Consider the following 56,915-nt stretch of genomic DNA (forward strand, 5'->3'; position numbering starts at 1 on the left):
CGGAAGTGGGGCGAATTATAGAGAGATCTGTGGGGGCGTCAAGGACTTATTTCAACTTTGTTTCAGCAGGGGCGGTTTGGCTATAAGCAGCAAGCTTCAAGCTACAAGTAAAAGCAGCAGCACCGCGCCCAACTTGTAGCTTGCAGCTTACAGCTTGAAGCTTCAGACCACCTTGGTTAGCCGCAGGCGCTCGATCTCCGATGCCGCCAGGCCCAGCACTTCGCCGAGGATCTGCTCGGTATGCTCGCCCAACAACGGCGGTGCATGGCGATACTCCACCGGCGTCTCGGACAAGCGAATAGGGCTGGCCACCTGCGGCACCTGCCCGGCAAGCGGGTGTGGCATCTCGATTGCCAGGCCCCGGGCTTTGACCTGAGGATCGGCAAACATCTGCGCCAGGTCGTTGATAGGCCCACACGGAACCCCGGCCTGCTCCAGCTGCGCGACCCACTCAGCGGTGGTCTTGAACACCGTGGCCTGGCGGATCAGTGGAATCAGCTCGGCACGGTTGGCAACCCGCTGCTTATTAGTAGCAAAGCGCGGATCGTCCGCCCATTGCGGCTGGCCGGCAACCTCGGCGAACTTGCGGAACTGCCCGTCGTTGCCCACGGTGAGGATGAAGTCGCCGTCGGCAGTAGGGAAGTCCTGGTAAGGCACGATGTTCGGGTGCGCATTACCCAGGCGCCGCGGTGGCGTGCCGGTGGTGAGGTAGTTCATGGCCTGGTTGGCCAGGCAGGCAACCTGCACGTCGAGCAGCGCCATATCAATGTGCTGGCCTCCACCATCGCGGTCACGATGGGCGAGGGCAGCCAGGATCGCCACGGTCGAATACAGCCCGGTGAGGATGTCGGTCAGCGCGACACCGACTTTCACCGGCCCCGCACCGTCTTCACCCTCCGGGCGCCCGGTCAGGCTCATCAGCCCGCCCAGGCCCTGGATCATGAAGTCGTAGCCGGCGCGCTTGGCATAGGGCCCGGTCTGGCCGAAGCCGGTGACCGAGCAATACACCAGGCGCGGGTTGAGCGCCTTCAGGCTTTCGTAGTCCAGCCCATAGGCTGCCAGGCCGCCGACCTTGAAGTTCTCGATCAACACGTCCGACTTTGCCGCCAGCTCGCGCACCAGGCGCTGGCCCTCGGGCTGGGTGAAGTCGATGGTCAGCGAACGCTTGTTGCGGTTGGCCGCCAGGTAGTAGGCAGCCTCGCTGGTGTTCTCGCCGTAAGCGTCCTTAAGGAAGGGCGGGCCCCAGGCGCGCGTATCATCGCCGCTGCCCGGACGCTCGACCTTGATCACTTCGGCGCCCAGGTCCGCAAGTATCTGCCCGGACCAGGGCCCGGCCAGCACTCGCGACAGATCCAGCACCCGCAGATGAGATAGCGCGCCCATGGCTGGCTCCTTATTAATAGAAGGACTGAATGCCGGTCTGCGCGCGACCGAGGATCAGCGCGTGGACGTCATGGGTGCCTTCATAGGTGTTGACCACCTCGAGGTTGACCAGGTGACGGGCCACACCGAACTCGTCGGAGATCCCGTTGCCACCGAGCATGTCACGGGCCATACGGGCGATGTCCAGGGCCTTGCCGCAGGAATTGCGCTTCATGATCGAGGTGATTTCTACCGCAGCAGTGCCTTCGTCCTTCATCCGCCCCAGGCGCAGGCAGCCTTGCAGGGCCAGGGTGATTTCGGTCTGCATGTCGGCCAGCTTCTTCTGGATCAGCTGGTTGGCGGCCAGCGGGCGGCCAAACTGCTTGCGGTCCAGGGTGTATTGGCGCGCGGTGTGCCAGCAGGCTTCAGCGGCGCCCAGGGCACCCCAGGAGATGCCATAGCGTGCCGAGTTCAGGCAGGTGAACGGGCCTTTCAGGCCGCGCACATCGGGGAAGATGTTCTCTTCAGGCACGAACACGTTGTCCATGACGATTTCGCCGGTGATCGAGGCGCGCAGGCCGACCTTGCCGTGAATCGCCGGGGCGCTCAGGCCCTGCCAGCCTTTTTCCAGAACAAAACCTCGGATGTCGCCGGCATCATCCTTGGCCCAGACCACGAACACGTCAGCGATCGGGCTGTTGGTGATCCACATCTTGCTGCCGCTCAGGCGATAGCCACCGTCAACCTTCTTGGCGCGGGTGATCATCGAGCCCGGGTCGGAGCCATGGTCTGGCTCGGTCAGGCCGAAGCAGCCGATCCATTCACCGCTGGCGAGCTTGGGCAGGTACTTCTGCTTGGTCGCCTCAGTACCGAATTCGTTGATCGGCACCATGACCAGCGAGGACTGCACGCTCATCATCGAGCGGTAGCCGGAGTCGATACGCTCCACTTCCCGGGCAATCAGGCCGTAGCACACGTAGTTCAGGCCACTGCCGCCGTACTGCTCGGGAATGGTTGCGCCCAGCAGGCCGACTTCGCCCATCTCGCGGAAGATCGCAGGGTCGGTCTGCTCGTGACGGAAGGCCTCCAGCACGCGCGGGGCCAGCTTGTCCTGGGCGAACTGATAAGCGCTGTCACGCACCATGCGCTCTTCTTCAGTGAGCTGTTGGTCGAGCAACAGCGGGTCGATCCAGTTGAAGCTTGCTTTACCGGCCATGAGCGAATCCTCGAGAAATGGGACCAGAGTTGTTGTGCATTGATCCTAGGCCCGTTCCGGCGGCGAGACAAACGAGGATTGCGCATGCTCTTGTGATAATTTCTCACTTCGTAATGGCCGCAAAGGCCATCTCTACGCTCTATTAGTGAGGTTGATGTACATGCGGCGCAAGATCCCCAGCACAGCGGCCCTGGTCTGCTTCGAGGCCGCCGCCCGCCACGAGAGCTTTACCAAGGCTTCCCAGGAGCTGTCCCTGACCCAGGGCGCCGTATGTCGGCAAATCGCCGGGCTGGAGGAGTTTCTCAATGTCGAACTGTTTCGCCGCTCGCGCCGCGGGGTGAAGCTGACCGAAGCCGGGCTTTCCTACAGCCGCCGGGTCGCCACGCAGCTGGATGCGGTGGAGCGCGACACCTTATCGGTGATGGGCCAGCAGGGCGCCAACGTCATCGAACTGGCAGTGGTGCCTACCTTCGGCACCCAGTGGCTGCTACCCCGGCTCAAGGACTTCCAGCAGCGCCACCCGGAGGTCACGGTCAACCTGACCAACCGCACCCGACCGTTCCTGTTTGCCGATACTAGCTTCGACGCGGCGATCTACTTCGGCGATGCCGACTGGTCGGGAACCGAGTCCCACCGGCTGATGGGCGAGAACCCGGTGCCGGTGTGCAGCCCGGCATTGCTGGCCGCTAACCGGCAACTGAGCCCCGCGCAGATCGCCCAGTTGCCGCTGCTGCAGCAGACCACCCGGCCCTACGCCTGGCGCCAGTGGTTCAACAGCCTGGAAATGAACGTCGCTCGTGACATGACCGGCCCACGCTATGAGCTATTCTCGATGTTGGCACAGGCGGCCATGCACGAGATGGGCGTGGCACTGATTCCGCCCTTCCTGATCCAGCGTGAACTGGCAGAAGGGCGCCTGGTGGTGGCCAGCCCACATGCGCTGTCGAGCATCAAGGCGTATTACCTGATGATCCCCGAGCGCAAGGTGGAGTCGGCTTCGCTGCGCGCTTTCCGCGATTGGCTGGTAGGGGAGGCGGGGCGCTACGCCGCAGCCCATAAGGATGACAGCTACAACCTGACCCCGTAGTCAATAAAACTGAAACCCTACAGATATAAGGAAATGTCGCATTTAGGCCAACTGTTTCAGGCACCCTCTGAAAAGCCCTTAACCCTGCTGTTTATGCGGCCTTCACAGCATAAATCGCGCTTTCAGCCAGGCATTCAGCAAATTCGGCGGAAAATTTTCGAATTTTGCCGTAATCTCCCTGAAGCCCGCGCTTGGCGGGCTCCAGGCCTGTTATTGCGACATTCGGTCACAGGGTGACTTGTAGTTTGATTGCCGTCACCCTTCAAAACTGGTTGAAGCGATTCAGGAATCACCTGCAAAATGCCGCGCCCCGCCTGGATTCGGCGGGATCGTGCTGATCGGCCGCCCCAGCGCACCATCCGCAGTGCGCTGGTTTACCAACAAAAGATCACGCAGGAGAAATGACGTGCACATTGGTGTTCCTCTCGAAACGCAGACGGGCGAAACACGGGTTGCTGCAACCCCGGAAACCATCAAGAAACTGATTGGCCAGGGGCATCAGGTCACCGTCCAGAGCGGCGCCGGCATCAATGCCAGCGTTCCGGACAGTGCCTATGAAGCAGCAGGCGCCACTATTGGCAGCGCTGCCGATGCGTTTGGAGCTCAGCTGGTTCTCAAGGTTGTAGCCCCTGACGATAGCGAACTGGCCCAGATCAAGAGCGGCACCGTGCTGGTGGGTATGCTCAATCCGTTCAACAACGAAACCATCGCCAAGATGGCCGAGCGCGGCATCACCGCCTTTGCCCTTGAAGCGGCGCCGCGTACCTCGCGGGCGCAAAGCCTCGATGTGTTGTCGTCGCAGGCCAACATTGCCGGTTACAAGGCCGTGTTGCTGGCGGCTCACCACTATCCGCGCTTCATGCCGATGCTGATGACCGCTGCCGGTACTGTTAAGGCTGCGCGTGTGCTGATCCTCGGCGCCGGTGTAGCCGGGCTGCAGGCTATCGCCACGGCCAAGCGCCTGGGTGCGGTGATCGAAGCCTCGGACGTGCGTCCGGCGGTGAAGGAGCAGATCGAGTCGCTGGGCGCCAAGTTCATCGATGTCCCTTACGAGACCGATGAAGAGCGCGAGTGCGCCGAAGGTGTCGGCGGCTACGCCCGCCCCATGCCGGCCAGCTGGATGCAGCGTCAGGCCCTGGCGGTGCACGAGCGCGCCAAGCAGGCCGATATCGTCATTACCACCGCACTGATCCCTGGCCGCAAGGCTCCGACCTTGCTCAGCGCCGAGACCGTGGCGCAGATGAAACCCGGCTCGGTGGTCATCGACCTCGCCGCAGCCCAGGGTGGCAACTGCCCGCTGACCGTCGCTGACCAGGTGGTGGTGGAGCAGGGCGTGACCATCGTCGGCCCGACCAACCTGCCAGCGCAGGTCGGTGCGGACGCCTCGGCGCTGTATGCACGCAACCTGCTCGACTTTATGAAGCTGCTGTTCGACAAGGACGGCGCGCTGACGATCAACCTCGAAGACGACATCGTCGCCGCGTGCCTGATGTGCCGCGACGGCCAGGTCATCCGCAAGAACGGATAAGGAGCCAGACAATGGAAGACATGCTGATCTCTCACGGCGTCTATAACCTGATCATCTTCGTGCTGGCGATCTATGTCGGTTACCACGTGGTCTGGAACGTCACCCCGGCACTGCACACGCCGTTGATGGCGGTCACCAACGCCATCTCCGCCATCGTCATCGTCGGCGCCATGCTGGCTGCCGCGCTGACCGTCACGCCGCTCGGCAAAACCATGGGCACCCTCGCGGTGGCCCTGGCAGCGGTCAACGTATTCGGCGGTTTCCTCGTCACCCGGCGCATGCTGGAGATGTTCAAGAAGAAAGCCCCAGGCAAGGGCGCAGCGAAGCAAGAGGGGCAGAAGTAAACATGAGCATGAACCTGGTAACACTTCTCTACCTTGTCGCCTCGGTGTGCTTCATCCAGGCACTCAAGGGCCTGTCGCACCCGACTACGTCACGGCGCGGCAACCTGTTCGGCATGCTCGGCATGGCTCTGGCGGTGATCACCACCGTCGGCCTCATCTATAAGCTGGGCGCAGAGCTGGCTACCGACGGCATCGGCTACGTGATTGTCGGTCTGCTGATCGGTGGTACTGCCGGCTCGATCATGGCCAAGCGCGTTGAAATGACCAAGATGCCCGAACTGGTCGCCTTCATGCACAGCATGATCGGCCTGGCCGCGGTGTTCATCGCCATTGCCGCGGTGGTCGAGCCGCAATCGCTGGGCATCGTTGCCAGCATCAGCGACCCGATCCCTACCGGTAACCGCCTTGAGCTATTCCTCGGCGCCGCCATTGGTGCGATCACCTTCTCAGGTTCGGTCATTGCCTTCGGCAAGCTCTCGGGCAAGTACAAGTTCCGCCTGTTCCAGGGCGCACCGGTACAGTTCAGCGGCCAGCACAAGCTGAACCTGGTTCTGGGTCTTGCCACCATTGGCCTGGGCCTGGTGTTCACCTTCACCGGCAGCTACAGCGCTTTCGCCCTGATGCTGATCCTGGCGTTCGTCATGGGCGTGCTGATCATCATCCCGATTGGCGGCGCCGACATGCCAGTGGTGGTGTCGATGCTCAACAGCTACTCGGGCTGGGCGGCAGCCGGTATCGGCTTCTCGCTGAACAACTCAATGCTGATCATCGCTGGCTCCCTGGTCGGTTCGTCTGGTGCGATCCTCTCGTACATCATGTGCAAGGCGATGAACCGTTCGTTCTTCAACGTGATCCTCGGCGGTTTCGGCGGCGCGACAGAAGCGGCCGGCCCGGCCGGTGCCAAGGAAGCCCGTCCGGTGAAATCCGGCTCGGCCGACGACGCCACCTTCCTGCTCAGCAACGCTGACACCGTGATCATCGTCCCCGGCTACGGCCTGGCGGTGGCCCGTGCCCAGCACGCGCTGAAAGAGCTGACCGAGAAGCTGACCCACAACGGCGTGACCGTGAAGTACGCGATCCACCCGGTGGCGGGGCGCATGCCCGGGCACATGAACGTACTGCTGGCCGAAGCCGAAGTGCCATACGACCAGGTGTTCGAGATGGACGACATCAACTCCGAGTTCGGCCAGGCCGACGTGGTGCTGGTGCTGGGCGCCAACGACGTGGTCAACCCGGCGGCGAAGAACGATCCGAAGTCGCCAATTGCCGGCATGCCGATCCTCGAGGCGTTCAAGGCCAAGACCATCATCGTCAACAAACGCTCGATGGCTAGCGGCTACGCCGGCCTTGATAACGAGCTGTTCTACCTGGACAAGACCATGATGGTCTTCGGCGACGCCAAGAAGGTCATCGAAGACATGGTCAAAGCGGTCGAATAAGCCGTTCAAACTGCTGTGACAAATAGCCCCAGCGCGGTACCGGCTGGGGCTTTTTCATGCCCGGCCAGCCGACAGAAGGCTCTATTTCAGGGCTTCGCATTCGACCTTGGTCGCGGGACGAAGCCAGGCGAAAACACTAGACTGCGCATCTAGCTTTAGTAGCCCGAGATAACAATCCATGTACCGTGATCGTATCCGCTTGTCCTCCCTGCACAGCAAGGTAATGAGTGCGGCTGATGCCGCTGGCCTGATCGAGGACGGCATGACCGTCGGCATGAGCGGTTTTACCCGCGCCGGTGAAGCCAAGGCGGTGCCCCATGCACTGGCCGAACGCGCCAAGCAGTCGCCACTGAAAATCAGCCTGATGACCGGCGCAAGCCTGGGCAACGACCTCGACAAGCAACTGACTGAGGCCGGCGTGCTGGCCCGGCGCATGCCGTTCCAGGTCGACAGCACCCTGCGCAAGGCGATCAACGCCGGCGAGGTCATGTTCATTGACCAGCACCTGTCGGAAACCGTCGAGCAGCTACGCAACCAGCAGCTCAAGCTGCCGGACATCGCGGTGATTGAAGCGGTCGCCATCACCGAACAGGGCCACATCGTGCCGACTACCTCGGTGGGCAACTCGGCCAGCTTCGCGATTTTCGCCAAACAGGTGATCGTCGAGATCAACCTGGCGCACAACGCCAACCTGGAAGGCCTGCACGACATCTATATCCCGACCTATCGTCCGACCCGTACGCCGATCCCGCTGGTAAAAGTCGATGACCGCATCGGCAGCACCGCAATCCCGATCGACCCGGCCAAGATCGTCGGCATCGTCATCACCGAGCAGCCGGACTCGCCGTCCACCGTACTGCCGCCAGACGACGAAACCCAAGGCATCGCCAACCACCTGATCAACTTCCTCAAGCAGGAAGTCGACGCCGGGCGCATGACCAACAAGCTCGGCCCGCTGCAAGCCGGTATCGGCAGTATCGCCAACGCGGTGATGTGCGGCCTGATCGACTCGCCGTTCGAAGACCTGACCATGTACTCCGAAGTACTCCAGGACTCGACCTTCGACCTGATCGACGCCGGCAAGCTGAGCTTCGCCTCGGGCAGCTCGATCACCCTGTCGACCCGCCGCAACGCCGACGTCTTCGGTAACCTGGAGCGCTATAAGGACAAACTGGTCCTGCGCCCGCAGGAAATCTCCAACCACCCTGAAGTGGTTCGCCGCCTGGGCATCATCGGCATCAACACCGCGCTTGAATTCGACCTGTACGGCAACGTCAACTCCACCCACGTCTGCGGCACGCGGATGATGAACGGCATCGGTGGCTCGGGCGACTTCGCCCGCAACGCGCACCTGGCGATCTTCGTCACCAAGTCGATTGCCAAGGGCGGGGCGATTTCCAGCGTGGTGCCGATGGTCAGCCACGTCGACCATACCGAGCACGACGTCGATATCCTCGTCACCGAGCAGGGCCTGGCTGACCTGCGCGGCCTGGCGCCACGCGAGCGTGCGCGGGTGATCATCGACAACTGTGTGCACCCGGATTACCGCGAGGCGCTGAACGACTACTTCACCCGCGCCTGCGAACGCGGCGGCCACACCCCGCACATCCTGCGCGAAGCCCTGGCCTGGCACGAAAACCTGGAAGAAACCGGGCGCATGCTCGCCGGCTGACCTGCACAGTGACCGGCCGGTTGTGCGCAATGCCAACCGGTCGGGTAACTGATTTATTTATCCAAACAAAAACTGTTCTACTGTACCGGTGATTTCACCGCCATTTTTCATCCTCTTGTCCCCTCTCTGATCAAAAATGCACCATTTCAGTGCTGACCAGTACAGTTGCGCCTATTCCGAGTGCAACAGTCGTCTAAAACAGTTAACTGGCCCATCACAATGCAGGTGAACTGTATCTACTGTTATGGACGACAGAGGAGGATCATTGGCATCAGTTAAATCACTACCTAATGCCGCCACAAGCGGAAGGATGACATCATGGAACGTACCCTCAGTTCCGATCTGGTTTTCGAAAACACCGCCGAACAATCCAAGGCCTCGCTGCCACTGCGCCTGCTGGCCAACCTGATGCTGTGGCAACGCCGCATTGCCAGCCGCCACCAACTGGCTCGCCTGGACTCGCGTCTGCTGGCTGATGCCGGTATCAGCGAAGCACAACGCTACGAAGAGCTGAGCAAGCCTTTCTGGCGTTAATGCAGGGCTCGCCGGCCAAGGCCGGCACCACGAATTCCCCAAAACCCGTCGCAGGTGACTGCTGACGGGTTTTGTCGTTTAAAGGCCCGGAATAGAGCGGCTGAACAACATACCAGTACAATTTTTAATTTAATTAAATTGACAGGTACAGTTGATAAATCTTGCTACGATCCGGTCCAAGCCGCGGATTACACCCGCGTGATACCCTTAACGTACCCAGCTTGGTAAAAAGTAGCGCAACAAGCTGAGCGTGCGTCTGACATAAGAACCACCAAAAGCCTATCCAGGAGATCGACCATGTTCCATTCACGCTTGTTTGGCGCCGCGCTGCTGCTGGCCCTGGCTTCGACTGCCAACGCCACCAGCTTCGTCGTCACCACCGATACCGTCGTTCGTGGTGTTGCCGCCTCCACCGATGCCACCTCCGATGTGTCGTCCTCGTTCCGTGACGACAAGATCGTCCAGGCCGCCCGTGACGACGCTGCCAGCTTCGTTGCCAGCCACGGTGACATCCGCGGCGCGAAACTGGAGAGCGCTTTCGCCCACATTCGCCAGCAGACCCCAAGCCTGCAGGCCAGCGACGCGCAACTGGCACAGGCCATCCTGGCGCTCTGAAGCCGCTCGTTCCCGGCCGTGCATGTAACAACGTGCAACTAAGCCGGCCCCTCTGCGCTGGTCCTCACCGGCGCATTGGGATAGCCTTTGCCGCCTGATTCAGCTGCCGTTCGAGACCCATGCGTTATCTGTCATTGCTGTTGCTCGTGGTGTGCTGGAGCAGCGCCGCCCAGGCGCTGGACCTGACCACCAACAACCTTGTCGTCAGTGGTTACGTCACCAGCAAAGTGACGTCGGTGCCCTTCGATCGCAAACTGCTGCTGGCCGCCCATGACGATGCCGCCGCTTTTGTCGCCAGCGATGGCCGATGGCGGGGCGCGCGCCTTGAGGCAGCACTGCAGCAGTTGCGCCAGGCCAACCCGGAACTTCATGCCATCGACCTTGAACTGGCACAGGCAATTCTCGTCCAATGATTACTTCTGTTCTCCCGGAGATGCTCCATGCGTAACCCGCTGATTGCCGCCACCCTTGGCCTTCTGCTGTTGGCCGATGTGGCCCAGGCACAAACCCTGGTGGCCACCAGCAACATCATCGTTCGCGCCTTTGGCCGCTCGATCGACTTCACCTCCGACACCACCACCTCGATTCGCGACTCGAAAGTCGTGCGCGAAGCCCGCGATGATGCCGCCAGCTACGTCGCCAGCCGTGGCGAGATCCGTGGTGCGCAACTCGAAGCCGCCTTCGATACCCTGCGCCAGCGTGTGCCAGAAGCGCGCCAGGCCAGCGACCAGGTGCTGGCTGAAGCCATTCTCGCCCTGTGAAGCCAATGCGTGCCTGGCTGCTGGGCTGCCTGCTGATACTGTGCGGCAGCCCGGCACTGGCCGACCTGCAGTTGGTGCTGCAGGCCGATGGCATGAGCCCGCAGCAACAGCGGGCCAGCCAGGCATTGCTGGATGAAGCCCTGCAGGCCCTGCCACCGAGCTTCAAGACTCGCCTTGACCGACGTATCCAGGTCAGCTGGAGCAGCCGTATGCCGGCCGATGCCTATGGCCAGGCATCGCTGGTTTCCACCCTGGAGCTCAACAGCCGCCTGCTGCCGGGCCTTGCCGATGGCAGCGCTGCCACCCAGAAGACCGGCCGCCCCCACGGCACCGTGCGCCAGGAGTTGCTGGCCACCGTCCTGCATGAGCTGACCCACATCTATGATCGCGCCCGTTTGTGGCAGGGTGCCGAGCGACAGCTGATCACCCGTTGCACCCGACAGCAGAACAGCCAGGGCAAAATCGGCCTGCCTGAGCAGTGCCGCGGCCAGACCGAACGCCGCTTTACCCTCAGCGACGATCCGCGACTGCTCGACCTGGCCGGCTGGCCGCAATATGTCGGCCGCCGTGGCGAGCGCGAGCAGCACAACCGCCAGGTGGCGCGCAGCCCCGACAGTTATGAGCTGAGCAGCCCCAAGGAATTCATTGCGGTCAACATGGAGTACTTCCTCCTTGACCCAAGCTTTGCCTGCCGCCGCCCGGCCTTGCAGGCCTACCTGAAAGCCCATTTCGACTGGGCACCCGAACATCCAGCGTGCCCGGGCGCCTTGCCGTTCCTCAATGCCGGCAACGACTTTGCCAAATCGCCGCTGGGCGAGATCGACCCCGAGCGCGTCTACGCGGTGGATTACCTGCTGGCCGAAGCCAATCAGAACTGGGTCAGCCGTTGGGGCCACAGCATGTTGCGCCTGGTCATCTGCGCCCCCGGGCGCCCACGCGGGCCGGACTGCCGCCTGGACCTGGACCAGCACCTGGTGCTGTCGTACCGGGCGTTCGTCAACGACGTGCAGCTGTCGAGCTGGGACGGTTTGACCGGCGCCTATCCGTCGCGGCTGTTCGTCTTGCCACTGGCGCAGGTGATCGACGAGTACACCAAGACCGAGCTGCGCAGCCTGGCCTCGATTCCGCTCAAGCTCAACCGCGACGAGCTGGAAAGCCTGGTGCGCCAGGCCGCCGAGATGCACTGGAGCTACGACGGCAACTATTACTTCCTGTCGAACAACTGTGCGGTCGAAACCCTCAAGCTGTTGCGCAGCGGTACTGCCAACCCGCGCCTGAACGACCTGGACAGCATCGTCCCCAATGGCTTGCTCGAAGTGCTCGAAGGCCGCGGCCTGGCAGATGTCAGCGTGCTCGACGACCCACGCGAGGCACTGCGCCTGGGTTATCGCTTCGACTCCTACCGCGACCGCTACCAGGCCATGTTCCTGGTGCTGAAAAAGCAACTGCCGATCAAGCAGGACAGCGTCGAAGCCTGGCTCGAGCAATCGGCCGAGCAGCGCCAGCAGTGGTTTGCCCAGGCCGACCTGCGTACCAGCGCAGCCTTGCTGCTGCTTGAACAAGCGAGCCTGCGCCGCCAATTGCTGCTGGCCCAGGACGAGGTCAAGCAGCGCTACCTGAGCGGGCGCGAGCGCAACGACGCCAGCGTCGGCAAGGCCAACAACACCCTGCAGCAGATTCTCGCCAACAGCGGCTTTCTCAGCCGCCCGGCCGAACTGCTGGGCAGCAGCGGCTACGGTCTGCCCCAGGCCAGCGAGCGCGAGAAACTGCTGAGCGAAACCCGCCAGCGGCAAAAACAGCTGCAAACCCTCAGTGCCGACCTCGACAAAGAGGTGCGGGCCTTGCTCGGCCCGGACCGCGCCGCGCAAATCAAAGCGGTCGAGGCCAACATCAAGCAGGTCGGCGAGCACCTGCGCGCATTGCACAAAGCCGCAGGCGGGCTGCAATTGCCCTGAGCCGGTGGTTGACTTTGTAACTGTCTGTGCCACTATTTCGCCGCTATAAAAATGGCGTTTTGATGCCATTTTGCTAGATGAAGGCCTCGCTTCGGGGCCTCTCGCAAAATCTCTTTCTATCGACGTGACAGCCTGGCTGTGAAGGGCAGGGCTGCGCACGAACGACCGTTGGCATGGTGGGATTATATGGACGTAGTCGGAGACGACCGCGAGTACGAGTGGTCGCTGGATGGGCAACGCTGGTTGCAGGATGCCCACGGCAGGTTCTCCCTGACCCACGTCGCTGGCAAGGCGCTGGAAGGCGATCAGCCTGACCTGGATTTCCTCGTCGGGGCGCAGCAAGCGCCTGACGGGCAGTCCTGGCTGCCGGCCAGCTTCCGCCATTGTCCGCAGACCGGCGCGCCCCTTGAACCTGTTCGTTACGCTCTCCAGCAGCGCTGGTTGCCACCTTATGGCAACGGTAGCGGCCGGCGGGTGGTGGAGGGCAGTTGCAAGCTCGATGCTGCCGAGCAGACTGTCGCCGCCGTGTACCAGCGCCTTGATCGCGCCAGCCCGCGCAACCTCAATGCCGCGCGCAAGTTCGACCAGCTGCCGCGCAGCAACGGTTTGAATTTCCTCGTCGCCAACCTCGGCGGCCATCGCGAAGCGCTGTTTGCGCTGGCGCGCGATGGCAGCCTGTTCCGCTGGCAGCGCAAGGCCGAAGAATGGGTCGGAGTGCTGCCGCACAGCACCCCGATCGGTCGCTGCAGCCTGCAAAGCTGGGCCTGGGGCGTGAGCCTGCGCGAGCAGGGCAGCCAGCAATGCCTGCTGCTAGCCTGTGATGAAGGCGCCACCGAAGTGCGCGTCGATCCGCTCGCTGGCCGCTACCACCTGGAGCGCTGCCCTGGCCGCGCTATCGCCGCCCCCGGCGAACTTGAAGAGCAGGTGCTGATTCCCCAGCAGATGCCCGATGGCAGCTTCTGCGTGGTCGCCCGCCAGAATGATCAGTGGCTCGCACACCCGATTGCCCTGGCCAATCCGCAACACCTGCACAATCTCTCGGCGCCGCTGCGCGACCCGGCCTCGCGGCGCCTGCTGTGGATCGGCGCCCACGGCTACTTGAGCGTCAAGCTCGGTGAAAGCCTCGAAGCCCAATGGCTGAGCTGGCCGCCCGGCGCCCAGGCGCGCCCCGAATATGGCCCGCCGTTCGTCAATGGCTACGGCATCTGGCAGCAACTGTTCGAAGGCAGCGAGCAGTACTGCCTGCGCCTGGACTCCGACGAGCGCAAGGAAGTCAAAGGCTCGCGCCTGAGCACCGGGCAGCTGAACTACATGTTCAACGTGCGCCTGGACGCGCCGTGGGGTGAACACGACGTCGACAACAACCCTGCCGACCGCGAAGTGGTGTACCCGTTCATCGAGTTCAGCGACAACCCGCACCTGCTGTCGTGCCGGGTGCGCTGGCCCTCGAGCCTGCAGCAGTTCTTCGGCAATGAGCAGCCCGTCGAGACCGAGTACTGCCTTGAGCGCATCGGCCAGCCGGCCTTGAGCCTGCTGCTGAAGGTGGCGCAACCGTGGAACGCGCAGTGGTTCTGCTACGACAACGCCCTGTGGCTGTACATCGATTCGACTGGAGCGCTTTACCGATGGAACGCCTGAACCGCCTGCTACGCCACAGCCTGCTGCTCGTCCTGAGCCTGGTCTGCATAAGCGCCCATGCGGCGCCACTGCGCCAGGTGTTGCTGGTACAGAACTCCGGCTGGATGGAGCCGTTCTACCTCGACCCGGCCTCGGGCTTCAAACCGCTGGTCACGCAACTGGCGGCCAGCGCCGCCGGTAGCGGCGAAGTGGTGATTGGTGCCTTCAACCAGGCCGACAGCAGCCACCCCTCGCCGCAATGGACCTACCGCGGGCCAGGCACCCACGCCAAGCTCGCCGACAGCGTCAATGCCCTGAGCCTGGCCCGCAAGGCCAGCGGCGCCTATGCCGATACCGATTTCAAGGAAGCCTTGCTGGCGGCGATCAACACCGGCCTGGAAGGGCGCGAAGGCATCATCTGGATCGTCACCAACAACAAGAACAGCCCCAACAACAGCAACGAAACCCAGGTCAAGAACCGCGAGTTCTACGACCTGCTGCACAAGGAAGCAGTGATCAGCCGCATCGCCGCCTTCCCGCAGAAGATGCCGGTCAAAAGCAGCAATTTCGAGGCTAACGGCCTGATGATCTACGCCCTGGCCTATGGCGCCAACGCCGGTGCCGCGCTCGAGCAGGTGCTGGCCCAGCCGGCCCTGGCAACACTGCTCAAAGACGCCGGGGTGCGCCTCAAGCCACTGACCCAGGCGGCCGTGCGCTTTATTCCGACCGGGGTAAAAGACACCCCGGACGTCAGCGCCGAGCTCGCACCCGACCAGCAAACCGTGGTGCTCAACATCGATGTCGACGGCTCGCCGAAAACCGCGGTGCTGCTAGGCCGCTTCGAGAACCAGTTCAACCCCTACCAGATCCACTCAGCCAAGGTCGCGATGAGCCTCGATATGCCGGGCGAAGCCCTGCAGTCGTCGATCTCCCTGGACCGCATCGAAAACCTCGAGCCAGGCGCCCGCTCCGAAGAGCTGTCGATCAGCCTGCAACTGCCGCCGCTGCCTTCGCAGTGGTCCAGCGAAGTGCTGCTGTCCAGCGGCTACCAGCGGGCCGGCGCCATCGAAGTGCGCCTGAGCGAACAGCAGTTGCAGATTTCCCAGCAGTTCATCGAGCGCATGAACGAACTGTTCCCCAACGATGCCTTGCCGGACGTGTTCCTGCCCTCCAGCGAGGCCAGCGCCTCGGCTACCCGCCTGCCGATCGTGTTGCAGATCAGCTACCCGCTGGGCCCGGTGCTGCTGTTGCTGGCCCTGTTCGTGTTCGCCTTGTTCGGCCTGCTGCTGGCCAAGAGCCTGGTCGGCGGCAAGAAGCCGGTCACGGTCATGGTCGAAGGCGTGGCCCAGCAGTACCCGCTCAAGCCGTTCAGCAGCGCCAGCGTCTACGACGCCCGGCAGAACAAAGTCGCGACGGTAAAGCGCGGCCTGTTCGGCGCCACCCTTGAAAAGCTCGCCGCCGACGTCGCCGTGCGCCTCAAATAACCTTAGGACCCTGTCATGACCCAAACCAGCTCCCTGCCAGCCCCAGTAGAAAACGAAGCCGCTCCGGCCACCAGCACCTCCACCCTGAGCGTGCCGACGCCAGTGCTGGACCTGGGCCCGAAAAAAGTCGACAGCCGCGATGCCCTGGTCGGCGTGGCCGTGTTGGTGGTGCTGGCGTTGATCTTCTTCGTGATCAAGAACGCCTACGCCAACTGGCGCGTGCGTGAGCGCGTGGCGCCAAGCCGTGCCAACGCGTCTGGCTGGTTCCTGTTCCTCGGCCTGCTGCTGGTTTCGGCTATGGCGGTGCTGGCAGTAATCAACTCCGGGCAGTTCCTCACCCCGCTGTACCTGGCGCCACTGGCTGGCGTGGCCGGCATTTCGCTGGTGGCCTGGCTGATGACCTTTTCGGCCAAACGCTGAGCCAGGCTTGCTGCGCCCGCGTCAGGCCAGGCCTGACGCTTCAACCGATGATGGATTTAGTACGCCGAGCTGACTCGGCCAGCCCAGCCAGGGCTCATGGAGTTTGAAGATGAACGAGAATGCACAACCTTCCGGCCCGGCGGCGCTGAACGCGGTCAGCGAGAAGATCCACCCGACGCTGTTCATCGCCCTGGGCGGTACCGGCATGAAGGTGAACATTCGCCTGCGCCGGCGCATTCTCAATGCGATCTGGGGCGGCAACAACCAGGTTCAGCAGATTGCCGATTTCCCCTTGGTACAGTTCGTCAACTTCGACCTGGATGCCGGCGAAGTCACTCAGGACGGCAAGTCGATCAAGACCGACGTGCTCGCCGAGCAGGTCGCCTTCACCTCCGAAGAAAAGATCATCGAGCCGCTCAACCTGAGCAAATACACCCACTCGATGGACGAGCTCAACCGCCACCGGGAAGTGGCCGAGTGGTTCCCGCTGACCCCGGACAAGATCCGCGCCCTGGGTATCGACCCGTCCAAGGGTGCCGGGCAGATCCGCGCGCTGTCGCGCCTGTACTTCTACGACAAGTACCCGGTGATCCGCGACAAGCTGCGCGACAAGGTCAACCGCCTGCTGGCCAACATCGGTGGCCATGCCGACAAGCTGAAAAAGCTCGGCCTGGAAATCGACCCGGGCAAGATCCGCATCGTCATCAGCGGTTCGGCTGCCGGCGGCACCGGTTCCGGCTCGTTCCTCGACATGGGTTACCTGGCCAAGGCGATCCTCAAGGAGAACAACATTGCCGGCAAGGTCGACCTGTTCTTCGTCCTCCCCGGCGGCTTCCATGCCTTCAACACCGAGCGCGTGCAGGCCAACGGCTACGCAGCACTGATGGAGCTGGAAACCAGCATGCGCGGCAACCGCCTGGTCAAGCACTGGGACGCAACCGACAACCTGTTCATCGACAGCCGTCCGTACGACGACGTCTACATCGTCGACAACAGCAACGTCGCCCAGGCCAAGACCAGTGACCAGGAAGACATCTACGAGATGCTGTCGGATGTGCTGTTCACCGACTTCACCTCCCAGGACTTCGCCAACAAGAAGCGCTCGATCGCGGTCAACCAGAACCAGCACAAGATCCGCTCCTACACCGTGCGCCTGCCGCAGGACTACGGCGACGATACCGAGCTGCGCTTCCCGTGCTCGTACTCCGCGCTGGGCCAGGCGGTGCTCGACACCCAGATCGATGCACGGCAGAACGTGCGCCTGAGCCGTCAGGTGCAGCAGATGCTCAAGGCCTTCTTCGGCATCGCCAACGCCGCCGCCAACGACAACCGGCCAACCGACCGCGAGCGCGATGACTTTCTGCGCGAGCAACTGAACGTCACTGCGCGCACCTTCACCGAGCTGCCGGACTTCCTTTCCAAGGTCGAGCTGACCCTGGCCACCGGTGAGTTCACCCACTATCAGGTGGCTGACGACCTGCTGCTGGTCGAGGGCGACAACAGCGTCACCGCGCAGATCGAGCAAAAGGTCGAGATGCTCTTCGAGCGCCTGCAAAATGGCGGCGCCGACAAGGACCAGTGGCTGACCCACGTGCGTGAAATCCAGCAGCAGCTGGAGCGCGACACCAAGGGCAGCAACATCGACAGCGCCGAGCGCAACCACGAAGTGCGCATCAAGGAAAACCGCCAGCGCCGCCTGGCCGAACTGGTACGCGAAGACGCCCTGCCGGAAAAACTCTTCCGGCGCCTGGACGACGATGAGCGTGGCGGCCTGGATTACACCCTGGCGCTGGTCGAGATGCTCAAGGACCGCCTCGAAAACGAAGGCAGCGGGATCATCCCGGCGCTGGAAAAGAACGCCGCGCGCTTCAAGGAACTGGCCGAGAAGCTGGAGTCCTCGGAGCTGGCCCGCGAGTTCGAACGCCTCAAGGAAACCACCGGCGGCGGCCTGATGGCCCGCCTGAGCGGCAAGGACAAACAGGCCGAGACCGTACTCACCCAGGTCAAGGACACCTTGCGCGACAGCCTGCTGTTCTACGTGCGCCATGTCGCTGCCCGTGAAGCGGCGCAACTGCTGCGCGAGCTGTCCGAGTGGCTGGGCCGCAAGGAGTCGGTCGACCACAGCGGCCGTGCAGTATGGAACGGCTTCGTTGGCCGCCTGCAGGACGGACGCAATGCGGTTGACCAGCTGTTGCGCCGGATCGAAACCGATATCAGCAAGATCGACGCCAGCATCAAGGAAAAACACGCCACCCTGATCCCGCTGGCGCTGGTGCAAAGCAGCGAGGAACAGGTCGTCGATGGCGCCCAGGTGCGCGAGTGGGCCAAAGACGCTTTCAAGGACTTTGGCGGCTCCAAGGTGCTGTTCGGCAAACTGCAGGACGAAGAGGGCCAGGAAGAATTGCTGGGCAAACTGCGCAGCAAGGCCGTGCAGCAGTTGCCCAAGCAAAACCAGGGCATCGACCCGCTGCTCAGCGCCCTGGCCGCGCTGACCCCGGACGAACAGCGGGAAAAATTCCGCCAGCTACTGCAACGGGCCATGCCTTGGGCGCCGCTGAACCTCACCGGCGGCTTCGGCATCGTCAAGGACCGCTACACCTGCCTGGTGGGCGTGCAGGATGCCAACGAATTCAAGCGCACCTACGGCGCCATGCTCGCCCAGTGCCTGCCGCAGGGCACCGGCATGACTGCCGGGCAGATCCAGTTCGTCGAGTCCGGCACCCCGGGCAAGCTGATCTGCTTCACTGAGCTGAGCGGCTTCCCGCTGCCGGCCCTGACCCCGCTGCCGACCTACCTGGCCAGCTACCGCAAGGAAAGCACGACGATTCCGCTGCACAGCCACAAGCGTATCAGCCAGTTCGTACAGCCGATCCAGTTCACCCAGGAGCAGTACCGCCAGTTCGCCGAAGACTTCAAGCTGTACCTGCACGCGGTGGCCGTTGGGGTGTTGCGGCGCAACCCGTCGGAACGTTACGAGCTGATGATCGACCAGGACTACTTCAGCATCGGTGACGAGTTCGCGATCCGTCAGAACGGTCTGAACCAGGTGCAACGCAAAGACATCGAAGACCAGTTGCGCCAGCGTTACGAGCAACTGCGCAGCCCGCAGCAGCTGGCGGCCATGGTCGCGCTGTTCGAAGACCTGCGCCGCGGCGCCTACAAGCCGCAGATGCGCCAGAACGAGCTTGGGGTGTCGTCGCTGTACCAGACCTTCCCGTACAAGATCGCTGAGTTGCTGAAGAACGAGTACGACAACCGCCTCAAGCGCCAGGCCCCGGATACCGCGGAACGCCTGGTAGAGCAGGCGCGAGCGCTGCTGGAGCAATTCGCCGAACCGGTCAACGGCTCACGCGCCGACGTCTATCGCGACGAAGTGCATGACGAGCACAGCGAAAAACGCACCCTGCGCAAGGAGTGCTTCAGCAGCGGCTGGCTCGACGCGCTGTTCCAGCCGGCCGCCAGCGCCGCACCGGCACCGATGCCGGGCATGGCTGCGCCACCGCCAGGTGTTGCCGGTATCGCGCCGCCACCGGTGGCTACGCCGCAGTTCAACTATCACCTGAGCGTGGCTGGCAGCAACTACGGCCCGTACACCAGCAGCCAGCTGCAACAGTATGTGCAAACCGGCCAGATCACCCGCGACAGCCTGCTGTGGCGCGAAGGCATGGCCGCCTGGCTGAGCGCCGGGCAGATTCTCGAACTTGCCCATCTGTTTGCCCCGGCCCCTGCTGCGGCGCCGCCGGTAGGCACGCCACCGCCCGTCGCGCCGATGGCGCCACCGCCTGTGAACTGAGGAAGGCCTGAGCCCTATGTCCGCATCTGCGAAAAAACCGGCCTTCCCCCTCAACTGCGCCAATGGCGAGTGTGGCAAGGCCCTGTGTGGCCCGGTGCTGTTCTGTCCATATTGCGGTGCCAGCAGCCAGGTGGTGACCAGCGCACCGGTTGCCGCTCCGGCAGCCGTGGCAGCGGCCGTTGTCGCGAGCGAAACGCCGACAGCCCCAGCACCGGTGGCCAAAGCGCCCGAGCCGCCACGGCAGGTGACCATCTCCAGCGCCGAGATCGAACGCGCCGTGGCAGCCACCGCGCCGCCGCAAGCGCCGGTCGTGGCCCAGGTGAGCAAACCACGCAATGTCGCGCGCCAGGCCGCGCTGGCCATCGCCGTGCTGGTTGCGGTGGGTGGTTATGCGGCCTATCAGATGAACGCTCGAAAGGCCTTGCAGCAGTTCGAGGCAGAACTGGCCGCAGGGCAGGGCTGCCTGCGACTGAACCAGTACAACTGCGCACTGGAAAAGGCCGAAAGCGCCCTGCGCATCGAAAGCAAGGACCCGCGCGCCATCAGCTTGCTGCAACGCGCACAGGCCGGGCTAGAGGGTCAGCAACGCGATCAGCAGGCCCAAGCCCAGGCCGCCGCCGCTGCCGCAAGCGCTGCAGCAACGCGCAAGGCAGCAGCCGAACAGGCGCAGCGCGAGCAGCAAGCCCGTGAGCTGGCGGCCAAGGAGCAACAGCTTCATGACGAACAGACCCAGCTTGCCAAACGCCAGCAACAACTGGAGCAGCAGGCGCGCTCGGCACCGCCAGTACAGCCGCGGGTGGCACCTGTTGCCCGGCCGGTGCAACGACCGGTGGCGCCGGCAGCCAACGCCGGGTTGGTGGGCCAGCAGCTGAGCCAGGCGCGTAGTGCCCTGGCCCGCCGCGACGGCGCCACCGCGCGCTCACTGGCCAACCGGGTGCTCAGCCAGGATCCGGGCAACCGTCAGGCGCAGATCATCCTGCGCCAGGCCGAACAGCTGCGCGGTCAGTCGTTCAACACTCCCAAGGGCCTGGGCGGGGTGATCATCGAGTAAATCCGTAGAAACCTAGAGCGTCTCCCCGGGCTCGCCGCGCAGATGCTCGTCCAGGTGCAACCACGGCAGGCGGCTGGCAGTCCAGATGTGTCGGTTCGGCGCCGCCAGCTGCGGCTGGTCGAGAGTGGTCACAGTAACATCGATGCTCTCCGGGCTCAGATCGGTGGTCAGCGCCACATGGGCCCCGCACCGGCTGCAGAAATAGCGCACGCAACTGGCAGACGAGTCGTAGCGCTGCGGCGTACCGCTCAACCATTGGAAATCCTCGCAACTCACCGTCAGCCAGGTGATCAGCAAACCACCACTGACCCGTCGGCACACCGAGCAATGGCAGTGGGCAACATCCGTCAACGGACCTTGAATCCGGTAGCGCAGGGCGCCGCAATGGCAGCCGCCTTCGTACGTATCACTCATCGCTCCCTCCTGTTGCCTACAGGCTGATAACCAACAATGCACCTCTCGTCGGCTTTGGGCCAGCGAAAGCTGGCTGAAAGCTTCCCACCTTAGGATTGCCACCACTACCGGCACAAGACCGGTCAGCCAGGGCCCCGTTCGTTGCATGCGGCGCCCGGCCCAATTAACAACAACAATGGTGATACTGATGCTTTCCTACGCCCGCCTCCCTGCAGCAATCCCTCCGTTATTCCACGCGCTGCGCCCTGTGCGCTGATCCGCCCGAATCGTTCTTCCTTCGCCGCGCTACGCCTGGAGTACTCCCATGCTGACCTTCCTCGGCTTTGCCATGGTCATCACCTTCATGTACCTGATCATGACCAAGCGCCTGTCGGCCTTGATCGCGCTGATCCTGGTACCGATCCTGTTCGCCCTGTTCGGTGGTTTTTCCGCCAAGATCGGCCCGATGATGCTCGAAGGCATCAGCAAACTGGCGCCGACCGGGGTCATGCTGATGTTCGCGATCCTGTATTTCGCCCTGATGATCGACTCCGGCCTGTTTGACCCGGCCGTGCGCAAGATCCTCAAACTGGTCAAGGGCGACCCGCTGAAAGTCTCGGTCGGCACTGCCGTGCTGGCCCTGGTGGTGTCGCTGGATGGCGACGGCGCCACCACTTACATGATCTGCGTGGCCGCCATGCTGCCGCTGTACAGCCGCCTGGGCATGAGCCCACGGATCATGGCCGGCCTGATCATCCTTGCCGGCGGCATCATGAACATGACCCCCTGGGGTGGCCCGACCGCGCGCGCCGCCAGCGCCCTGCATGTCGACCCCTCGGACATCTTCGTACCGATGATTCCGGCGATGCTCGCTGGTGTCGTCGCCCTGTTGGCGATTGCCTACGCCTACGGCAAGCGGGAACGCGCGCGCCTGGGTGAACTGCACCTGCCTGGTGATGAGATCGATCACAGCGAAATCAGCGTTTCGCAGTTCCCCGACGCCCGTCGCCCGAAACTGCTGTGGTTCAACGGCGCGCTGACCGCCGTGCTGATGGTCTCGCTGATCATGGGTCTGCTGCCGCTGCCGGTGCTGTTCATGATCGCCTTCAGTATCGCCATGATCGTCAACTATCCGTGCCTGCAGCAGCAGAAAGACCGTATCGCCGCCCATTCGGGCAGCGTGCTGGCGGTGACCGGGCTGATTTTTGCCGCCGGTATCTTCACCGGCATCCTCTCCGGCACCGGCATGGTCGATGCCATGTCCAAGAGCCTGCTGGCGGTCATTCCTGATGCGCTGGGGCCTTACCTGGCGGTGATTACCGCAGTCGTAAGCATGCCGTTCACCTTCTTCATGTCCAACGACGCCTTCTACTACGGGGTGTTGCCGGTACTGTCGGAAGCGGCCAGCCACTATGGCATCTCGCCGGTGGAAATGGCCCGCGCGTCGATCGTCGGCCAACCCGTGCATCTGCTCAGCCCGCTGGTACCCTCTACCTACCTGTTGGTGGCCCTGGCCGGCATCGAGTTCGGCGATCATCAGCGCTTCACCCTGAAGTGGGCAGTGCTGATCTGCCTGTGCATAATGCTCGCCGCGCTGCTCATGGGAATTTTCCCCCTGTTCAGTAGCCTATAAGACAACAGAATCACCTAACCGCTGCCGCGCCCCATCGCCTGGGGCGTTGTGCTTACATCGTTCGAAGGAATACACATGGAATGGCTGACCAGCCCAGAGATCTGGGTTGCCTTTTTTACTCTGACGGCGCTTGAGATCGTTCTCGGTATCGACAACATCATCATGATCTCGATCCTGGTCAGCCGCATGCCCAAGCACATGCAGCAGCGCACCCGGATCTTCGGCCTGGCGCTGGCCATGGTCACCCGCATCCTCCTGCTGCTGTCGATCACCTGGGTCATGCGCCTGACCGCCGACCTGTTCGTGGTGTTCGGCCAGGGTATTTCCGGGCGCGACCTGATCCTGTTCTTCGGCGGCCTGTTCCTGTTGTGGAAAAGCTCCCAGGAGATCTACCACGGCCTGGAAGGTGAAGACGAAACCAGCGACGAGCCAAGCGGCGCCGGCGGCAAGTTCTTCTACACCATCATCCAGATCGCCATCATCGACATCGTCTTCTCCCTGGACTCGGTGATTACCGCGGTGGGCATGGTTTCCCACGTACCGGTGATGATCGCCGCGATCGTCGTCGCGGTGCTGGTGATGATGCTCTGCGCCGGCGCCATCAGTAACTTCATCGACAAGCACCCGTCACTGAAGATGCTCGCCCTGTCGTTCCTGATCGTGGTCGGGACCGTGCTGATTGCCGAATCCTTCGACGTTCACGTACCCAAAGGCTACGTCTACTTCGCCATGGCGTTCTCGCTGGCGGTCGAGGCGATCAACATCAAGATGCGCACGGCCATGGCCAAGAAGAAGCAACAGAGCGATCCGGTGAAACTTCGCAAGGACATCCCGGGTCAGTAATCCCGGTGCTGGTGAAAAGGGCCCTGCGCAGGGCCCTTTTTTCATCTTGCGTCATGACAGTTTTGTTTCAAAGGCTGGCGTGGCTATGCGATGCTGGCGCCACGGCCATTGGCCGACTACAGCTTAAGTGAGCACTGGGAAAACCGCCTGGCAGCAGGACAGGCTCACGGCATCATCCATTTGCCCCGCTGGGGCGCACAACAGGGGGCCTTTTCAATGCTGACCCTGCTCAATCTGCTTTCCGCCGTGGCGTTGCTGATCTGGGGCACGCACATCGTGCGTACCGGTATCCTGCGGGTGTACGGCTCGAACCTGCGCCGGGTACTGAGCCAGAACATGTCCAAGCGCCCGCTTGCGTTTATCGCCGGCATCCTGGTGACGGCGATGGTGCAAAGCAGCAACGCCACGGCGATGCTGGTGACCTCGTTCGTCGGCCAGAGCCTGATGGGCCTGACCCCGGCGCTGGCGATCATGCTCGGCGCCGATGTCGGTACCGCGCTGATGGCGCGGGTGCTGACCTTTGACCTGTCATGGCTGTCGCCGCTGCTGATCTTTCTCGGGGTAATCTTCTTTCTTTCCCGCAAGCAAACCCGCGCCGGGCAACTGGGCCGCGTCGGTATCGGCCTGGGCCTGATCATCCTCGCCCTGCAGCTGATCGTCGAAGCGGCGGCGCCGATCACCCATGCCCAGGGGGTGAAGGTACTGTTCGCCTCGCTGACCGGCGATATCCTCCTCGATGCCCTGGTCGGTGCCCTGTTTGCTCTGATTTCCTACTCCAGCCTTGCCGCCGTGCTGCTCACCGCCACCCTGGCCGGCGCCGAGCTGATCAGCCTGCCGGTGGCCATCGGCCTGGTCATTGGCGCCAACATCGGCAGCGGCCTGCTGGCCTTTCTCAGCACCAGCATGCAAAACGCCGCCGGGCGCCAGGTGGCACTGGGCAGCTTGCTGTACAAGCTGATCGGCCTGGTGCTGATCATTCCAGTGCTCAACCCGCTGGTGGCGTGGATGGACAGCCTGAGTTTCAGCCCCCAGGAGCTGGTGATCGGCTTTCACCTGCTCTACAACACCCTGCGCTGCCTGATCCTGTTGCCGACGGTGACGCCCATGGGCCGCCTGTGCAGATGGTTGCTGCCCGAGCGCGAAGAAGCCAACGGCCGCGCCCGCCCGCGTCACCTCGACGCGACCGCACTGACCACGCCAAGCCTGGCCCTGGCCAACGCGGTGCGCGAAACCCTGCGCATGGGCGACCTGGTCGACAGCATGCTCGATGCCATGCTCAACGTGCTGCGCGGTACCCAGACCGCCATGACCCAGCAGATGCGCGGCCTGGGCGAGGACGTCGAGGCGCTGTACAACGCCATCAAGCTGTACCTGGCGCAAATGCCCCGCGAAGATCTCAGCGAGCAGGACAGCCGGCGCTGGGCCGAGATCATTGAGCTGGCGATCAACCTCAAGCTGGCTGCCGACCTCATCGAGCGCATGCTGCGCAAGGTCCAGCAGCAGAAGACTTCGCAACGCCGCGAGTTTTCCGAGGTGGGCCTGGAAGAACTGACCAGCCTGCACAGCCAGTTGCTGGCCAATCTGCGCCTGGGCCTGTCGGTGTTTCTCAGCGCCGACCCGGAAAGCGCCCGCCAGCTGCTGCGGGAAAAACGCCGCTTCCGCGCCCAGGAGCGGCGCCTGGCCCATGCCCATGTCAGCCGGTTGCAACGTAAAGTGGTGCAAAGTATCGAGACCAGTTCGTTGCACCTGGAGCTGATCGCCGACATGAAACGATTGAACTCCTTGTTCTGCAGCAGTGCCTATGTGGTATTGGGCGGCGCCGATACTGGCGGCCTGCTGCTCGACAGCGTGCCGGACGACGCTCATTCACCGTGATCGCGACACCCCAAGAACTCCCGCAAGGAAGCTCGCCATGCGTTGCCTGATGTTCATTTGCCTGCTGCTGGGCTGCGCGCCCGGCTTTGCCCTCGACCGCTCCCAGGTCGAGGGCTACCTGCTGCCCAACGGTCTGCAGGTGGTGCTCAAGTCAGGTTACGAACGCAACCATGTGTCGATCCGCCTGGTGGTCGGCGTTGGCTTCGATGATTTTCCCTGCGAGCGCCAGGAGCTGCCACACCTGCTCGAACACCTGCTGTTCAGCGGTATCGACGAGGGCGGTGAGGGCGGCCTGGAAGAGCGCATGCAAGCCCTGGGCGGGGAGTGGAACGCCTATACCAGCAGCGCCGATACCACCTTCGTCATCGAGGCGCCGGCACGCAACCAGCGCAAGGTGCTCGACCTGCTGCTGGCGGTGATCAACGACACCCAGATCGATGAAAAAGCCCTGCAGCTGTCCAAGCGCATCGTCGAGCGCGAAGACGGCGGCCATTACTCGCACCTGCAGCGCTGGCTCGATCGCCAGGACCTCGGCCATCGCGCCAGCGACCAGTTGGCCGTGGAGTTGGGGCTCAAATGCGCCGAACGTTCGTCGATCGAGGACATGACCCTGGAGCAGGTCAACGACCTGCGCCAGCACTGGTACGCGGCCAACAACATGACCCTGATCGTGGTTGGCGGCCTCGACCGCCTGCTGCCGGCTTATCTGGAACGCACCTATGGCGAGCTGCCAGCGGTCGAACCAGGCGAGCGCCGGGTACTGGACGGCGTCACCCACAAAGCCGAGGCACGCCGGGAGTTGATTCGCGGCTGGCTGGGCGACAGCGCCCGCCTGCACTGGTTGTTCCTCGAACCGGTGCTGGACAACGACCACAGCCAGACCTGGGACCTGCTGCAGCGCTACCTGGATTGGGCGCTGTACGACGAACTGCGGCTCAAGCACGGGTTTTCCTACGGCCCGTTCAGCCAACGCGAGAGCTTCGGCGATACCGGGCTAATGGTACTCAACGCCGACCTCGACCGCGCCGATGTCGATGCCGCCGAGCAAGCCCTGGCGGCCATGCTCGAGCGCCTGCGCAAAAACGGCCTGGACCCGGCGACCTTCCAGCGCATCAAGCAGGCTGCCATCGACCGCGAAGCCTGGTCGACCCAGGGCAACAGCGCCCTGGCCGATTACTACTGGGGCGCCTTGAACGACTTTGACGAAGGGCGCTTTGCCGATCCGGCGCGGGCCTTGCGCCGGATCAGCCTGGAAGATGCCAACCAGGCCCTGCAGCAGTTGCTGGCCGAGCCCGGCTATGTGCGGATCGAGAAGCCACTGTTCAGCTACGACGAGCTGTATGGCTGGGTGGCGCTGGCGGTGGGGGTGTTGTTGGCCGGGGTGCTTATCTGGGGGCGGCGGCGTTCGCGCTGAAATCATCGCGGGGCAAGCCCGCTCCTACAGAGTATCCTGTGATGGTTTTTACCTGACCTTGCGAACACCTTCATGCCTCTTTACCTCCAGCGCTTGATCGAGCTGATCAAGCGCTACCCCGGGGTCATCGCCCTCGGCGGTTTCATCTCCGGTGTCGGCAGCTTCATCCTGGTCGATCGCCAGGAAAGCCTGGCCAGCTGGATTGCCATCGTCATGCTCATCAGCTGGATCTGGCTGATGCTCGAGAACACCTTCACCAAGGTCTTCGCCAAAGTCTTCAAGCGCGAAATCCCCCAGCCGCTGTTGCGCTACGCAACGCAGATGATCCACCAGGAAAGCCTGTTCTTCGTCCTGCCGTTTTTCTTCGTCACCACCACCTGGAACAGCGGCCAACTGGTGTTCACCGGCATTCTCGCCGCCGCCGGGCTGATCTCGATCATCGACCCGCTGTACTACAAGTGGCTGGCCCCGCGGCGCTGGCTGTACCTGGCGCTGCATACCCTGACGCTGTTTGCCGCGCTGCTCACCGCGCTGCCGATCATCCTTCACCTGACCACCTCGCAGAGCTTCAAGCTGGCCCTGGGCATCGCCATGCTGCTGTCGTTCCCAAGCCTTGCCAGCAGCTTCCCGATCAGCCACTGGCGCCGGGGGATCATGCTGGTGGTGATGACCCTGGCCGTCGGCGCCGGCGGCTGGATGCTGCGTTCCTGGGTGCCGCCGGCAACCCTGTGGATGACCGAAGTGGCAGTCAGCACCCAGGTCGAGAACCGCACCCCGGGCAAGAGCCTGGAGCAGATCAAAGCCAGTGAAATACGCGCAGGCCTCTATGCCTTCACCGCGATCAACGCCCCACGCGGGCTGAACGAGCGGATTTACCACGTCTGGCAATTCGAGGGCAAAGAGGTTGACCGCATCGCCCTGGACATCCATGGCGGGCGCAAGGAAGGCTACCGCGCCTGGACCCACAAGCAGAACTTCCCCGGCAACCCGGTGGGGCGCTGGCAGGTGCGGGTGCTCACCGAAGACGGCCAGGTCATCGGCGTACTGCGCTTCAAGGTGGTTGACGATGGTCAAGCACCCGCGGCCGAGTAACGCTATGCTCTGAGGCTGCGAACCGTTGGTCGGACTGCATGGAGCCTATGACTACACACGCCAGCGCCACCCTGGACACTGCAAGCAGCCCGCCACGGCTGCGGATCGTCGGTGACTGGACCCTGGCCAACTACACCAGCCTCAAGCGCAGCAGCGACAGCCTGGCCGGCCAGTACGACGCCTCTACCGAGGTCGACCTCGACCAGCTCGGCAAGCTCGACACCGCCGGTGCGGCGTTGCTGGTCGAGCTGCTGGGCGCCGAACGCCTGGCGCGGCTGACCGAAACCGCCACGCACTTGCCCGCCGCCAGCCAGGCGCTGCTCAAGACCGTGTATTGCTCGGTGCAAGACTTCTGCATCCCGGAAAAACAACCCGAGCGCTCGGTACTGATCCAGCTGCTCACCCGCATCGGCCGCGCAGTCGACACCCTGTGGCAAGACACCCTGCAGATCCTCGGCTTCGTCGGCCTGATCCTGCAAACCCTGTTCCTGCGCCTGTTCCAGCCCAAGCGCTGGCGGGTCACCTCGGTGGTTGCGCATATCGAACAGACCGGCCTCGATGCCGCGCCCATTGTTGCACTGCTGACCTTCCTGGTGGGGGCAGTGGTGGCCTTTCTTGGCGCCACGGTGCTGGCCAGCTTTGGCGCGAGCATCTTTACCGTCGATCTGGTGGCATTCTCGTTCCTGCGGGAATTCGGCGTGCTGCTGACCGCCATCCTGATGGCCGGGCGCACCGCCAGTGCCTTCACCGCGCAAATCGGCTCGATGAAGGCCAACGAAGAGATCGACGCCATCCGCACCCTGGGCCTCGACCCGGTTGAATTGCTGGTGGTGCCGCGGGTGCTTGCACTGCTGATCGCACTGCCGTTGCTGACCTTTGTCGCCATGCTCTGCGGCATTATCGGCGGCGCGGTGGTCTGCGCGCTGTCACTGGGTATCTCGCCGGCGATGTTCCTGTCGCTGCTGCAAAGCGATATCGGCGTGCAGCACTTTCTGGTCGGCCTGGTCAAAGCCCCGTTCTTCGCCTTCCTGATCGCCGCCATCGGCTGCCTTGAGGGCTTCAAGGTCAGTGGCAGCGCCGAATCGGTCGGCGCCCACACCACCTCCAGCGTGGTCCAGTCGATCTTCGTGGTGATCGTCCTGGATGCGGTGGCGGCGCTGTTCTTCATGGAGATGGGCTGGTGAGCGAGATCCACACAAAGCCACGTGAAGCGGTGATCGAGGCCCGCGGCATCTGCAACCGCTTCGGTACCCAGAGCGTGCACGAGCAGCTCGACCTGGACCTGTACCGCGGCGAGATCCTCGCCGTGGTCGGTGGCTCGGGCAGCGGCAAGTCGGTGTTGCTGCGCAGCATCGTCGGCCTGCGCCGACCCAACGAAGGCCAGGTGCGAGTGTTCGGCCAGGACTTGAGCAGCGCCAGCGACGAGCAACGCTCGCTGGTCGAGCGGCGTTTCGGCGTGCTGTTCCAGAAGGGCGCGTTGTTCTCGTCGCTGACTGTCACCGAGAACGTCGCCTTGCCGCTGATCGAACACGCAGGCCTGAGCCGCGCCGATGCCGAGCACCTGGCCGGGGTCAAGCTGGCGCTGGCCGGCTTGCCGATTTCGGCGGCAGACAAATACCCCTCGTCGCTGTCCGGCGGCATGATCAAGCGCGCGGCCCTGGCCCGGGCGCTGGCGCTGGATCCGGACATCCTGTTCCTCGACGAACCCACCGCCGGCCTCGACCCGATTGGCGCAGCGGCCTTCGACCAGTTGATCCTGACCCTGCGCGACGCCCTGGGCTTGAGCGTGTTCCTGATCACCCACGACCTGGACACCCTTTACACCATCACCGACCGCGTCGCCGTGCTGTCGCAGAAGAAGGTGCTGGTGGCCGGGCCTATCGCCGAGGTCGAAGACACCGACGACGCCTGGATTCACGATTATTTTCATGGCCCGCGTGGCCGCGCGGCGTATCAGGCCGCTACAGCGCCCAAGGAGCTCTGAGATGGAAACCCGTGCACATCATGTCCTGATCGGCCTGGTCACCGTGCTGGTGGTGGCCGGCGCCATGCTGTTCGGCCTGTGGCTGACCAAGTCGAGTGTCGACAGCACCTTCAAGGACTACCAAGTAGTGTTCAACGAGGCCGTGTCCGGTTTGTCCCGGGGCAGCTCGGTGCAGTACAGCGGTATCAAGGTTGGCGACGTCACCAGCCTGCGCCTGGACCCCAACGACCCGCGCCGGGTCCTGGCCCAGGTGCGCCTGAGCGCCGATACGCCGGTCAAGGAAGACACCCTGGCCAAGCTGACCCTGACCGGCATCACCGGCACCTCGTTCATCCAGCTCAGTGGCGGCACGCCGCAAAGCCCGGAGCTCAAGGGCAAGGACGGCAAGTTGCCAGTGATCGTCGCCTCACCGTCGCCGATTGCCCGCCTGCTGGACGACAGCAGCGACCTGATGACCAACATCAACGCCCTGGTGCACAACGCCAACCAGCTGTTCTCCGAAGACAACGTCACCCGCCTGAGCAACACCCTGAGCAACCTTGAACAGACCACCGGCGCCTTCAACGACCAGCGTGGTGACATCCGCGAGGGTATCCAGCAACTGGCCCAGGTCGGCAAGCAGGCTGGCGCCATGCTCGAACAGACCAGCGAACTGATGCGCAACGCCAATGGCCTGCTCAGCAGCCAGGGCAAGCAGATGTTCGGCAGTGCCGAACAAGCCATGCAGTCGCTGGCGCAAAGCACCGAAACCATCAACAAGCTGCTCAATGACAACCGCGAAGCCATCGATGGCGGCGCCCAGGGCTTCAACCAGCTGGCGCCGGCCATCCGCGAGCTACGCGACACCCTGACCTCGCTCAAGGGCATTTCCCAGCGCCTGGAAGCCAACCCCAGCGGCTACCTGCTGGGCCGTGACAAAAACAAGGAGTTCGAGCCATGAGCCGTACCTGTCGCTACCTGGCCCTGGCCACTGCACTGAGCCTGGGCAGCGCCTGCTCGATCCTGCCGCAGGCCGAGCCTGCCGATGTTTATCGCCTGCCTTCGGCGCAAAGCACCCGCTCGCTGACACAAAGCGCGCCGTGGTCGCTGCGGATCAACAAGCCAATCGCCAGTGATGCCCTGAACAGCCCGCGCATCGCCGTGGTGCCGCAGGGCAACCTGATCAGTAGCTACAAGGGCGCGCGCTGGAGCGACCCGGCGCCGAAGTTGCTGCGCAACCGCATGCTCGATGCCTTCCAGCGTGACGGCCGCGTGCAGCGCCTGAGCGCCGACGACAGCAACCTGCAAAGCGATTATGAAATTGCCGGCGAACTGCAGGCCTTCCAGAGCGAGTACAGCGCCGACGGCCTGGCCGTGGTGATCCGCTACGACGCCCGCCTGGTGCAGGGCCGTAGCCAGCGCATCCTTGCCAGCCAGCGCTTCGAAGTACGCCAGCCGTTGAGCGACAAGCAGGTAGCCGCGGTAGTCAGCGGCTTCGGCTCAGCCAGCGACCAGTTGATGAAGCAACTGGTCGACTGGACGGTAAACCAGGCCGCTCAGCTTCAGGCGAAGAACCAGTAGCAGACGAAGATCGCCGCGATCACCCCGGACAGCTCGGCCAGCAGCGCACAACCCACCGCATGGCGGGCGCGCTGGATGCCGACGGCGCCGAAATACACCGCCAGCACATAGAAAGTGGTTTCGGTGCTGCCCTGGATGGTCGCTGCCACCAGGGCCGGGAAGCTGTCGACGCCGTGGGTCTGCATGGTTTCGATCAGCATTGCTCGCGCCGCACTGCCGGAAAACGGCTTGACCAGCGCGGTGGGCAGGCCCTCGACAAAGCGCGTGTCCCAGCCCAGCCACGCGACTGCATGACGGATACCATCCAGAGCCAGCTCCAGGGCCCCTGAGGCGCGCAGCACGCCGACGGCGCAGAGCATGGCAACCAGGTAGGGCAACAGGCTTTTGGCGACGTCAAAGCCCTCCTTGGCGCCTTCCACGAAGGTTTCATAGACCTTCACCCGCTTCAGCGCGCCGACCACCAAAAACAGGATGATCAGGCCGAACAGGGTCAGGTTGCCGAGAATCGACGACAGCCCCGCCAGCGCGGTAGCCGACAGGGTGCCGAGAAACGCCATGAAACCGCCCAGCAGCAACGCACCGGGAATCAGGTACGCCAGCACCACCGGGTCCCACAGGCGCAGGCGCTGCATTACCGCCACCGACAGCAGGCCGACCAGGGTCGAGGCGCTGGTGGCGAGCAGGATCGGCAGGAACACCAGGGTCGGGTCCATCGCCCCCTGCTGGGCGCGGTACATGAAGATGGTCACCGGCAGCAGGGTCAGCGACGAGGCGTTGAGCACCAGAAAGAGGATCTGCGCGTTGCTGGCCGTGGTCGAGCTGGGGTTGAGCTCCTGCAGCGCACGCATGGCCTTGAGGCCGATAGGCGTGGCGGCGTTGTCCAGGCCCAGGCCGTTGGCGGCGAAGTTGAGGGTGATCAGGCCCAGGGCCGGGTGGCCGGGCGGGACTTCCGGCATCAACCGGGCAAACAGCGGGCCGAGGACCTTGGCCAGCCATTCGACGATGCCGGCTTTTTCGGCAATCTTCAAAAAGCCCAGCCACAGCGTCAGGGTGCCGAACAGCAGGACCATGACCTCGACCGAAAGCTTGGCCATGGCAAAGATGCTTTCGACCATTGCCGCGAAGATCCCGGCGTTACCGCCCACCAGCCATTGGGCCATGGCCGAAATGGCCGCGACAATGAAAAAACCAAGCCAAAGGCCGTTGAGCATCCGTTGTTCCCCCCAAAGATGGCGCAAATGATAGCGGGCCGGGTTGGCTTCGCGCCATAAACGTCGAGTTACTCCCGATGTAGCCAACAAAAAAGCCCCGACCAGGTCGGGGCTTTTCGTACAGCCAGGTTAGCGCTTACTTGCTGGCAGGCTTGCCAGCCGGTACGGCTTCCTTGCTGCGCCAGTGCGGCAGCGAGTTCCAGTAGCGCTGGCCCTTGGCATCGTCGTACATGCCTTCCCAACGAGCGATAACCAGAACCGCCAGGGCGTTGCCGATTACGTTCAGGGCAGTACGGGCCATGTCCATGATGCGGTCGACACCGGCGATGAAGGCCAGGCCTTCCAGCGGGATACCGACGCTGCCCAGGGTGGCCAGCAGGACCACGAAGGACACGCCCGGTACACCGGCGATGCCTTTGGAGGTAACCATCAGGGTCAGCACCAGCAGCAACTGCTGGCTCAGCGACAGGTCGATGCCGTACAGCTGGGCGATGAAGATCGCCGCGATGCTCTGGTACAGGGTCGAACCGTCAAGGTTGAACGAGTAGCCGGTCGGTACCACGAAGCTGCAGATGGCTTTCGGCGCACCGTAGGCTTCCATCTTCTCGATCACGCGCGGCAGCACGGTCTCGGAGCTGGCGGTGGAGTAGGCCAGGACCAGTTCGTCCTTGAAGATGCGCATCAGCTTGATCACCGAGAAGCCGAACAGGCGGGCGATCAGGCCAAGGACCATGAAGGCGAAGAAGGCGATGGCGAAGTACACCAGCAGCACCAGCTTGGCCAGCGGCAGCAGCGAGGCGAAGCCGAAGTTGGCGACGGTCACCGCGATCAGCGCGAACACACCGATTGGCGCGTAGTTCATGATCATGTGAGTGACCTTGAACATGGCTTCGGAGACGCCCTGGAAGGTTTTCACCAGCGGGTCGCGGATGTCTGCCTGCAGGCTCGACAGGCCCAGGCCGAACAGCACCGAGAAGAAGATGATCGGCAGCATCTCACCGCGCATCAGCGCTGCGAAGATGTTCGACGGGATCAGGTTGAGGATGGTTTCGATGAACGCATGCTCATGCTGAACCTCGGCCGCCGTGGCCTGGTACTTGGAGATATCGACGGTACCCAGGGTACTCATGTCGATGCCGGCGCCCGGGTGGAACAGGTTGGCCAGGACCAGGCCGACGACGATGGCGATGGTGGTCACCACCTCGAAGTAGATAATGGTCTTGAGGCCGATACTGCCGAGTTTTTTCGCATCGCCAACCCCGGCGATACCCACGATCAGCGACGAAATCACGATCGGGATGACGATCATCTTGATCAGGCGAATGAAGATGTCACCGGCAGGTTGCAGGACGTTACTGATCCACCATGCCTTTTCTGCACTGAAATGGTTCAGTAAAGCGCCGATTGCAATCCCCAGTACCAGACCGATGAGGATCTGCCAGGCGAGGCTTAGCTTTGCCTTCTTCATGTCGTTACCTTTTCTTCAAGTGGAAACGGCCACCAGGCTGATAACCGCGACCCAGAGCTGTTGCCAGCAATCCGTATCGTTTCTTGTTATCTACCGATGGCACCGTAAAAGGTCACCGCAAGCGAGCGTAGGAACGCTCAGGCCAGCGAAAAAAGGCGCAACTATTCCCACGTGGGGGGGCTCCGTCTAATGCCGTAAACGACTACCCCATGCCGAATCGGCATGAGGTTTATCGGCCAAAACGTACGTCACAATGGGTTATTCGCCTACCGTTCGGAAATCCGACGATGGCCAAAGCGCCATAATCCGGCCGATATAGAGGTATGCGCCCGAGTGACAAAGGGCGTTGTTCGACAATCCGAATGGGTGAAATCGCAGCGACTTTGCCAGGACGGCGGGGCGAAAAAATATCGATGTACGGTCGGGCAAAAATATGCGTCGACAGCTTCGGTAGGAAAAACGAATTTGTTGCGGGGGAAAAAGCGATCGCCGTAAAGAGCGCTACGGAAGTCCGGTCGGACACCTCTGCCTGAAGGCAGTTGTCCGACCCGCAACTTCCGCTACCGCTTCACCTGACCCGGCCCTCATCGGAGGTACTCCCTGTACCCCTAGGCCCCTCCGATCCTGAAACAATCAGAGCAGCCCGGCCCCCTGGTCATGCGCCTGCCTTCCTCGGGCGGCGCAGCATAGAAGCCTGAAATGAAAAAAGGTTCAGCTTCTATATATGTACAGAAGTGTGAGCAACACCTCAGTACCAGTTCGGATCACGTTTGAGCTGCTCCTTGAGCAGGGCCTGCATGCCTTCGTCCGGCTTGCCCAGCCAACGGTAGTCGGCGTGGCGTGTGGGCGACTTGTCGGACGGCAGGCCTTCGGGCACTTCTACCAGCATTCCGTAGGCTTCGTCCTTGTCCCAACTGAAGGCGACAATCAGACGCTTGTTCAGGCACTTCTGCTCGGATTCGCACAACGGTCCGACCAGATACTTGTCGCCATCTTCCTCAACCGCCGACATCTGTTGCTCGGAAGTACCACTCAGGTTAAGGACCCATTCGGGCAAGCGTTCTTCGTTTTTGACCACGTCCTGCCAGGTTTCCCGGTATTCGGGGTCCGAGCCAAGAATCTGGTTGGCCCGGACCTGGCCGTCATTGGCCGCCATTGCCGCTGCGCTGCCGCCCATGATCAGGGCGGCAACCAGGGCTCTGCCTAGCGTTGTGCTCATACTCAGCCCCTACCGCGGCGACCAAAGAAGAAGGACACCACGAACAGCACCAGGAAGATAATGAACAGAATCTTCGCGATACCGGTAGCGGCGCCGGCGATACCACCGAAGCCCAGCACGGCAGCGACAATGGCGATAATCAGGAAGGTGATGGCCCAACTCAACATGGTGATTCTCCTTACCGTTTTTGGAAGAGGTCCTTGGGTGCTCGGTTAAAACACCCAGCGATCACGTGGTGCAGCAGTGTCGACAACGGCAGGAGTGGTCACCGGCGTAGACAGTGCGACCCTGGCCTGCAGCGCAGCTACCGGGCGTTGTGCCTGAACCTGCGCCACCAGCGCGGCCTGGGCAGCCAGCTGCTCGGCACTGCGCGCGGTTTCCCAGCTGTTGTAGAGCTGGCCGGCAATCAGGGTCAGCAGCAGCGCCAGGCTGAAAAACAGACCCTGGCGCATCTGAAGCGAAGAAACCTGCACTAGGGTGGCGGTTTGGCGGTTCATGCCGTGCTCCTCCTGCTGCTTTTATTGTTGACTTGATGTAGTCATTGCAGCCTGCATGCCAGCCTTTGGAACTATTTTTTATCCTTATAAATCAACAACTTATGTACATACATCGGTTCAGCCTAAAACGTATCCTGCACGATCGGGCTCAAGCGTTCGTGCGTTTTGCATGATCAGCCCTGCACCTTGGTTGCTACCTTGAGCATGTCGGCATCCACCCCGCGCACGCCGCGAATCTGCCGGGCGACCTCGATGGCGATGGTCTTCTGTTCGCTGCTGACCACCTCGCCGGACAACCGCACCACGCCATCCTGGGTCGCCACTTTGATGTTCGGGCCATCGAGGTTGCGGCTGTACATGAAGCTGGTCTGCACCTTGGCATTGATCCAGGCGTCGCTGAGCTGCGGTTCGGTCACCTGTTGCTGGCGCTCTTCACGCTGCCTGGCCAGATCGGCCGCACTCAGGCTGATGAGGTTGTTGACCAGGTAAACGCCCTCGGTGGAGCTGGCCAGTACTCCCGCCAGCTCTTTGGCTTCGGCGCTACTGACCTGGCCGCGCAGGGTCACCACGCCCTCACGGCTGTCGACTTCTATAGGTGCTGCCTGGGTGTGGGTGCTCCACAGCAGACGCGCGCGAATGATCGAGGCGAGGGTCGCGTCTTCCAGGCGCTGGGCATAGGCGCGCCGCTCCAAAGGTTGCTCGACCAGTTCGGCATTGACCTTGAGGTCGTTCTGCACCGCTTCGATGCCGCGGGTGGCCAGAGCAACGGCTTCGGCCAGCTGGCGCTCGACCTGGTTCTCAACCTCGCCGCGCAAATGCGCCGTACTGCCCTCGACCCTGACCTCGATCTTGTATGGGTTGAGCAAGCGGTTGAGCGCCAGGGCGGTTTGCAAGGCGCCTTCCTGGCGCGCCTGCTGCACGCTGGAAGCCGGTGATTCGGCGGCGCTGCTGGCCATCGGCAGCAGCAGGAACAGGGCAGTGGCGACTGCCAACGGATAGGGCGCGAACATGAGAAAACCTCCGAGGGCTCAGAGTCTTTTGTCTTCGCAGTACTCGTGCCAGTTCCTTGCGGATAAACAACTGCTGATTTTTCAGTGAGTTAGATAAGTGTTGGGCGAACGGCTACCATGCAGGCAACGGAATGAATCAGAATGAACCATGCAACTTGCCCGATTTTTCCGACACTAACCTAGATCATTCTCAAAGGAGCGTAGGAAATGGAGTCAGCCCAGGAACATCAAGGCCGTATTCTGCTGGTCGACGATGAGTCCGCCATCCTGCGAACCTTTCGTTACTGTCTTGAAGATGAAGGCTACAGCGTTGCCACCGCCAACAGCGCGGCGCAGGCCGAAACCCTGCTGCAACGGCAAGTCTTCGACTTGTGTTTCCTCGACCTGCGCCTGGGCGAAGACAACGGCCTGGATGTTTTGGCGCAGATGCGTATCCAGGCGCCATGGATGCGCGTGGTGATCGTCACCGCGCATTCGGCGGTCGACACGGCGGTGGATGCGATCCAGGCCGGCGCCGCCGATTACCTGGTCAAGCCCTGCAGCCCGGACCAGTTGCGCCTGGCCACGGCCAAGCAACTGGAAGTCCGTCAGTTGTCGGCGCGCCTCGAAGCGCTGGAAGGCGAAGTGCGTAAGCCCAAGGACGGCCTCGACTCACACAGCCCGGCCATGATGGTGGTGCTGGAAACCGCTCGCCAGGTTGCCACCACCGACGCAAACATCCTCATTCTTGGTGAGTCCGGCACCGGTAAAGGCGAACTGGCTCGCGCCATCCACGGCTGGAGCAAGCGAGCGCGCAAGGCCTGCGTGACCATCAACTGCCCGTCGCTGACGGCCGAGCTGATGGAAAGCGAGCTGTTCGGCCACAGCCGCGGGGCCTTTACCGGTGCCAGCGAAAGCACCCTGGGGCGGGTCAACCAGGCTGACGGCGGGACCTTGTTCCTCGATGAAATCGGCGATTTCCCGCTGACCCTGCAGCCCAAGCTGCTGCGCTTTATCCAGGACAAGGAATACGAGCGCGTCGGCGACCCGGTGACCCGCCGCGCCGATGTGCGGATTCTGGCCGCGACCAACCTCAACCTCGAGGACATGGTCCGCGAAGGGCGCTTTCGCGAAGACCTGCTGTACCGCCTGAACGTCATCACCCTGCACCTGCCGCCCCTGCGCGAGCGCAGTGAAGATATCCTCACCCTGGCCGATCGCTTCCTTGCCCGCTTCGTCAAGGAATACTCGCGCCCGGCCCGCGCCTTCAGCGAGGAGGCCCGCGCCGCGCTGCTCAACTACCGCTGGCCGGGCAACATCCGCGAACTGCGCAACGTGGTCGAGCGGGCGAGCATCATCTGTGCCCAGGAGCGCGTCGAAATCAGCCACCTGGGCATGGCCGAACAACCGGCCAGCAATGCTCCGCGCATTGGCGCGGCGCTGAGCCTGGATGAACTGGAACGCGCCCATATCGGTGCGGTACTGGCCACCAGCGAAACCCTCGACCAGGCCGCCAAGACCCTCGGTATCGACGCCTCGACCCTGTACCGCAAGCGCAAGCAGTACAACTTATGAAACTGGCGATGAAGCTGCGCACGCGGCTTTTCCTCAGCATTTCGGCGCTGATCACCGTCGCCCTGTTCGGCTTGCTGCTGGGCCTGGTCAGCGTGCTGCAGATGGCCAGCGCGCAACAGGCGCTGGTGCGGGAAAACTCGATAACCCTCGACCTGGGCCTGAAGCTGCGGCAGAACCTGGGCGAGCAGTTGACCCTGCTGCTGGATGACGCCCCGGACAAGCCGGCCCTCGAAACCTTGCAACGCCAGTTCCAGCAACTACTGGACGAAGGCATCAACCATGACGACGAAAGCCCGGGCGACCAGGGTTTTGCCAAGGCCAACCTCGACTACCAGGCCTTTTTGCAGGCTTACCGCAACAGTGCTGCCACCTCGAAAAGCCTGGGCGCCGACCAGCCCCTGGGCCATGCCTTCAACCTGTTGCGCAGCGACCTGGTCGAATCGCACAAGCGCGCTTTGCAGCACATTAATGAAAGCGAGCAGAAAGCCCATGACCGCGCCCTGCTGATTGGCGGTTTGCTCGGCCTGGTGGGCCTGACAGTATTGATTCTCGGTTTTGTCACCGCCCATGGTATCGCCCGCCGGGTCGGCCAGCCGATCGAAGCATTGGCCAAGGCGGCCGACCAGATCGGCCAAGGTAACTTCGAGGTCACCCTGCCGGTGTCCCACGCCCTGGAGCTGAACCAGCTGACCCGCCGCTTTGGCCTGATGGCCGAGGCTTTGCGCAAGCATCAGGCAACCAACATCGACGAAGTGCTGGCCGGCCAGCAGCGCTTGCAGGCGGTGCTCGACAGTATCGACGACGGCCTGCTGATCATCGATCGCCAGGGTCATCTGGAGCATCTCAACCCGGTCGCCCAGCGCCAACTGGGCTGGGAAGATGCGCGTCTGGGCACAGGCCTTGGCGATGCCCTGCAACGCCCGGAGCTGGACGAGCAACTGCGCCTGGTACTGCGCGGCGGCACCCTCGACCGCGTGCCTGACGACCTCAGCCTGGAAATAGATGAAGAAACCCGGCTGCTTTCCTACAGCCTGACGCCGGTATGCCACCCACAAGGGCAAATCCTCGGCGCGGTGATGGTGCTGCACGATGTCACCGAGCAACGTGCCTTCGAACGGGTACGCAGCGAGTTCGTCCTGCGCGCGTCTCATGAACTGCGCACGCCAGTGACCGGCATGCACATGGCCTTCGGCCTGCTGCGCGAACGTCTGAAGTTTGCCCCCGGCTCGCGGGAAGCCGATCTGTCCGACACCATCGGCGAAGAGATGCAGCGCCTGAACCAGCTAATCAACGACCTGCTGAACTTCTCTCGTTACCAGAGCGGCCTGCAAAAACTCGACCTGACCCCCTGCGCCATCGACGAACTGCTCGGCCGGGCCTGCGAACGCTTTGCCGCCGCGGCCAACGACAAACAGATCGAGCTGCAGGTCGAGCTGACTGCGCCGCTACCGCGTATCCAGGCCGATCCGGCGCAATTGGACCGGGTCATGGACAACCTGCTCGACAACGCCGTGCGCCATACGCCAACCGCCGGGCGCATCCGCTTGCATGCACGCCGCCACGCCGAGCGGGTGATTATCAGCATCGAAGACAACGGCGAGGGCATTGCCTACGGCCAGCAGGGCAGAATCTTCGAACCTTTCGTCCAGGTCGGACGCAAAAAGGGCGGTGCCGGCCTGGGCCTGGCGCTGTGCAAGGAGATTGTCCAGTTGCACGGCGGGCGCATGGGTGTGTACTCGCGGCCCGGGCAAGGCACTCAGTTCTATATGGCCTTGCCAGTCTGAATCGCCTGCGGCTCAGGCTTCGTCGTCGATGCGCCGGGGCCCGAGCCGCCGGCCACGGGTGATCAGCTCGATGAACTGGCGTGCATTGAGCGGATGGGCGAACAACCAGCCCTGGCCATAATTGACCCCTTCGCTATTGAGCAGCAGGGCCTGGTCTTCGTACTCGATGCCTTCGGCAATCACCCGTAGCTGCAGGGCATGGGCCATGCGGATGATGTGCGGGGCCACGCCGCTGCTGGCTGCGTCATGGCCCAGGGCATCGATAAAGGCCTTGTCGATCTTCAGGCAGTCGACCGGCAAGGTTTGCAGGTAGGCCAGGCTGCAGTAGCCAGTACCAAAGTCATCGATCAACACCTGGTGCCCGACCGCGCGCAAGGCCTGCAGGTTGTCCCGGGCCACCACCACATCGATCAGCCCACGCTCGGTAACTTCGAAGGCAATCTGGCTGGCCGCCACGTGGTGCATGGCCAGCAGGCGTGCCGCCACCCGGCCGATTCTCGGCACCATCACATCGCAAGCGGCAAGGTTGACCGAGATGTACAGCTGGCGGTTGGCGCGCAGCAACTGGCCGAGTTGCTCGAGCACCCGCTGCAGGACGAAATCGGTGATCTGGCGGATCTGCCCGGTGTTCTCCGCCAACGGGATGAACAGGTCGGGGCTGGTTAGCGTGCCATCCGAGCGACGCCAGCGCACCAGTGCTTCGGCTCCGACACAGCGGCGGCTGTTGAGCTCGAAAATAGGCTGGTAAAGCACCTGCAATTCGCCCCGGCGCAGCGCGCCCTGCAGCTCCGAACTCATCGAGCGACGTTGGCGAATCAGCTGTAACACCAGCCAGCCAATGCACCAGGCCAGTACCAGGCTACCGGGGAACAACAGCCAGAGAATGCCGTTCATCTTCAGCGGCATGCTGGCCCTGGGCGCGATCAGCACCAGTTGATAGTCCGGTGACTTGGTCGGCATGCGGTAGATCAGCCGATCCGGGAGCTCCAGCAGCGAACCACTTGAGGCCGGCGGCCAATCGGCGGACGGCGGCCAGACCTGCGGCGGGCCCAGCACCGGTACCGCCCGTGTGCCGTTGTCGAGCACCACCAGCAGGCTGCCTTCGGGCGGCAGGTCAACCACGTCGGTGATGTGCCCGCGAGAGGTGGCGACCAGGAACTTGCCCCGGCCCAGCATCAGCGCCGCCAGGTTGTCATCCGGCTCGGTGGTAGTGTTAAGCCAGTAGCTATAGGTCGGGCCCTGGATATCCGCAGGCCGCAGCGGGTTGATGGTGCGCTCGCCAACCCGGTTGGAACAGGCAACATTACCATCGACGTAAGCGGCTTCGTAGACGAAGCGATAATTGAAGGCGACCTGCTGCAAAGCCGTCAGCATGCTGGCATCGCACCCGCGCACGGGTTGCGACTGCAGTTGATCGACGCCTTCGCGCAACTGACCGAAGATCTGCTCCAGGCGCACCAGAAAGCGCTCGCCCTTGGCGTTCATCTGCTCGATTTCGCTTTGCTGCATCTGGTGCATGGCCACACCGACGCTGGCCATGAGCAGCAGGATCGCGCTGGCCGTAGCCGCGAGTGTGGCCAGTAACCAGGGACGATAGAGCAAATGGCGCAACACCGAGAGGGCAGCTGACATCAATAATTATCCAGTTGAATACCAAGAGGTATAGCAACTGCCAGTCAAGTCAGCCTGCCCGTTGGGCGGTGGGGGCTCAACGACGGCTGTTGAGCACCTGCAACATGGCCGCCGTCTGGGCATCCGGCACGCCATCGAAACGCTGCGGGCGAAAGCGCATCTGGAAGGCTGCCAGCACGTGCTTGGTGCTGACATCATTCTCGCCGGTTTGCTCGATGGCGTAGCCGAAGCGCTTCAACTGCTGCTGATACCAGCTGATGCTCGGTGGATTGACGCTGAAGTACGCCTGCTGCTGGGCCACGGCCTGGGCATTCGGCCAGACCCCAAGGCCTGCGTCCGCCAGACGCTTCCAGGGGAACATCGGGCCCGGGTCGAGCTTGCGCAGCGGGGCGATGTCGCTGTGGCCGATGATGTAGCGCGGCTTGATGTTGTTGCGCTTGACGATGTCCTTGAGCAGGACGATCAGCGCCTGGACCTGCGCCTCGGTGTAGGGGTGCCAGACCCGCCCGGTCGGCGTGTCGGTATAGCCGGGGTTGACGATCTCGATGCCGATCGAGGTGGAGTTGAGCCAGGTGCGGCCATCCCACTGGCTGTCACCGGCGTGCCAGGCACGACGGCTCTCGTCCACCAGCTGGTAGACGGTCGCCGGCGAGTCGCCGATCAGGTAGTGGCTGCTGACTTCGCCGTGGGTGAGCAAGTTCAGCGAACGCTCCAGCGAAGCATTGGTGTAATGCAGGACGACGAACTGGATACGTTCGTCCTGGTTGACCGAAGTATGGCTGCGGTCGATCCGCAAACCGCTGGTGCAACCTGCCAGCGTCAGCAGCAGGAGGGCGGTGAAAAACGCTTTCATGAAGAGGGCACTGTGATGAGAGTCTGCAAAGCGTAAGCTTAACGTATCCTCGCCCTTGCCACTCAGCCCTGTTCGACGCGATTTCGACCAAGATGTTTCGCCCGGTACAGCGCTTCGTCTGCCCGCTTGAGCACCACCTCGCTGCGCTCACCGCTGCGAAACGCGCTGATGCCGATCGACAGGGTAATGGTCACCCGCTCGCCCTTGAAGTGGAACGGGCAGGCTTCGATGGCTGCCCGCAGAGCTTCCGCCAGCTGACAGCCAGCTGGCAGCGAGGTTTGCGGGATCAGCAGGACAAACTCCTCACCACCAAAGCGGGCGATGAAATCCTGGCCGCGCAGGCGCTTGCGCAGCACGCTGGCGACTATTTTCAAAACCTTGTCACCGGCCAGGTGGCCATAGCTGTCGTTGATACGCTTGAAATGGTCGAGGTCGAGGATCGCCATCAACAGATGGCCGCCGCTTTCCTGCCATTGCAGTACTTCCTGATCAACCCGCTCCGACCAGGCGGCGCGGTTGGGCAGCCCGGTGAGCGGATCAATCAGGGCTTTCTGGCGCTGCTCTTCAAGGTGCTCGCGGTAGCCCAGGGCTTCCTGCTCCATGCTCGCCACCCGCTCGGCCAGGCCTTGCAGACGGCTGGCCATGTCCTGCTCGCGCTGGTCACGCTGCTGCTGGTGCTCGTCCATGGTGCCGAGCAAGCCTTCGAGGCGGTTTTCCAGGATGTGCTTGAGGCTGCCCAGGTCGGCCGCGCCCTGCACGCTGCTTTGCAGGCCATCGACCTGCTCGCGCAGCTGGCTGTCGAGGTCGCGGGCTGCCGAGGTGTTGTCGGCGTGGCCTGCGCTGGCTTCGTGCAGGTGGCTCTGGAACGACTCCAGGCGCTCGTTGAGTTGCTGCAGGTAGGCTTCAAACTCGTGCTGGCCGCTGTCGTTGATTGCCAGCATCAGCACCGCCAGGTCATCCAGCACCGGCAGCAGCTCGTACCAGTTCAGGCCGTGCTCCAGGCGCTCGCGCATTGACTGCGCCTGGGCCTTGTGGCGTTCGGGCAGGGTCAGGTCGTCGAGCAGGCCGAGTAGGGTGTCTTCGATATGCGCCGCGACCGAGCTATAGGTGGGCTCGGTGCCGTCGGGCAGGGCGTACTGGGCCTCTTCGTCATCTACCGGCTCTGCTTCTGCCAGGTCAGCCTGCGGCTCGTCCGGGCTGTGCTCGAGCAAGGCCAGTACATCCTGCTCGGAGTCCAGTGTGACCGGCTCGGGTAGCGCTGGCAGTTCAACTTCAGCTGCTGGCTCGATTGGCAGCTCGGCAACCGGCTCAGGCTCGGATGTACCTTCAAACTGCGGCTGCGCGCTGGCTTGGGGCTCCACGGCTGCAGTCTCATACGCCTCGGCAACGACCTCTGCAGCAACCGGCAAGGGCTGCAGCTCATCAACATCGATAGCGGCGGGTTCGGGCGCCACGGCCACGGGCTGTTCTCTGCCCTCAGTAGCCGCCGGTACCGCAACGGCGAGAGCCGGTTGCAGGGCTTCTTCCGGCTCGCCGTCGCGATTGCCGAACAGGCGCTGCAACAAACCCGGGCGCTGCGCTTCTTCAGGCCGCTCCAGCGCCGACAGTGCCTGGCCCTGCAGGCCGCTCAGCTCTCCCAGCAGCAGGGGCATCTCGCGCGACTGGCTGGCGCGGGCCTCGACCTGCTTGGCGAACTTTTTCAGCGGCCGGCTGACGTCGCTGGGCAAGGGCAGGGTCTGCAACTGGCTGACCAGTGAGGTGAGGGCGGTGGTGACCTGGGCGATCCGGGTTTCCCGGCGCTGCTCGGAATCGAGCACGGCCTTTTCCAGGCGCGGGATCAAGCCGGCGAGGGCGGCGTCCATGTTGTCGGTGCGGATCACCTCGCGCATTTCCTTCATGCACTGGTCCACCGCGCGGTCACTGCCTTCGGCGGCCAGCGTGCTGCGCACAAGGCCACGGCGCAACAGGTCGAGACGAGCCTCCCAACGGCGCTCCAGCTTCTCTTGCTGTTCGATACTCTTGAGGTATTTTTCTTTCCAGCGCTGGGCTTCGTCGGTCATGCCTGGGTCCGCAGAGGGTAATGGCAATTAGCTCAAAGCGGGCAGCGTATCCACAGCAAGGGCATCAGGCAAACGAATCTCAACCGCGACCGGTAGATGATCGGAAATAGGCTGGGCCAGAACCTCGACCCGCTCCAGGGTCAGGCTCGGGCTGAGCAGAATATGATCAAGGCAGCGTTGCGGCCGCCAACTGGGGAAGGTGGCTTGAACCTGGGGCGCAATCAGGCCGAGGTCGCGCAGCGGCGAGTGCTCTAGCAGGTCGGTGGCATGGGTGTTCATGTCGCCCATCAAAACCTGATGGCGGTAGCCGCCGATCAGTTCGCGAATGTAGGCAAGCTGCCGGGCGCGGGTCTTGGACCCCAGGGCCAGGTGCATCATTACCACCACCAGGGCGTCTTCACCCTCGCCGAAACGCACCAGGATCGCCCCGCGGCCAGCCGGGCCGGGTAGCGGGTGGTCTTCAAGCAGTTGCGGCTTCAGGCGGCTGAGCACACCGTTGCTGTGCTGGGCCAGGCGCCCGAGGTTGCGGTTGAGCTGCTGGTACCAGTAAGGGAAGGCGCCGAGCTGGGCCAGGTGCTCGACCTGATTGACGTAGCCTGAGCGCAGGCTGCCGCCATCGGCCTCTTGCAGGGCAACCAGGTCGAAGTCGGCGAGCAGGTCGCCGATTTTCTGCAGGTTGCCGGCCCGCCCGGTGTGCGGCAGCAGATGCTGCCAGCCACGGGTCAGGTAATGGCGGTAACGCTCGGTGCTGATGCCGACCTGGATGTTGAAACTGAGCAGCCGCAGCCGGCCGTCCTCTGGCAGGCCGTTAGCCTGCAGGTGATGTTCATTGACCTGCGGATCACACAGGCCAACGCCTCGCTCGGTTCTCCAGCGGCGCATGGCTGGCGCCGCTTACTTAGCGGCGCGCTCCTTGTCGATGAGGTAGTCAGCAACGTTCAGCACGCCTTCCGGTCCCTTGGCGCTGCCCAGGTCAAAGCGATACTTGCCGTTGACGACCATGCTCGGAACGCCAGTGATGCCGTACTTTTTCGCCAGCTCTTTGGCCTGCTTCACCTGGCCCTTGATGGCAAAAGAGTTGAAGGTGGCGAGGAACTTGGCGCGATCAACGCCTTGGGTTTCGAGGAAGTCAGCCATCTCTTCCGGCTTGGTCAGGCGCTTGCGCTGAACCTGGATCGCCTCGAACACGGCAGCATGAACCTTGTGTTCGACACCCATGGCTTCGAGAGTCAGGAACATCTGCCCGTGAGCATCCCAAGGGCCGCCGAACATGGCCGGAATGCGCTTGAAGTTGACGTCTTTCGGCAGCTTCTCGACCCACGGGTTGACCACTGGCTCGAAGCTGTAGCAGTGCGGGCAGCCATACCAGAACAGCTCGACCACCTCGATTTTGCCAGGGACCGACACCGGAACCGGGTTGCTCAGCTCGGTATACTGGTCAAAGGCTACCGGTTCGGCGGCCTGGGCAGTCATGCCGAAGAGGCTGGCGGTGACCAGCGCGGCGCCGAGAATCAGATTACGCATGCTTTACTCCTGAGCAGTCTATTGAGTCGCCTTGGCGCGACCGGTCGTAGGACAGGCCGAGGCTGGCCCGAGTTCGTTAGTGTAACGGCAGCGGGCACAAAAAAGGGCGGCCGAAGCCACCCTTTTCATCTTTGCGCCGCAGTATTAACCCAGCGTTAAAGCACGGATCAATGCAGACCCTGGATGTAGCTGGACAGTGCTTCGATGTCCTTGTTGCTCAGCTTGGCGGCAATGGTGCGCATGGTCGTGGCGTCGCCATCGTTGGTGCGGTTGCCTTCGCGGAAGTCGGTCAGCTGCTTGGCTACGTAGCTGGAGTGCTGGCCACCCAGGTGCGGGAAACCGGCCAGGGCGATGCCTGCGCCATTAGGCGAATGGCAGCCGGTGCAGGCCGGCAGGCCTTTTTCGACGTCGCCGCCATTGAACAGCGCGCGACCGCGCTCGACCAGCTTCGGATCAGCCGCGCCAACGCTGCCTTTCTGGCTGGAGAAGTAGGCGGCGATGTCGGCCAGGTCCTGGTCGCTGAAGGCGGCCAGCATGCCGGTCATTTCCAGCACGGTGCGCTTGCCCGACTTGATGTCGTGCAATTGTTTTTCCAGGTACTTCTCACCCTGGCCTGCAAGTTTCGGGAAGTTCGGCGCCAGGCTATTGCCGTCCGGATTGTGACAAGCGCCACATACAGCAGTTTTGGCCTGACCAGCAGCGGCATCCCCTTTGATAGGCTCTGCGGCATTGGCTGCACCGGTGATGCCCAAGGTCAACAGCAGACTCACGAGTAGTTTGTTCATCAGCTAATCCAACTACGGCTAAGGGTGAAAGAGTTATGTATCGGGACTCCGGCTCATCCACTGGATGATCGCCTGGTAGTCCTCGGCACTGCAGTCCATGCACAATCCACGCATTGGCATAGCCTTGAAACCCTGGGTGACATGCACCACCAGTATCTCCATACCCTTCGCCAGTCTTGGCTCCCAAGCCGCACGATCACCCGCTTTCGGTGCCTGTGGCAGCTGCCCGGCGTGACAAGCCGCACACGTGCGGTTGTACAACGCCTCGGGATCCTGTGTAGCCTGAGCGCTGAATAACGGTATCAAGACACCGACAACAAGCAGCCATTTCGTCATGCGAACGACCTTTCAGGGTTGGGGGCTGCACTGCGTTCTAATGCGCAAGCTTGAATCCGATGCCCCCGTGCACATCCTCCTACGCTGGGATAATGCGCACACAAAATCTGGGGCATTATATACTCCCGTTACTGAAACGGAAACGACACCGCTTGCCGAGCCCGCCTCTGGCAACGCCCACACCGGATATCCCATGCAAGTCAAAAACCCCATCCTCGGCCTCTGCCAACAGGCCAAATTCGCCATCAGTGCTGCCAAGGTCGACCAGTGTCCGCCCGACCAGGGCTATGAAGTGGCCTTTGCCGGCCGCTCCAACGCTGGCAAGTCCAGTGCCCTGAACACCCTGACCCACGCCAGCCTGGCGCGCACCTCGAAAACCCCGGGGCGCACCCAGCTGTTGAACTTCTTCAGTCTGGACGATGAACGGCGTTTGGTCGACTTGCCGGGCTACGGTTATGCCAAGGTGCCGATCCCGCTCAAGCAGCACTGGCAGCGCCACCTGGAGGCCTACCTGGGCAGCCGCGAGGCCTTGAAGGGCTTGATCTTGATGATGGACGTGCGCCATCCGATGACCGACTTCGACATGATGATGCTCGACTGGTCGCGCGCTTCGGGCATGCCGATGCATATCCTGCTGACCAAGGCCGACAAACTGACCTTCGGCGCGGCCAAGAACACCCTGCTCAAGGTGCAGGCGGAAATTCGCAAAGGCTGGGGCGACAGCGTCTCGATCCAGCTGTTCTCGGCGCCCAAGCGCCAGGGCCTGGAAGAGGCTTACGGCGTTTTGGCACGCTGGATGGAACTGGCGGACAAGCCCGCAGAATAAGGGCTGCCCGGCAAACGCCGGGCAAAAAAAACCCCGGACTTCGTATGGGGAGGGGGAAGTTCGGGGTCCAAGTTCCGGACCGCTAGGGCGGGGTCCAGATATCTGCCAACACTTAACACAACATAGGAGCATCGAAGGGCTTCACCAGCCATTCAGTTACTCTGAGTCGCGGTTCACCGGTTTAGTTCCTGACGTTTAAAAACTATTTGCGATAGATGGGAAATTTCCGGCGCTAATGGCATCAGGCCAGCTAAAAAGCCGCGACGATATGCCGCAGCTTTTCCCCGAATTTCAGCGCATTTTTAGTGTGCTTCGCCCCAATTTGACCCCACACCGGCCTCAACCAGCAGCGGAACGTCCAACTGCGCGGCACCGCTCATGTGTGGACGAATTTGCTCGCGCACTTGCTCGATCAGGTCTTCGCGCACCTCTAGCACCAATTCGTCGTGCACCTGGAGGATCACCCGGGCATCCAGCCCCGAATCGCTCAGCCAGTTATCCACAGCGACCATCGCGCGCTTGATGATGTCGGCTGCCGTGCCCTGCATCGGCGCGTTGATCGCCGTGCGCTCGGCACCTTTGCGCAGGGCCGGGTTCTTGGCGTTGATCTCCGGCAGGTACAGGCGCCGGCCAAACAGGGTTTCGACATAGCCTTGCTCGGCAGCCTGGGCGCGGGTGCGCTCCATATAGGCCAGCACGCCCGGGTAACGGGCGAAGTAACGATCGATGTAGGCTTGGGACTGTTTGCGGTCGACGCCGATCTGCTTGGCCAGGCCAAAGGCGCTCATGCCGTAGATCAGGCCAAAGTTGATGGCCTTGGCACTGCGGCGCTGATCAGTAGTGACCTGCTCCAGCTCGACGCCGAAAACCTCGGCAGCGGTGGCGCGGTGCACGTCCAGGTCGTTGCGAAACGCGTGCAGCAGGCCTTCGTCCTGGGCCAGGTGGGCCATGATCCGCAGTTCGATCTGCGAATAGTCCGCCGCCAGCAGTTTGTAGCCCGGCGCAGCGACGAAGGCCTGGCGAATACGCCGGCCTTCAGCGGTACGGATCGGGATGTTCTGCAGGTTCGGGTCGCTGGACGACAGGCGCCCGGTGGCCGCCACCGCCTGGTGGTAGGAGGTGTGGATACGCCCGGTGCGCGGGTTGATCTGCTCCGGCAGGCGGTCGGTGTAGGTGCTCTTGAGCTTGCTCAGGGAGCGGTACTGCATCAGCACCTTGGGCAGCGGGAAGTCCATGTCGGCCAGTTCCGCCAGCACCGCTTCGGCAGTGGAAGCCTGGCCCTTGGCGGTCTTGTTGAGCACCGGCATGCCGAGCTTGTCGTAGAGGATCACACCAAGCTGCTTGGGCGAACCGAGGTTGAATTCTTCGCCAGCGATTTCGAAGGCCTGGCGCTCCAGCTCGGCCATTTTCTCGCCCAGCTCGATGCTCTGCACGCCCAGCAGCTTGGCATCGACCAGCGCACCCTGGCGCTCGATCTTGGCCAGCACCGGCACCAGCGGCATTTCGATGTCGGTCAGTACCGACTGCAGGCTCGGAATGCTCGCCAGCTTCTGCTGCAGGGTCTGATGCAGGCGCAGGGTGACATCAGCGTCTTCGGCGGCATAGGGGCCGGCCTGTTCCAGGCTGATCTGATCGAAGGTCAGTTGCTTGGCACCTTTGCCGGCGATGTCGGTAAAGCCGATGGTGGTGTGGTTCAGGTACTTGAGCGCCAGGCTGTCCATGTCGTGACGGGTGGCGGTGGAGTCAAGCACGTAGGACTCGAGCATGGTGTCGTAGGCCACGCCCTGCATCTGGATGCCATTGGCAATGTCGCCACCGATGGCGCAGTTGGCCAGGATGTTCATGTCGTACTTGGCGTTCTGCGCCACCTTGACCTTGGCCGGGTCTTCCAGCAGCGGCTTGAGCGCCAGCAGCACGCTGTCGCGGTCAAGCTGCTCGGGCACGCCCATGTAGGAGTGAGTCAGCGGCACATAAGCGCCTTCATGGGCCTGGACCGCGAACGACACACCGACCAGTTGCGCCTGCTGGGCATCGAGGCCGGTGGTTTCGGTGTCGAAGGCAAACAGCGGCGCCTGGCGCAGCTTTTCCAGCCAGGCATCGAAACGGGCCTGGTCGAGGATGGTTTCGTACCGGGCCTCGACCACTTCCTGCGGCGCTTCGACCACCACTTCCTGGCCGGCGCGCTTGGCGTCGCGCTGAACTTCGTCGACCCAACTCTTGAACTCCATCTCGGTGTACAGCGCCAGCAGCGCGTCACGATCAGGCTCGCCGCACACCAGCGCATCGACTTCGACGTCCAGGGGCACGTCGATCTTGATGGTGGCCAGCTCGTAGGACAGGAACGCCGCGTCGCGGTGTTCTTCCAGCTTGGCCGGCAGGGTCTTGGCGCCGCGAATGGCCAGGGTCGGCACCTTGTCGAGGTTCTGGTACAGGTCGCTCAGGCCGCCACCGATACCGGTCAGCAGGCCCACCGCGGTCTTTTCACCCACGCCCGGTACGCCTGGGATGTTGTCGACCTTGTCGCCCATCAGGGCGAGGAAGTCGATGATGTGTTCAGGACCGACGCCGAATTTCTCGTGCACGCCAGCGACGTCGAGCACGGTACCGGTCATGGTGTTGACCAGCGTAATGTGGCCGTCGACCAGCTGGGCCATGTCCTTGTCGCCGGTGGAAATGATCACCGGGCGCCCGGCCGCGGCGCTGCTGCGCGCCAGGGTGCCAATCACGTCGTCGGCTTCTACGCCTTCGACGCACAGCAGCGGATAGCCCAGGGCTCGCACGCTGGCGTGCAGCGGCTCGATCTGCACGCGCAGGTCGTCGGGCATGCTCGGCCGGTTGGCCTTGTACTCGGCAAACATTTCGTCGCGGAAAGTGCCGCCCTTGGCGTCGAAGACCACCGCGAACAGGCTGTCCGGATACTGCTTGCGCAGGCTCTTGAGCATGTTCAGCACGCCCTTGACCGCGCCGGTCGGCAGGCCCTTGGAGGTAGTCAGTGGTGGCAGCGCGTGAAAGGCGCGGTACAGGTACGAGGAACCGTCCACCAGGACGAGGGGAGCTTGGCTCATGTGCAGAATCAACCTTTTCGACGGGCCCGGCGCTAGAATGTCCGGAACATTGACGACAAAGGGACAAGGTTATCATGCGTACACTAAATCGCCTGTTGCTGCTCAGCCTGTTGGCAGTCACTCCGGTCGTCGCCGTGGCAGCGGATGACGCGCCATCGGCTGATCCAGAGGTAACCATTCGCACGGAAGGCGACAAAACCATCCAGGAATACCGGCAAAATGGCTTCCTGTATGCAATCAAGGTGACGCCCAAAGGCGGCAAACCTTATTTCCTGGTACGTGCCGATGGCTCGGACGGCAATTTCGTCCGCTCCGACCAGCCGGACATGCTGATCCCGTCGTGGAAAATCTTCGAGTGGAAGTAGGCCGTACCCTTTACATCAACCTGGCACTTCCCTGCTGAAGTGCCCGTATGGGCAATTTTTGATCATGTCAGTCTTCACCCCCCTGACCCGGCCTGAGCTGGAAACCTTTCTGGCGCCGTACGGCCTGGGCCGCCTGCGGGACTTCCAGGGCATTGCCGCCGGTACCGAGAACAGCAACTTCTTTGTCAGTCTGGAACAGGGCGAGTACGTGCTGACGCTGGTCGAACGCGGGCCGATCCAGGACCTGCCGTTCTTCATCGAACTGCTCGACGTACTGCATGAGGCCGACCTGCCGGTGCCCTACGCCTTGCGTGGCAACGACGGCGTAGCCCTGCGCGAACTGGCCGGCAAACCTGCGCTGCTGCAACCACGGCTGCCGGGCAAGCACATCAAGAGCGCCAATAATCAGCACTGCGTACAGGTTGGCGAACTGCTCGGGCACCTGCACCTGGCCACCCGCGACAAGGTCCTGGAACGCAAGACCGACCGCGGCCTGGACTGGATGCTGGAAACCGGCGCCGAACTGATGCCGCGCCTGAACGCCGAACAACGCCAGTTGCTGCAGGCGTGCCTGGACGAAGTTGTCGAGCACAAGGCGCAGATCATGGCCCTGCCGCGGGCCAACCTGCATGCCGACCTGTTCCGCGACAACGTGCTGTTCGAAGGCACCCACCTGACCGGCCTGATCGACTTCTACAACGCCTGCTCGGGGCCGATGCTCTACGACCTGGCGATTACCCTGAACGACTGGTGCTGTGACGACGCCGGCATCATCGACGGCCCACGGGCGCGGGCGTTGCTCGGCGCTTATGCAGCGCTGCGACCGTTCACCTCGGCCGAGGCCAACCTGTGGCCGGTGATGCTGCGCATTGCCTGCGTGCGCTTCTGGCTGTCGCGCCTGATTGCCGCCGAATCGTTTGCCGGGATGGACGTGCTGATTCACGACCCGGCCGACTTCGAAGTACGCCTGGCGGCGCGCCAGCAGGTAGAGATAGCGTTGCCGTTCGCGCTGTGAAACATCGCGGGGCAAGCCCGCTCCTACAATAGGTTGGAGCGGGCTTGCCCCTGCGATCGGGGCGTCACAACTTCTCCAGGCACCCCGCCAGATCATTCCCCAGCGTCTCCAGCAACTGCTCGTAGCCCTGGGCACTGGCCGGCGCCGTACCACCCAGCGCGTCCAGCTCCGCCAGGGTCACCGGCAGCCCCGCCGTCAGCGTCTCAGCCAAACGTGGGCGCAGTGGCGGCTCGCTGAACACACAGGTCTTGCCCACTTCCTGCAGGCGTTTGCGCATCGCCGCCACGTGTTGGGCACCCGGCTGCACTTCGGCGGCCACGCTGAACACCCCGGTGTGTTTCAGACCATAGGCCGACTCGAAGTAGTCAAATGCCTCGTGAAAAACGAAGAACGGTTTGCCGCTGACACCGCTCAAGCGCTTTTTCAGGCGCCCGTCCAGCGCATCCAGACGCTCGCCGAAGGCCTTGAGGTTGCTCTGGTAGCGCGCGGCATTGGCCGGATCGGCAGTGCTGAGGTCTGCGGCGATCCTGGCGGCGATCACCCGGGCGTTGACCGATGACAGCCAGAGGTGGGCATCGAGACTGCCGGGGCGATGATCATGGTCATGATCGTCGCCATCTTCGTCATGGGAGTGGCTATCTTCGCCAAAATGGCGCAGGTGCAGGCCGGGCAGTTCCTGCACGGCAACGCTTGGCTTGCTGCGGCCTTTGAGCACACGCGGCAGAAAGCCCTCCATGTCCGGGCCGATCCAGTACAGCAGGTCGACGTCGGCCACCCGCCGTACGTCGGAAGGACGCAGGGCGTAATGGTGCGGCGAGGCGCCTGGCGGCAGCAGCACTTCAGGCGTACCGACGCCGTCCTGAACCGCCGCAGCGATCTGTTGCAGGGGCTTGATGCTGGTCAGCACACGCACTTCGGCCTGTGCCTGGGCCATCACCAGAGTGGCGATAAAAGCGACAAAAAGGGCAAAAATTCGGGACACGATGACCACTCACAGGGGCTGAAACAGGTAACATAATAACGTCTCCAATCAGAACCGTCGCCGCTCATGCCTAAAACCCCGCTGGCCAACCGCCCCCACGACCACTCCCATTGCGTACACAGCGCCCTGGCCGAGGCCGATGCGCTGTGCGCACGCCAGGGTGTGCGCCTGACCGCTTTGCGCCGCCGCGTGCTGGAGCTGGTGTGGCAGAGCCACAAGCCGCTGGGCGCCTACGACATCCTCGCCGTGCTGAGCGAGCAGGACGGTCGCCGGGCCGCGCCGCCGACCGTGTACCGGGCGCTGGATTTCCTCCTGGAAAACAGCCTGGTGCACCGCATTGCCTCGCTCAACGCCTTTATCGGCTGCAGCCACCCCGAGCACGCGCACCAGGGCCAGTTCCTGATTTGCCGCGAATGCCACGTGGCCATCGAGCTTGAGCAGCGCAGCATCAGCGACGCCATCGTCGCCAGCGCTAAAGACGTCGGCTTCAGCGTCGAAGCACAAACGGTCGAAGTGGTCGGCCTGTGCAGCAACTGCCGGAGCGCCTGATGAGCAATGCGCTGATTCGCCTCGAGCAGGTGGGCGTGAGCTTCGCCGGCCAAGCGGTGCTCGACAGCATCGACCTGGCCGTGGAACCGGGGCAGATCGTCACCCTGATCGGCCCCAACGGCGCCGGCAAGACCACCTTGGTACGCGCCGTGCTCGGCCTGCTCAAGCCGCATACCGGTACGGTCTGGCGCAAGCCGCGGCTGCGCATCGGCTACATGCCGCAAAAGCTTCAGGTCGATGCCACCTTGCCGCTTTCGGTACTGCGCTTCTTGCGCCTGGTGCCCGGCGTTGATCGCGCCGCAGCGTTGTCGGCACTCATGGAAGTCGGCGCCGAAAAGGTCATCGACAGCCCGATCCAGGGGATTTCCGGCGGCGAGATGCAGCGTGTGCTGCTGGCCCGCGCACTGCTGCGCGAGCCCGAGCTGCTGGTGCTCGATGAGCCGGTGCAGGGCGTCGACGTCGCCGGGCAGTCCGAGCTGTACAGCCTGATCACCCGTCTGCGCGACCGCCATGGCTGCGGCGTGCTGATGGTTTCCCACGACCTGCATCTGGTCATGAGCACCACCGACCAGGTGGTCTGCCTCAACCGTCATGTCTGCTGCTCCGGCCACCCCGAGCAGGTCAGCGGCGACCCGGCGTTCGTCGAGCTGTTCGGCAGCAACGCGCCGAGCCTGGCGATCTATCACCACCATCACGACCACGCCCACGACCTGCACGGCTCGGTGGTTGCCCCGGCCAAAGGCGGCCACGTTCATGGAGATCACTGCAAGCATGGCTGATTTTCTGCTTTACGCCCTGCTCGCAGGTTTGGCCCTGGCACTGGTCGCCGGCCCTCTGGGATCCTTCGTGGTCTGGCGGCGCATGGCCTATTTTGGCGACACCCTGTCCCACGCTGCGTTGCTCGGCGTCGCCCTGGGTTTCGTGCTGGATGTCAGCCCGGCGCTGGCGGTGACTGTCGGCTGCCTGTTGCTGGCGATCTTGCTGGTGACCTTGCAACAACGCCAGCCGCTGGCCTCCGACACTCTGCTGGGGATTCTGGCACCCAGCACGCTTTCCCTTGGCCTGGTGGTGCTGAGCTTCATGCACGATGTGCGCATCGACCTGATGGCCTACCTGTTCGGCGACCTGCTGGCGATCAGCCCGGGGGATCTGGCCTGGATTCTCGGCGGCAGCGCTGCGGTGCTGCTGTTGCTGGTGGTGCTGTGGCGCCCGCTATTGGCAGTCACCGTGCACGAAGAACTGGCCATGGTCGAAGGTTTGCCGGTCGCCGCGCTGCGCCTGGCGCTGATGCTACTGATCGCAGTGGTGATTGCCGTGGCGATGAAGATCGTCGGCGTCCTGCTGATTACCTCGCTATTGATCATTCCCGCCGCTGCGGCGCAACGTCACGCCCGCTCGCCGGAACAAATGGCCCTGGGCGCCAGCCTGCTGGGGGTTACCGCGGTGTGCGGCGGCCTGGCGTTGTCGTGGTTCAAGGACACGCCGGCCGGGCCGTCCATCGTGGTCTGCGCCGCAGTGCTATTCTTGCTGAGCCTGGCACTGCCCCGGCGCTGAAGACGTGGGGTGCAGCCAAAGCGGTTGCACCCTGCGACATTTAAAAACGCGCGGGGTCCTGAAGAGTTATTTTCGAGTCTGCGGACTGGGTGTAGACTTGCTCGCTTTTTGCGCAAATAGAGAGTCGCAGGAATGAAGCCGTTCGCCTCCCGTTATCTGCTCCTTGCCGCGTTTTCACTGATCCTCGCCGCGTGCTCCAGCACCCCGGCCGACAACGCTGCCGTGCCTGCCCAGCCTGATGCCTGGCAGCAGTTGGAGCAAAGCATCGCCAGCAGCGAGCTGGCCACTGCCGAAGATCAACTCGCCACCCTGCAAAGCCAGGCGCCGAATGACAGCCGGATCGAGCAGTACCAGCGTCAATTGGCCGAAGCCTATCTGCAACGCAGCCAGATCGTCCTGCAAAAGGGCGATGTGAACGCGGCGGCCACTGCCCTGGCCCGCGCCCGTGCGCTGATGCCCAAGGCGCCGGCGCTGACGGGCGGCGTCAACGGTGCTATCGCCCAGGCGCGCAAGGCCGAGCTCGACAAAGCCGAGGCCGCCCTGAAAGCCGCCGAAGCCCGCCCTGCCGCCAAGCTGATCGACCCGACCGCGCCAAGCACCGTGGTTGCGTTGAAAACCACCAATATTCGCGAAATGCGCAAGCAACTCGATGACATCGCCAGTGATGTGATCAATTACCAGTGCGATGTGGTGTTCCAGGTGCCGCGCAAGCAGGATGCACCCTGGCTGCAAACCTTGCTGGGCAAACGCGTTAAAAAACTCGACGGTGATTTTGCCTTGCAGCAAAGCCACGAGATTCACCGCAACCAACCTGCCCAGGCGGTGCTGATCCCACGACGCCCATGACGAAACAGGGTGCCCTGATGGGCACCCTGTTTGTGCATCACGCCGGAATGGCTTTCGCCGCGGCCTCACGCTCCCACACCCGATGCTTGCTGATTGCCGTGATGAAGA

At 63.0% G+C, this 56,915-nt stretch carries 52 protein-coding genes (1 of these 52 running past the window's edge); 33 read left to right on the plus strand and 19 right to left on the minus strand.

Features of this window, described 5'->3' with window-relative positions; genetic code table 11:
- Positions 1–162: 162 nt before the first annotated feature.
- Positions 163–1,383: a CaiB/BaiF CoA-transferase family protein gene (locus UB48_RS20975; RefSeq protein ID WP_045200590.1), complete on the minus strand. Its 1,221-nt coding sequence runs from the start codon at positions 1,381–1,383 to the stop codon at positions 163–165.
- Positions 1,384–1,396: 13 nt separating this feature from the next.
- Positions 1,397–2,578, minus strand: coding sequence for an acyl-CoA dehydrogenase (locus UB48_RS20980; protein WP_045200593.1), 1,182 nt, complete (start codon positions 2,576–2,578; stop codon positions 1,397–1,399).
- Positions 2,579–2,738: 160 nt separating this feature from the next.
- Here UB48_RS20980 and UB48_RS20985 point away from each other — a divergent pair, with 160 nt between their 5' ends.
- The 15 genes from UB48_RS20985 (at position 2,739) to UB48_RS21055 (ending at position 20,878) form a co-directional block, all read left to right on the plus strand.
- A complete protein-coding gene (locus UB48_RS20985) occupies positions 2,739–3,665 on the plus strand; it encodes a LysR family transcriptional regulator (protein WP_045200768.1) in 927 nt (308 codons plus the stop codon).
- A gap of 406 nt (positions 3,666–4,071) precedes the next feature.
- Positions 4,072–5,193, plus strand: a complete 1,122-nt coding sequence (locus UB48_RS20990) for a Re/Si-specific NAD(P)(+) transhydrogenase subunit alpha (RefSeq protein ID WP_010222584.1) — start codon at positions 4,072–4,074, stop codon at positions 5,191–5,193.
- A gap of 11 nt (positions 5,194–5,204) precedes the next feature.
- The gene (locus tag UB48_RS20995) at positions 5,205–5,537 is read left to right on the plus strand and encodes an NAD(P) transhydrogenase subunit alpha (RefSeq protein WP_038997786.1); all 333 of its coding nucleotides are present in this window, start codon (positions 5,205–5,207) and stop codon (positions 5,535–5,537) included.
- Between the two features lie 2 nt (positions 5,538–5,539).
- Positions 5,540–6,976, plus strand: coding sequence for an NAD(P)(+) transhydrogenase (Re/Si-specific) subunit beta (locus UB48_RS21000; RefSeq protein WP_045200595.1), 1,437 nt, complete (start codon positions 5,540–5,542; stop codon positions 6,974–6,976).
- Positions 6,977–7,154: 178 nt separating this feature from the next.
- Complete coding sequence (locus UB48_RS21005) at positions 7,155–8,648, plus strand: acetyl-CoA hydrolase/transferase family protein (RefSeq protein WP_045200596.1); 1,494 nt, start codon at positions 7,155–7,157, stop codon at positions 8,646–8,648.
- Positions 8,649–8,966: 318 nt separating this feature from the next.
- Complete coding sequence (locus UB48_RS21010) at positions 8,967–9,182, plus strand: DUF1127 domain-containing protein (RefSeq protein WP_010222590.1); 216 nt, start codon at positions 8,967–8,969, stop codon at positions 9,180–9,182.
- 297 nt (positions 9,183–9,479) lie between these two features.
- Positions 9,480–9,797 carry a DUF2388 domain-containing protein gene (locus UB48_RS21015; protein ID WP_045200598.1) on the plus strand — a complete coding sequence of 106 codons (318 nt, stop codon included), beginning with the start codon at positions 9,480–9,482 and terminating at the stop codon, positions 9,795–9,797.
- 119 nt (positions 9,798–9,916) lie between these two features.
- The gene (locus UB48_RS21020) at positions 9,917–10,210 is read left to right on the plus strand and encodes a DUF2388 domain-containing protein (protein WP_045200600.1); all 294 of its coding nucleotides are present in this window, start codon (positions 9,917–9,919) and stop codon (positions 10,208–10,210) included.
- Between the two features lie 27 nt (positions 10,211–10,237).
- Positions 10,238–10,558: a DUF2388 domain-containing protein gene (locus tag UB48_RS21025; protein ID WP_010222593.1), complete on the plus strand. Its 321-nt coding sequence runs from the start codon at positions 10,238–10,240 to the stop codon at positions 10,556–10,558.
- The gene (locus UB48_RS21030; RefSeq protein ID WP_156160228.1) at positions 10,555–12,513 is read left to right on the plus strand and encodes a DUF4105 domain-containing protein; all 1,959 of its coding nucleotides are present in this window, start codon (positions 10,555–10,557) and stop codon (positions 12,511–12,513) included. The genes UB48_RS21025 and UB48_RS21030 overlap by 4 nt, the downstream gene beginning before the upstream one ends.
- A 186-nt stretch (positions 12,514–12,699) precedes the next feature.
- Positions 12,700–14,151 carry a hypothetical protein gene (locus tag UB48_RS21035; RefSeq protein WP_045200604.1) on the plus strand — a complete coding sequence of 484 codons (1,452 nt, stop codon included), beginning with the start codon at positions 12,700–12,702 and terminating at the stop codon, positions 14,149–14,151.
- Entirely contained in the window at positions 14,139–15,614 is a 1,476-nt protein-coding gene (locus tag UB48_RS21040) for a hypothetical protein (protein ID WP_045200606.1), read from the plus strand. The genes UB48_RS21035 and UB48_RS21040 overlap by 13 nt, the downstream gene beginning before the upstream one ends.
- A 15-nt stretch (positions 15,615–15,629) precedes the next feature.
- Positions 15,630–16,034, plus strand: coding sequence for a hypothetical protein (locus UB48_RS21045; protein ID WP_045200613.1), 405 nt, complete (start codon positions 15,630–15,632; stop codon positions 16,032–16,034).
- Positions 16,035–16,143: 109 nt separating this feature from the next.
- On the plus strand, positions 16,144–19,827 hold the full coding sequence (locus tag UB48_RS21050) for a tubulin-like doman-containing protein (RefSeq protein WP_052676550.1): 3,684 nt from the start codon (positions 16,144–16,146) through the stop codon (positions 19,825–19,827).
- Between the two features lie 16 nt (positions 19,828–19,843).
- Complete coding sequence (locus UB48_RS21055) at positions 19,844–20,878, plus strand: hypothetical protein (RefSeq protein WP_045200615.1); 1,035 nt, start codon at positions 19,844–19,846, stop codon at positions 20,876–20,878.
- A 12-nt stretch (positions 20,879–20,890) separates the two neighbouring features.
- On the opposite strand, the gene UB48_RS21060 is transcribed toward UB48_RS21055, so the two are convergent.
- Positions 20,891–21,292 (minus strand): GFA family protein, encoded by a 402-nt coding sequence (locus UB48_RS21060; protein ID WP_045200617.1) that lies wholly within the window; start codon positions 21,290–21,292, stop codon positions 20,891–20,893.
- Between the two features lie 304 nt (positions 21,293–21,596).
- Here UB48_RS21060 and UB48_RS21065 point away from each other — a divergent pair, with 304 nt between their 5' ends.
- From UB48_RS21065 to UB48_RS21105, 9 genes are all read left to right on the plus strand, one after another.
- Positions 21,597–22,904, plus strand: coding sequence for a CitMHS family transporter (locus UB48_RS21065; RefSeq protein WP_045200619.1), 1,308 nt, complete (start codon positions 21,597–21,599; stop codon positions 22,902–22,904).
- A 75-nt stretch (positions 22,905–22,979) separates the two neighbouring features.
- On the plus strand, positions 22,980–23,747 hold the full coding sequence (locus tag UB48_RS21070) for a TerC family protein (RefSeq protein WP_045200621.1): 768 nt from the start codon (positions 22,980–22,982) through the stop codon (positions 23,745–23,747).
- Between the two features lie 216 nt (positions 23,748–23,963).
- The gene (locus UB48_RS21075) at positions 23,964–25,622 is read left to right on the plus strand and encodes a Na/Pi cotransporter family protein (protein WP_045200623.1); all 1,659 of its coding nucleotides are present in this window, start codon (positions 23,964–23,966) and stop codon (positions 25,620–25,622) included.
- A 37-nt stretch (positions 25,623–25,659) separates the two neighbouring features.
- On the plus strand, positions 25,660–27,036 hold the full coding sequence (locus UB48_RS21080) for a pitrilysin family protein (protein ID WP_045200625.1): 1,377 nt from the start codon (positions 25,660–25,662) through the stop codon (positions 27,034–27,036).
- Positions 27,037–27,108: 72 nt separating this feature from the next.
- Positions 27,109–28,128 carry a DUF5924 family protein gene (locus UB48_RS21085; protein ID WP_045200627.1) on the plus strand — a complete coding sequence of 340 codons (1,020 nt, stop codon included), beginning with the start codon at positions 27,109–27,111 and terminating at the stop codon, positions 28,126–28,128.
- A gap of 38 nt (positions 28,129–28,166) precedes the next feature.
- On the plus strand, positions 28,167–29,312 hold the full coding sequence (locus tag UB48_RS21090) for an ABC transporter permease (protein WP_045200628.1): 1,146 nt from the start codon (positions 28,167–28,169) through the stop codon (positions 29,310–29,312).
- A gap of 5 nt (positions 29,313–29,317) precedes the next feature.
- A complete protein-coding gene (locus tag UB48_RS21095; RefSeq protein ID WP_176794308.1) occupies positions 29,318–30,112 on the plus strand; it encodes an ABC transporter ATP-binding protein in 795 nt (264 codons plus the stop codon).
- 1 nt (position 30,113) lies between these two features.
- A complete protein-coding gene (locus UB48_RS21100; RefSeq protein ID WP_045200632.1) occupies positions 30,114–31,052 on the plus strand; it encodes an MlaD family protein in 939 nt (312 codons plus the stop codon).
- Positions 31,049–31,672 (plus strand): ABC-type transport auxiliary lipoprotein family protein, encoded by a 624-nt coding sequence (locus UB48_RS21105; protein WP_045200634.1) that lies wholly within the window; start codon positions 31,049–31,051, stop codon positions 31,670–31,672. The genes UB48_RS21100 and UB48_RS21105 overlap by 4 nt, the downstream gene beginning before the upstream one ends.
- Here UB48_RS21105 and UB48_RS21110 read toward each other — a convergent pair.
- The 6 genes from UB48_RS21110 to UB48_RS21135 form a co-directional block, all read right to left on the minus strand.
- A complete protein-coding gene (locus tag UB48_RS21110) occupies positions 31,654–32,883 on the minus strand; it encodes a nucleoside recognition domain-containing protein (protein WP_045200636.1) in 1,230 nt (409 codons plus the stop codon). The two genes, UB48_RS21105 and UB48_RS21110, sit on opposite strands and share 19 nt — an antisense overlap.
- Positions 32,884–33,019: 136 nt before the next feature.
- On the minus strand, positions 33,020–34,351 hold the full coding sequence (gene gltP, locus UB48_RS21115) for a glutamate/aspartate:proton symporter GltP (protein WP_038997805.1): 1,332 nt from the start codon (positions 34,349–34,351) through the stop codon (positions 33,020–33,022).
- A 748-nt stretch (positions 34,352–35,099) separates the two neighbouring features.
- Complete coding sequence (locus UB48_RS21120) at positions 35,100–35,570, minus strand: inhibitor of vertebrate lysozyme family protein (RefSeq protein WP_045200641.1); 471 nt, start codon at positions 35,568–35,570, stop codon at positions 35,100–35,102.
- Between the two features lie 2 nt (positions 35,571–35,572).
- Positions 35,573–35,737, minus strand: a complete 165-nt coding sequence (locus tag UB48_RS27435) for a DUF1328 domain-containing protein (RefSeq protein ID WP_010222609.1) — start codon at positions 35,735–35,737, stop codon at positions 35,573–35,575.
- A gap of 45 nt (positions 35,738–35,782) precedes the next feature.
- Positions 35,783–36,067: a hypothetical protein gene (locus tag UB48_RS21130; RefSeq protein ID WP_045200643.1), complete on the minus strand. Its 285-nt coding sequence runs from the start codon at positions 36,065–36,067 to the stop codon at positions 35,783–35,785.
- 173 nt (positions 36,068–36,240) lie between these two features.
- A complete protein-coding gene (locus tag UB48_RS21135) occupies positions 36,241–37,023 on the minus strand; it encodes a BON domain-containing protein (RefSeq protein WP_230090939.1) in 783 nt (260 codons plus the stop codon).
- Positions 37,024–37,284: 261 nt separating this feature from the next.
- Here UB48_RS21135 and algB point away from each other — a divergent pair, with 261 nt between their 5' ends.
- Positions 37,285–38,631, plus strand: a complete 1,347-nt coding sequence (gene algB, locus UB48_RS21140; RefSeq protein WP_045200647.1) for a sigma-54-dependent response regulator transcription factor AlgB — start codon at positions 37,285–37,287, stop codon at positions 38,629–38,631.
- Positions 38,628–40,415 carry a KinB sensor domain-containing domain gene (locus UB48_RS21145; protein ID WP_045200649.1) on the plus strand — a complete coding sequence of 596 codons (1,788 nt, stop codon included), beginning with the start codon at positions 38,628–38,630 and terminating at the stop codon, positions 40,413–40,415. Before algB ends, UB48_RS21145 begins: the two co-directional genes overlap by 4 nt.
- A gap of 12 nt (positions 40,416–40,427) precedes the next feature.
- Here UB48_RS21145 and UB48_RS21150 read toward each other — a convergent pair whose 3' ends face one another.
- The 7 genes from UB48_RS21150 to UB48_RS21180 all read right to left on the minus strand — a co-directional run bounded on the left by UB48_RS21150 (position 40,428) and on the right by UB48_RS21180 (position 47,605).
- Complete coding sequence (locus UB48_RS21150; RefSeq protein ID WP_045200651.1) at positions 40,428–42,047, minus strand: EAL domain-containing protein; 1,620 nt, start codon at positions 42,045–42,047, stop codon at positions 40,428–40,430.
- A 76-nt stretch (positions 42,048–42,123) separates the two neighbouring features.
- Complete coding sequence (locus tag UB48_RS21155) at positions 42,124–42,900, minus strand: N-acetylmuramoyl-L-alanine amidase (RefSeq protein ID WP_045200653.1); 777 nt, start codon at positions 42,898–42,900, stop codon at positions 42,124–42,126.
- A gap of 62 nt (positions 42,901–42,962) precedes the next feature.
- Entirely contained in the window at positions 42,963–44,960 is a 1,998-nt protein-coding gene (locus tag UB48_RS21160; protein ID WP_045200655.1) for a diguanylate cyclase, read from the minus strand.
- Between the two features lie 27 nt (positions 44,961–44,987).
- On the minus strand, positions 44,988–45,842 hold the full coding sequence (locus UB48_RS21165) for an endonuclease/exonuclease/phosphatase family protein (protein WP_045200657.1): 855 nt from the start codon (positions 45,840–45,842) through the stop codon (positions 44,988–44,990).
- A 12-nt stretch (positions 45,843–45,854) separates the two neighbouring features.
- On the minus strand, positions 45,855–46,484 hold the full coding sequence (gene dsbA / locus UB48_RS21170) for a thiol:disulfide interchange protein DsbA (RefSeq protein WP_045200659.1): 630 nt from the start codon (positions 46,482–46,484) through the stop codon (positions 45,855–45,857).
- A 167-nt stretch (positions 46,485–46,651) separates the two neighbouring features.
- A complete protein-coding gene (locus tag UB48_RS21175) occupies positions 46,652–47,269 on the minus strand; it encodes a cytochrome c (protein WP_045200661.1) in 618 nt (205 codons plus the stop codon).
- A gap of 33 nt (positions 47,270–47,302) precedes the next feature.
- A complete protein-coding gene (locus UB48_RS21180) occupies positions 47,303–47,605 on the minus strand; it encodes a cytochrome c5 family protein (protein ID WP_045200664.1) in 303 nt (100 codons plus the stop codon).
- A 193-nt stretch (positions 47,606–47,798) separates the two neighbouring features.
- Between UB48_RS21180 and yihA the strand changes: the two genes are divergently transcribed.
- Complete coding sequence (yihA, locus tag UB48_RS21185; RefSeq protein WP_045200667.1) at positions 47,799–48,431, plus strand: ribosome biogenesis GTP-binding protein YihA/YsxC; 633 nt, start codon at positions 47,799–47,801, stop codon at positions 48,429–48,431.
- Positions 48,432–48,733: 302 nt separating this feature from the next.
- Here yihA and polA read toward each other — a convergent pair whose 3' ends face one another.
- Positions 48,734–51,496, minus strand: a complete 2,763-nt coding sequence (polA, locus tag UB48_RS21190; protein ID WP_045200669.1) for a DNA polymerase I — start codon at positions 51,494–51,496, stop codon at positions 48,734–48,736.
- A gap of 74 nt (positions 51,497–51,570) precedes the next feature.
- Between polA and UB48_RS21195 the strand changes: the two genes are divergently transcribed.
- Together UB48_RS21195 and UB48_RS21200 are read left to right on the plus strand one after the other, a co-directional pair.
- Positions 51,571–51,861 (plus strand): DUF2782 domain-containing protein, encoded by a 291-nt coding sequence (locus tag UB48_RS21195; RefSeq protein WP_045200671.1) that lies wholly within the window; start codon positions 51,571–51,573, stop codon positions 51,859–51,861.
- Between the two features lie 64 nt (positions 51,862–51,925).
- Positions 51,926–52,876, plus strand: coding sequence for a homoserine kinase (locus UB48_RS21200; RefSeq protein WP_045200673.1), 951 nt, complete (start codon positions 51,926–51,928; stop codon positions 52,874–52,876).
- Positions 52,877–52,940: 64 nt separating this feature from the next.
- Here UB48_RS21200 and UB48_RS21205 read toward each other — a convergent pair whose 3' ends face one another.
- Positions 52,941–53,858: a zinc ABC transporter substrate-binding protein gene (locus tag UB48_RS21205; RefSeq protein WP_045200771.1), complete on the minus strand. Its 918-nt coding sequence runs from the start codon at positions 53,856–53,858 to the stop codon at positions 52,941–52,943.
- A 66-nt stretch (positions 53,859–53,924) separates the two neighbouring features.
- Between UB48_RS21205 and zur the strand changes: the two genes are divergently transcribed.
- The 4 genes from zur to UB48_RS21225 all read left to right on the plus strand — a co-directional run bounded on the left by zur (position 53,925) and on the right by UB48_RS21225 (position 56,807).
- Positions 53,925–54,407, plus strand: coding sequence for a zinc uptake transcriptional repressor Zur (gene zur, locus UB48_RS21210; protein WP_045200675.1), 483 nt, complete (start codon positions 53,925–53,927; stop codon positions 54,405–54,407).
- Positions 54,407–55,186 carry a zinc ABC transporter ATP-binding protein ZnuC gene (gene znuC, locus UB48_RS21215; RefSeq protein WP_045200677.1) on the plus strand — a complete coding sequence of 260 codons (780 nt, stop codon included), beginning with the start codon at positions 54,407–54,409 and terminating at the stop codon, positions 55,184–55,186. Before zur ends, znuC begins: the two co-directional genes overlap by 1 nt.
- Positions 55,179–55,961: a zinc ABC transporter permease subunit ZnuB gene (gene znuB, locus UB48_RS21220; RefSeq protein ID WP_038997827.1), complete on the plus strand. Its 783-nt coding sequence runs from the start codon at positions 55,179–55,181 to the stop codon at positions 55,959–55,961. The genes znuC and znuB overlap by 8 nt, the downstream gene beginning before the upstream one ends.
- A gap of 132 nt (positions 55,962–56,093) precedes the next feature.
- Positions 56,094–56,807: a PA5502 family lipoprotein gene (locus UB48_RS21225; protein ID WP_045200680.1), complete on the plus strand. Its 714-nt coding sequence runs from the start codon at positions 56,094–56,096 to the stop codon at positions 56,805–56,807.
- A 37-nt stretch (positions 56,808–56,844) separates the two neighbouring features.
- Here the strand turns inward: UB48_RS21225 and katE are convergent, their stop codons facing one another.
- Positions 56,845–56,915, minus strand: partial view of a catalase HPII gene (katE, locus tag UB48_RS21230; RefSeq protein ID WP_045200682.1) — the end only. Its footprint extends 2,068 nt past the window's final position; 71 of the gene's 2,139 nt are visible here — the last part of the coding sequence; the start codon falls outside the window, past its right edge — the gene reads right to left on this strand; its stop codon occupies positions 56,845–56,847.

This window comes from Pseudomonas sp. 2(2015) (assembly GCF_000955865.1).
In the GTDB taxonomy this organism is placed as follows: domain Bacteria; phylum Pseudomonadota; class Gammaproteobacteria; order Pseudomonadales; family Pseudomonadaceae; genus Aquipseudomonas.

What these genes read in the sequence shown, in the direction of transcription:
- UB48_RS20975 (WP_045200590.1), bottom strand. Translation starts at nt 1,383, where the DNA reads ATGGGCGCGCTATCTCATCTGCGGGTGCTGGATCTGTCGCGAGTGCTG.
- UB48_RS20980 (WP_045200593.1), bottom strand. Translation starts at nt 2,578, where the DNA reads ATGGCCGGTAAAGCAAGCTTCAACTGGATCGACCCGCTGTTGCTCGAC.
- UB48_RS20985 (WP_045200768.1), top strand. Translation starts at nt 2,739, where the DNA reads ATGCGGCGCAAGATCCCCAGCACAGCGGCCCTGGTCTGCTTCGAGGCC.
- UB48_RS20995 (WP_038997786.1), top strand. Translation starts at nt 5,205, where the DNA reads ATGGAAGACATGCTGATCTCTCACGGCGTCTATAACCTGATCATCTTC.
- UB48_RS21000 (WP_045200595.1), top strand. Translation starts at nt 5,540, where the DNA reads ATGAGCATGAACCTGGTAACACTTCTCTACCTTGTCGCCTCGGTGTGC.
- UB48_RS21005 (WP_045200596.1), top strand. Translation starts at nt 7,155, where the DNA reads ATGTACCGTGATCGTATCCGCTTGTCCTCCCTGCACAGCAAGGTAATG.
- UB48_RS21010 (WP_010222590.1), top strand. Translation starts at nt 8,967, where the DNA reads ATGGAACGTACCCTCAGTTCCGATCTGGTTTTCGAAAACACCGCCGAA.
- UB48_RS21015 (WP_045200598.1), top strand. Translation starts at nt 9,480, where the DNA reads ATGTTCCATTCACGCTTGTTTGGCGCCGCGCTGCTGCTGGCCCTGGCT.
- UB48_RS21020 (WP_045200600.1), top strand. Translation starts at nt 9,917, where the DNA reads ATGCGTTATCTGTCATTGCTGTTGCTCGTGGTGTGCTGGAGCAGCGCC.
- UB48_RS21025 (WP_010222593.1), top strand. Translation starts at nt 10,238, where the DNA reads ATGCGTAACCCGCTGATTGCCGCCACCCTTGGCCTTCTGCTGTTGGCC.
- UB48_RS21035 (WP_045200604.1), top strand. Translation starts at nt 12,700, where the DNA reads ATGGACGTAGTCGGAGACGACCGCGAGTACGAGTGGTCGCTGGATGGG.
- UB48_RS21040 (WP_045200606.1), top strand. Translation starts at nt 14,139, where the DNA reads ATGGAACGCCTGAACCGCCTGCTACGCCACAGCCTGCTGCTCGTCCTG.
- UB48_RS21045 (WP_045200613.1), top strand. Translation starts at nt 15,630, where the DNA reads ATGACCCAAACCAGCTCCCTGCCAGCCCCAGTAGAAAACGAAGCCGCT.
- UB48_RS21050 (WP_052676550.1), top strand. Translation starts at nt 16,144, where the DNA reads ATGAACGAGAATGCACAACCTTCCGGCCCGGCGGCGCTGAACGCGGTC.
- UB48_RS21055 (WP_045200615.1), top strand. Translation starts at nt 19,844, where the DNA reads ATGTCCGCATCTGCGAAAAAACCGGCCTTCCCCCTCAACTGCGCCAAT.
- UB48_RS21060 (WP_045200617.1), bottom strand. Translation starts at nt 21,292, where the DNA reads ATGAGTGATACGTACGAAGGCGGCTGCCATTGCGGCGCCCTGCGCTAC.
- UB48_RS21065 (WP_045200619.1), top strand. Translation starts at nt 21,597, where the DNA reads ATGCTGACCTTCCTCGGCTTTGCCATGGTCATCACCTTCATGTACCTG.
- UB48_RS21070 (WP_045200621.1), top strand. Translation starts at nt 22,980, where the DNA reads ATGGAATGGCTGACCAGCCCAGAGATCTGGGTTGCCTTTTTTACTCTG.
- UB48_RS21075 (WP_045200623.1), top strand. Translation starts at nt 23,964, where the DNA reads ATGCTGACCCTGCTCAATCTGCTTTCCGCCGTGGCGTTGCTGATCTGG.
- UB48_RS21080 (WP_045200625.1), top strand. Translation starts at nt 25,660, where the DNA reads ATGCGTTGCCTGATGTTCATTTGCCTGCTGCTGGGCTGCGCGCCCGGC.
- UB48_RS21085 (WP_045200627.1), top strand. Translation starts at nt 27,109, where the DNA reads ATGCCTCTTTACCTCCAGCGCTTGATCGAGCTGATCAAGCGCTACCCC.
- UB48_RS21090 (WP_045200628.1), top strand. Translation starts at nt 28,167, where the DNA reads ATGGAGCCTATGACTACACACGCCAGCGCCACCCTGGACACTGCAAGC.
- UB48_RS21100 (WP_045200632.1), top strand. Translation starts at nt 30,114, where the DNA reads ATGGAAACCCGTGCACATCATGTCCTGATCGGCCTGGTCACCGTGCTG.
- UB48_RS21105 (WP_045200634.1), top strand. Translation starts at nt 31,049, where the DNA reads ATGAGCCGTACCTGTCGCTACCTGGCCCTGGCCACTGCACTGAGCCTG.
- UB48_RS21110 (WP_045200636.1), bottom strand. Translation starts at nt 32,883, where the DNA reads ATGCTCAACGGCCTTTGGCTTGGTTTTTTCATTGTCGCGGCCATTTCG.
- gltP (WP_038997805.1), bottom strand. Translation starts at nt 34,351, where the DNA reads ATGAAGAAGGCAAAGCTAAGCCTCGCCTGGCAGATCCTCATCGGTCTG.
- UB48_RS21120 (WP_045200641.1), bottom strand. Translation starts at nt 35,570, where the DNA reads ATGAGCACAACGCTAGGCAGAGCCCTGGTTGCCGCCCTGATCATGGGC.
- UB48_RS27435 (WP_010222609.1), bottom strand. Translation starts at nt 35,737, where the DNA reads ATGTTGAGTTGGGCCATCACCTTCCTGATTATCGCCATTGTCGCTGCC.
- UB48_RS21130 (WP_045200643.1), bottom strand. Translation starts at nt 36,067, where the DNA reads ATGAACCGCCAAACCGCCACCCTAGTGCAGGTTTCTTCGCTTCAGATG.
- UB48_RS21135 (WP_230090939.1), bottom strand. Translation starts at nt 37,023, where the DNA reads ATGGCCAGCAGCGCCGCCGAATCACCGGCTTCCAGCGTGCAGCAGGCG.
- algB (WP_045200647.1), top strand. Translation starts at nt 37,285, where the DNA reads ATGGAGTCAGCCCAGGAACATCAAGGCCGTATTCTGCTGGTCGACGAT.
- UB48_RS21145 (WP_045200649.1), top strand. Translation starts at nt 38,628, where the DNA reads ATGAAACTGGCGATGAAGCTGCGCACGCGGCTTTTCCTCAGCATTTCG.
- UB48_RS21150 (WP_045200651.1), bottom strand. Translation starts at nt 42,047, where the DNA reads ATGTCAGCTGCCCTCTCGGTGTTGCGCCATTTGCTCTATCGTCCCTGG.
- UB48_RS21155 (WP_045200653.1), bottom strand. Translation starts at nt 42,900, where the DNA reads ATGAAAGCGTTTTTCACCGCCCTCCTGCTGCTGACGCTGGCAGGTTGC.
- UB48_RS21160 (WP_045200655.1), bottom strand. Translation starts at nt 44,960, where the DNA reads ATGACCGACGAAGCCCAGCGCTGGAAAGAAAAATACCTCAAGAGTATC.
- UB48_RS21165 (WP_045200657.1), bottom strand. Translation starts at nt 45,842, where the DNA reads ATGCGCCGCTGGAGAACCGAGCGAGGCGTTGGCCTGTGTGATCCGCAG.
- dsbA (WP_045200659.1), bottom strand. Translation starts at nt 46,484, where the DNA reads ATGCGTAATCTGATTCTCGGCGCCGCGCTGGTCACCGCCAGCCTCTTC.
- UB48_RS21175 (WP_045200661.1), bottom strand. Translation starts at nt 47,269, where the DNA reads ATGAACAAACTACTCGTGAGTCTGCTGTTGACCTTGGGCATCACCGGT.
- UB48_RS21180 (WP_045200664.1), bottom strand. Translation starts at nt 47,605, where the DNA reads ATGACGAAATGGCTGCTTGTTGTCGGTGTCTTGATACCGTTATTCAGC.
- yihA (WP_045200667.1), top strand. Translation starts at nt 47,799, where the DNA reads ATGCAAGTCAAAAACCCCATCCTCGGCCTCTGCCAACAGGCCAAATTC.
- polA (WP_045200669.1), bottom strand. Translation starts at nt 51,496, where the DNA reads ATGAGCCAAGCTCCCCTCGTCCTGGTGGACGGTTCCTCGTACCTGTAC.
- UB48_RS21195 (WP_045200671.1), top strand. Translation starts at nt 51,571, where the DNA reads ATGCGTACACTAAATCGCCTGTTGCTGCTCAGCCTGTTGGCAGTCACT.
- UB48_RS21200 (WP_045200673.1), top strand. Translation starts at nt 51,926, where the DNA reads ATGTCAGTCTTCACCCCCCTGACCCGGCCTGAGCTGGAAACCTTTCTG.
- zur (WP_045200675.1), top strand. Translation starts at nt 53,925, where the DNA reads ATGCCTAAAACCCCGCTGGCCAACCGCCCCCACGACCACTCCCATTGC.
- znuC (WP_045200677.1), top strand. Translation starts at nt 54,407, where the DNA reads ATGAGCAATGCGCTGATTCGCCTCGAGCAGGTGGGCGTGAGCTTCGCC.
- znuB (WP_038997827.1), top strand. Translation starts at nt 55,179, where the DNA reads ATGGCTGATTTTCTGCTTTACGCCCTGCTCGCAGGTTTGGCCCTGGCA.
- UB48_RS21225 (WP_045200680.1), top strand. Translation starts at nt 56,094, where the DNA reads ATGAAGCCGTTCGCCTCCCGTTATCTGCTCCTTGCCGCGTTTTCACTG.